This is a genomic window from Aeromicrobium phragmitis (assembly GCF_003674095.1).
GTDB classification, from domain to species: Bacteria; Actinomycetota; Actinomycetes; order Propionibacteriales; family Nocardioidaceae; genus Aeromicrobium; species Aeromicrobium phragmitis.
Window position 1 is genome coordinate 1 of record NZ_RDBF01000009.1, and the last position, 57671, is coordinate 57671.

A 57671-nucleotide genomic window follows, 5' to 3' on the forward strand; every position below is an offset into this window, starting at 1 on the left:
GAGCATCCTCATCTGTCATGGTCATCAGTGTCGTCCTTCAATCAGGAGACGAACCACTTACACAAACCATCTGACACGCCCGTATCGAGACCACGAGCCGGACTCGCGAGTAGCTTCCGGGCGGCACTAGGCTGGACGCGTGCGTAGAGCCAAGATCGTCTGCACCCTCGGACCGGCCACCGACACCGCTGAGCGCATCCTCGAACTCGCGATCGCGGGCATGGATGTGGCCCGGCTCAATATGAGTCACGGCGACCAGGAGGAGCAGCTCAAGCGACTGGACCGGGTCCGCCGGGCCGCCGAGGCGACGGGCAAGGCCATCGCCGTGCTGGCCGACCTCCAGGGCCCCAAGATCCGGCTCGGCCGCTTCCAGGACGGGCCGTACGAGCTCAAGTACGGTGACACGTTCACCATCACCACCGACGACATCGTCGGTGACCAGTCCCGGGCGTCGACGACGTTCAAGGGGCTGCCCGGCGACGTCGCTGCCGGCGACGAGATCCTCATCGATGACGGTCGGGTGCGACTGCGCGCCACCGAGGTCACCGACACCGATGTCGTCACGACGGTCGAGGTCCCCGGCCCGGTGAGCAACAACAAGGGCATCAACCTCCCCGGCGTCAACGTCAGCGTTCCCGCGCTCAGCGAGAAGGACGTCGACGACCTGCGGTTCGCGCTGCGTGCCGGCGTGGACTTCATCGCGCTGTCGTTCGTGCGGAACGCCTCCGACGCCGAGGACGTGCGTCGGATCATGGCCGAGGAGGACGTCTTCGTCCCCGTCATCGCGAAGATCGAGAAGCCGCAGGCCGTCGAGAACCTCGACGACATCATGGACGCGTTCGACGGCTTCATGGTCGCGCGCGGCGACCTCGGCGTGGAGCTGCCGCTCGAAGACGTGCCGCTCGTGCAGAAGCAGATCATCGAGAAGGCGCGCCGTAACGCCAAGCCCGTCATCGTGGCGACGCAGATGCTCGAGTCGATGATCTCCGCGCCCCGGCCCACCCGCGCTGAGGCGTCCGACGTGGCCAACGCGGTGCTCGACGGCGCGGACGCCGTCATGCTCTCGGGTGAGACCAGTGTCGGGCAGTTCCCGGTGCAGACCGTCAAGATCATGTCGCGCATCATCGCGTCGACGGAGGACCATGGGCTTCCGCGCATGGCTGCGTACACGTGGAAGGCGCGCACGAAGCGCGGCATCATCTGCCGTGCGGCCGCCGACGTCGCCGAGGCCGTGCAGGCCGAGTACGTCGTGGCGTTCACGACCAGTGGTGACACGGCGCAGCGCATGGCTCGCTACCGTTCGTACATCCCCGTCATCGCATTCACGCCGCACGAGAAGGTGCGCAACCAGCTCGCCCTGACCTGGGGTGTGGAGACGTTCCGGGTGCCGGAGGTTCGCCACACCGACCAGATGGTCCTCCAGGTCGACCGGGCGTTGCTCGAGATCGGCAAATGCGCCGAGGGCACGAACGTCGTCATCGTTGCCGGCGCCCCTCCGGGAATTCCGGGTTCCACGAATGCGCTCCGCGTCCACCAGATGGGCGACGCGATCAACAAGGTCGTCCCGGCGTACGAACTCGACGAGACCCCCGGCTGAGTCAAGGCCCGCGAGGTCCCGCGGTCCGCGCGACTTTTGGCCAGTTGTGGCCCTTCTCCGGGCTGGAAACGGGCTACAACTGGCCAAAAGTTGGGGGATTGGCCCGGAGTTCCGCGATGTGGAATCAGCGAGTCGGACTGCCAGGTGATGTAGGTCAGCCGTGCGTGATGGCTCACGCTGTGAACCTGTCGTTCCGTTGTGCCCGAGGTGCCGGAAGGCAGAGCCGTAGGTGGCGGCACCCCGCGGAAACCCACGGCACGAGTGTGCTCACTCGGACGTGCCGGCGGGGCCGGCACGCGGCTTCGCCGGTCGACTGGTCTCCAAGCTCGGGAGACGACGCCCCGAGTTCGGTCGCGTGAGACGTGCCGGGTGCGGGATTCGAACCCGCACGCCCTTGCGGACAATGGTTTTTGAGACCATCGCGTCTACCATTCCGCCAACCCGGCTATGCACGTTAGGTGCCCGATAACCTTACGGGGTGACTTCCCAGACGAATGCCCCGACCCCTCCGCGCGTCGTGATCGCCGAGGACGAGGCACTCATCCGTATGGACCTCGCCGAGATGCTCGCCGAGGAGGGCTACGACGTCGTGGGCCAGGCCGCCGACGGTGAGCAGGCCGTCGCCCTTGCCATGGAACACCGACCTGATCTAGTCGTGATGGACGTCAAGATGCCCAAGCTCGACGGGATCACGGCGGCCTCACAGATCGCCCGGGCACGGATCGCGCCGGTCGTCATGCTCACCGCGTTCAGTCAGCGCGATCTGGTCGAGCGGGCCCGCGAGGCCGGGGCCATGGCCTACCTCGTGAAGCCGTTCTCCCCCTCCGACCTCGTTCCGGCGATCGAGATGGCGCGCAGCCGATTCTCCGAGATCGCTCAGCTGGAGGCCGAAGTGAGCGATCTGTCCGAGCAGTTGGCCGCGCGCAAGGCGGTCGAGCGGGCCAAGTCGATTCTGCAATCATCGCTGGACCTGAGCGAGCCCGACGCTTTCCGCTGGATCCAGAAGACGGCCATGGACCTGCGGCTGTCGATGCGCGAGGTCGCGGAGGCCGTCATCGAGCAGGGGCCGTCACTCGGGCGGTGAGTGTGATCTCGATTACAACTTGACTACGAAACATGCCAATCACGCAGGAGTGCGCCCAACGTCACAAAAGCGCACTAGATTTTCCTCCAACGCGTGCGGGAGTCCTGCCCGGACGCTGTCTCACTCACACGGAGGATTGATGAAGCGCACACGCAACACGCTGCGCCTTGCCGCCGTGGCCAGCGCGAGTGCTCTCGTGCTGGCCGCCTGCGGCGGCGGTGGCGGTAGTGACGACGACGCCGGCGACAGCACCGAGATCCCCGAGGGCGACGGTGTCCTGACCATCGGTTCGCTGTTGCCGCAGACCGGCGACCTCTCGTTCCTCGGTCCTCCGGAGTTCGCGGGCGTCGATCTCGCGATCCAGGAGATCAACGAGGCCGGCGGCGTCCTCGGTCAGGAGGTCAAGGGCGTCAAGGCCGACTCCGGCGACGGCACCCCGAACATCGCTCCGGGCGAGACCGACAAGCTGCTCAACGCCGATGCGGACGTGATCGTGGGCGCGGCAGCCTCGGGCGTCTCGCTGGCCGTCATCGACAAGATCGTCGGTGCCGGCGTCCTCCAGATCTCGCCGGCCAACACGTCGACGACGTTCGACGAGTATGACGACAAGGGCCTGTACTTCCGCACGGCACCCTCGGACATCCTCCAGGGCGCGGTGATGGCCAACCTGTTGGCCGAGGACGGTGCACAGAACGTCGCCATCCTCGCCCGTCAGGACGCCTACGGGGAGGCGCTCTCGGACCAGATCGAGCAGGTCTTCACCGACGCCGGCGGCACGGTCGCGGCGAAGGTGCTCTACGACGCGAACGCCTCGACCTTCGGCTCGGAGGTCCAGGAGGTCGCCAACTCCAACCCCGATGCGATCGTCCTGGTCGCGTTCAACGAGACGACCAAGATCATCCCCGAGCTGATCAGCGCTGGCGTGGGTCCGCAGGACGTGCAGACCTACTTCGTCGACGGCAACACCGCCGACTACAGCGCGGACCTGCCGCCGGGCACGCTCGAGGGCGTGCGCGCGACGTACCCGGGCGCGGAACTCAGCGACGAGTTCCGTGAGCGGCTGCTGAGCATCGACCCGAACCTCGACAGCTTCACCTACGGACCGGAGTCCTACGACGCCGTGATCCTGGTGGCGCTCGCCGCGATCGCGGCCGACAACGACTCGGGCCAGGCCATTGCGTCGGAGATGCAGAACGTGTCCGCCGACGGCACCAAGTGCACGACGTTCGCCGAGTGCAAGGAGCTGCTCGAACAGGGCGAGGACATCGACTACGACGGTGTCTCCGGGCCGATCGAGTTCGGCGACACGGGCAGCATCACCGCCGCATCGATCGGTATCTTCCAGTACAACGCCGAGAACACGTTCGAGCCGGTGGAGTTCAAGGCCGGTCAGATCTGATCGGACCCGCTCCGCAGTGAGCGATCGCCCCGGGCTTCGGTCCGGGGCGATCGTCGTTCGTGGCGCGCGTCGAGCCTGCGCGGCAGCCACGCTAGCTAGGGTGACCGGAACAAACGCGGAGGCCGGGGGCCACGGATGCCCGCTCGGGTCCAACCGGGAGCTGAGCAACGACGAGGGCCCCAGGAGCCAGGCTCCCGGGGCCCTCCTCGCGGCGCTGGACTCAGCCGGCGTCGCGCTGGCCGAGCGTGCCGAGATAGAGCTCGATGACCTTCGGGTCGTCGGCCAGTTCGCGGCCCGTGCCGGTGTAGGCGTTGCGGCCTTGGTCCAGCACGTAGCCCCGGTCGCAGATCTGCAGGCACCGGCGGGCGTTCTGCTCGACCATGACGACCGATACCCCGGCCCGGTTGATGTTGCGGGTCTGGACGAAGACCTCATCCTGCAGGACGGGAGAGAGGCCGGCGGACGGCTCATCGAGGAGCAGAACCGACGGGTCCATCATCAGCGCTCGTCCCATCGCGACCATCTGCCGCTCGCCGCCGGAGAGGGAACCGGCGCGCTGCTTGCGCCGTTCGCCCAACCGCGGGAACAGCTCGGTCACGAAGTCGAAACGCTCGGCGAACCGCTTGGGCTGCTGGTAGCAGCCCATCTGCAGATTCTCCTCGATCGTCAGGCTCGGGAACACGTTGTTGGTCTGGGGCACGAAGCCGATGCCCTTGGTGACCAGCTGGTCGGCGCGCAGGTTCGTGATGTCCTCGCCGTTGAGCTTCACTGTTCCGGTATGCACCGTGACGAGACCGAACAGCGCCTTGAGCAGGGTCGACTTTCCGGCTCCGTTGGGACCGATGATGCCCACCAGCTCTCCTGGCTGGCAGTACAGGTCGGCACCGTTGAGAATGTTCACGCCGGGCAGGTAACCCGCGATGAGGTTGTCCGCGCGCAGGATGGCCCCCTCGGCGGCGGCGAGGTGAGCCTCGCGCTCGGGCGTCGTGGTGGTCGCGTCGTCAGTCATCCTTCGCCTCCTGGTCCAGCTCGGCCGAGGCCTCGGCTTCGATGCTCGCCGCGTCGAGCTCGCTCAGGTCCGCATCGTGGTGCGCACCGAGGTACGCGTCGATCACGGCGGGATCTGACATGATCTGCTCGGGGCGCCCTTCCGCCACGATCTTGCCCTGCGCCATCACGATCACCCAGTCGGAGATGTCGCGCACCATGTCCATGTCGTGCTCGACGAACAGCACGGTGCGTCCCTCGTCGCGCAGCGACTTCACGTGTCCCAGCAGCGACTGCTTGAGCGCCGGGTTCACGCCCGCCATCGGCTCGTCGAGCATGATCAGCTCGGGGTCGACCATGAGGGCGCGCGCCATTTCGAGGAGCTTGCGCTGCCCGCCCGAGAGCGATCCGGCGAAGTCCTCGCGCTTGGCGTCGAGCTTGAAGCGGCGCAGCAGCTCGTCGGCGCGCTCCGTGTTCTCCTGCTCCTGCGGACGCCACAGCGGCGGGAGCAACGAGAGCCAGAAGCGCTCGCCCCGTTGGCCGGTCGCACCGAGGCGCATGTTCTCGATCACCGTGAGCTTCGACAGCACCTTCGTGAGCTGGAAGGTGCGGACCATGCCGAGGCGGGCGACCTTGAAGGCCGGGAGCCCGGCGAGCCGATGGCCGTTGAACGACCAGTCGCCGGAGTCCGGCTTGTCGAAACCGGTCAGCAGGTTGAACAACGTGGTCTTGCCCGCACCATTGGGCCCGATCAACGCCGTGATGACGCCGCGTTGGATCTCGAGATGTTCGACATCGACGGCCGTGAGCCCGCCGAACGTGCGGGTGATGTCGTCGCCGACGATGATCGGGTCGGGCTTGGGTGCCCCGGGCGTGTTCGGCACCGAGGCGAGGGCCTCGCGGCCCGTCGCTGAGGTCTCAACGTCCATCGATCGCGATCTCCCTACGGTCTCCGAAGATGCCCTGCGGACGGAAGATCATGAGGGCCATGAGTCCCGCGCCGACCAGGATGAAACGAACCAGGCTCGCCTGAATGTCGGACATGACCACGTCCGGGATCAGGTCGATGGACGCCGCGGAGCTGAAGAAGCCTCCGAGGAACGTCATGAGGAACCAGAAGATCATCGCACCGATGACGGGCCCCAGCACGCGACCGGCGCCGCCGAGCAAGAGGGCGGTGTAGGCGAAGAACGTGATGTCGGTGGCGTAATCGGTGGGGATCACCGACTGTTGCTTGATCGCGAGCATGAAGCCGGCCAGCGCGCCGAACATGCCGCCGAGGATCAGCGCCTGCATCTTGTAGGAGAACACGTTCTTGCCCAGCGAGCGCACTGCGTCCTCGTCCTCGCGGATCGACTTGAGGACGCGGCCCCACGGGCTGCGCATGAGCGACCAGACCGCCAGGCAGCTCAGCGCGACCAGCACCCAGCCGACCGTGAACACCCACGCGTCGTTCGCACTGAAGCTGAAGAGACCGAAGTCGAGGCGGCTCGAGTACGGGTTCAGGTCGTAGAAGGTGTCGGCGAACTGCTGACGGCCGTTGCTGCCGCCGAACCAGTCCGACAGCGTGACCGAGCCGAAGACGAGGCGGAGGATCTCCGCGCTCGCGATCGTCGCGATGGCCAGGTAGTCGGCGCGCAGCCGCAGGGTCGGAACACCGAGCAGTAGGGCCAGCAACAGCGCGGCACCGAAGCCGATCGCGATACCGACCCAGAAGGGCAGTCCCCACGTGGCGACGCTGGCGGCCAGCCCGTAGGCGGCCACGGCCATGAAGCCGGCCTGACCGAAGTTGAGCAACCCGGTGTAGCCGAAGTGCACGTTCAGGCCGATGGCGGCCAGGGCGTAGACGATGGCGTCGGGCCCGAGGGCCGAGGCCATGGCGTTCGAGAAGATCGATCCCCAGTCCATGTCGTCATCCGATCCGCTCGCGGCGCCCGAGGATGCCCTGTGGCCTCACCAGGAGGATGAGGATGAGCACCAGCAACGCCGGGGTGTACTTGAGTTCGGCCGGCACGCCCAGCACGGGGGAGACCTCGACCATGATGCCGACGACCATGCTGCCGATGAGCGCGCCCCAGATGGTGCCGAGGCCGCCGAGGGTCACGCTGGCGAACACGAGCAGCAGCATCTTGAAGCCCATCTGGAACTCGACTTGCTGATCGACCGCGAGCAGGACGCCGGCGAGACCGGTCAGCGCGGTGCCGATGATCCACACCCATCCGATGATCCCGTCGACGCGCAGGCCCGACGAGGATGCCAGGGCGGGGTTGTCCGCGACGGCGCGCGTCGCCTTGCCCAGTCGCGTGGTCATGAGGGCGGCGCAGACGAGGGCGATCGCGACGAGCGCGATCGCGATGATGGCCATCTCCTTGGGCGCGAGCGACACCGGGCCGAGGGAGACCCGCTGCTGGGAGACGTACTGCGACAGCGACTTGGTGGTGCCGCCGAACACGTACTGGTAGACGTTGCGCAAGAAGAGCGCGAAACCGATCGAAACGATCATCATCGCGACCAGTCCGGTGCCGCGCCGCCGTAGCGGCCGCCAGAGTCCGCGTTCTTGCACCCAGCCGAAACCGGCGGAGACGAACACGGTGAGGATGCCGGCGACGACGACTGGCAACCCCAACCCGCGGTTGAAGCCGTAGACGACGAGGCCACCGAAGGTGATGAGCTCGCCGTGGGAGAAGTTGGTGAGGCCGGTCGTGCCGAACACCATGGAGAGACCGAGAGCGGCCAGGCCGATGATGAGGCCGAACTTGATGCCCGAGACGGCGCCGGTCATCAGCTTGCTGACGAACCCGGCGCCGGCTGCTCGTTCGTCGGCGATGGGGAACTGCACGCGCATGTCGCCGGAGATGACCACGTTGACGCTGCGCTCGTTGCCTCCCTCGCCGCTGAGTTCGGTGTCCTCGGGGAGGGTGTCCTCGTCCACCGTCACCGTGTACGAACCGAGACCGGGGATCGGAATGGAAACGCGGCCCTCCTCGTCGGTGGTGCCTTCGCCCACCGTCCCCGAGTCGTCCGACACCTCGATGTCCACGTCGGGCACGGGCGTGCCGGGCTCACCTGCTTCGGTGCCCCGGGTGTCGAGGAGGACGACGGTGATCGAGTTGTCCGGACTCTCGCTCGGCAGCGCGGCGGGCGATGTTCCATATGCGCCACCGGCACCGAGGAGGATCGCCCCCAGCATCAGTACGCATGCCGCAGCTAGTCGCTGTCGCACACACTTCTCCTGTGTCTCGTGTCCGGGCACGGTACTGCCCGCACGTTCCGGATGAGCATAGGTGCATTCGCAGGGGGTGTGCAGTAAACGCTGGTAACAGTTCGGTTTCGTTCTTCGGCCGCCCGGCCGGTCCCCGACGTGGGGACGAGGACTGGGCGCCACGCCAGGAGAGGCGTACGCTGTGGCCTGGTCGGGGGGGCTGGTTAGCGGACGGAAGGGTGGGGCATGGGAGCACGGCCGCCGGTGACGCTGCGGGACGCGACGATCGATGACGCCGAGAAGCTGATCCGGCTGTGGGCTGCCTGTGCCGCCGCGGCCGGCGATGAGCATTCCGACACGTTCAGCCAGCAGCTGCTGTGGCGTGAGCCGACGTGTGAGGAGGCCGCCGAAGCCCTCGCCTTCAACTTCGCGCGGCGCGGACGCCGCATCATCGTCGCCGTCGACGAGCACGAGCAGGTCGTGGGCGCCGTCGTCGGTGATCTCGGCACGCTCACCCCGATCAGCGGGTCGCGCATCCTGATCGTCACCGACATTCAGGTCGCACCGGAGTTCCGCCGCAAGTCCATCGCCACCGTGTTGCTCTCGGCGATGGCCGCGCACGCTGAGGAGCAGGGGTGCGAGATCACCCTCGCCTCGGTGCCCGTCCACGCACGCGAGTCCAACCGCTATCTCGCCAAACTCGGCTTCAACCAGATCGCTGTGCTGCGCGCGACGCAGACGAGTCGCCTGCGGGCTCGGCTCGACGGCAAGGTCGCGTACTCCAAGGTGACGGGTCGGCTGCTGGCCGTGCGGCGCACGCTGCGACGCCGCGTGGGCAGCCCGGTCGGCTGACCGTCGGTCCTTCCTGTCGGCCTCTCGGTCTAGGGTGGCTGTCGTGGACCGACTCCTGCTGATCGACGGCCATTCAGTCGCTTACCGCGCCTTCTTCGCGCTACCGGTGGAGAACTTCTCCACCACCACGGGGCAGAGCACGAACGCTGTCTTCGGGTTCACCTCGATGCTCATCAACGTGCTGCGCGACGAGCGGCCCACCCATGTCGGTGTCGCGTTCGACGTCTCGCGCGCCTCGTTCCGCACGGAGCAGTACGCGGAGTACAAGGCCAATCGCTCCGCGTCGCCGCAGGAGTTCAAGGGACAGGTCGAGCTCGTCAAGGAGGTGCTGGACGCCCTCGGCATCCAGTACCTCGAGAAGCCCGGTTACGAGGCGGACGACGTCATCGGCACGCTCACCCGCCAGGCCGAGGAAGCCGGCATGGAAGTGCTCATCTGCACGGGTGACCGCGACTCCTTCCAGCTGGTCAGCGACCGCACCACGATTCTCTACCCGAAGCGGGGCGTCTCCGATCTCGCTCGTATGACACCGGCCGCCGTGGAGGAGAAGTACGGCGTGCCCCCGCAGCGGTATCCGGACCTGGCCGCGCTGGTCGGCGAATCGAGCGACAACCTGCCGGGTGTGCCCGGCGTGGGACCCAAGACGGCCGCCAAGTGGATCAACGCCTACGACGGCCTCGACGGCATCGTGGCGGGCGTCGACGGCATCGGCGGCAAGGCGGGGCAGTCGCTGCGCGACCACCTCGACGACGTCCTTCGCAACCGCCGGCTCAACGCGCTGGTGTGCGATCTCGACCTGCCGGCAGGACCAACCGACCTCGGTTTCACGACGGAGTGGAACCGCGACGCGATCCACCGGGTCTTCGACGCCTTGGAGTTCTCGGCGCTGCGCGAGCGGCTGTTCGACTATCTCGGCGGCGGCGACGAAAAGGCATCCGCCGACGCCGCGGTCGAACTCGCTCTCGCGCTTCCGGGGCAGGGCGAGGTGAAGGCGTGGCTGGACGCCCATGCCACCGGCTCCGTCGTCGGTGTGGACGTGATGGGTGCGCTGCGGCCGTCGGGAGCGCGCGCGGACACCATCGCCGTCGCGACGCTCGACGGTCACGGCATGTGGGTCAGCACCGACACGTTGACCGACCAGGACGACGCGGCGCTCGCGGCGTGGTTGGCCGATCCGGAGCGCGCCAAGGTGCTGCACGACGCCAAGGGGCAGGTTCATGCCCTGGCCGCCCAGGGATGGAGCGTCGACGGAGTCGTGGCGGACACTGCGTTGGCCGCCTACCTCGTCCGTCCCGACCAGCGTTCCTACGACCTCGCCGATCTAGCGGTGCGCTACCTGCACCGCGAGATCAGCGCCAGCGACGACTCGGGACAGTTGGCTTTCGACGACGACTCCGCCGGCGCGCAGAGCGCCGTCCAGCGGGCGCGGGCAGCGGTCGATCTGTGGGCCACCTTGGAGCCGCAGGTGGAGCAGCACGGCGCGCTCGACCTGCTGCGCACCGTCGAGCTTCCGCTCATCCGCGTGTTACGGCAGATGGAGGCCACCGGCATCGCCGTCGACGGTGCGCACCTCGACGCATTGCACCAGGAGTTCACCGAGCGCATGCTCGGCGCGGCGCAGGACGCCTACGCGGTGATCGGCCGCGAGGTGAACCTCGGGTCGCCCAAGCAGTTGCAGGTCGTGCTCTTCGAAGAGCTCGCGATGCCCAAGACCAAGCGCACCAAGACCGGCTACACCACCGACGCTGACGCGCTCCAGTCGTTGTACGCCAAGACCGAGCATCCCTTCCTGGAGCATCTGCTGGCCCACCGCGACGTCACCCGGTTGCGGCAGACCGTCGAGGGGCTGCAGAAGACCGTTCAGTCCGACGGTCGCATCCACACGACCTACTACCAGACGATCGCGGCGACCGGGCGGCTGAGCTCCGCCGACCCCAACCTGCAGAACATCCCCATCCGCACCGAGTCGGGACGGCGGATTCGCGAGGCGTTCTGCGTCGGTGAGGGCTTCGAAACGCTCCTGACGGCCGATTACAGCCAGATCGAGATGCGCATCATGGCGCACCTGTCCGAGGACGCCGACCTCATCGAGGCGTTCCGGTCCGGGCACGACTTCCACACCGTCATGGCGGCCAAGGTCTTCGACCGCGCGCCCGACGACATCGACGGCGGGTTGCGGGCCCGCATCAAGGCGATGAACTACGGCCTCGCCTACGGTCTGTCCTCATACGGGCTGGGGCAGCAGCTCGGCATCACCCCGGGCGAGGCGCAGGTCCTGATGGACGACTACTTCCAGACGTTCGGTGGAGTGCGCGACTATCTGCAGGGTGTGGTCGACGACGCCCGCCAGACGGGTTTCACCGAGACCATCATGGGGCGCCGCCGGTACTTGCCCGATCTGCAGAGCGACAACCGGCAGCGTCGAGAGATGGCCGAACGCATGGCGCTCAACGCCCCGATTCAGGGGTCGGCCGCAGACATCATCAAGGTCGCGATGCTGGGCGTCGAGCGAGCGCTCCGCGAGTCCGGGCTACGGTCACGCATGCTGCTGCAGGTGCACGACGAGTTGGTGCTCGAGGTCGCGCGCGGCGAGCTCGACCGCGTCGAGAGCCTCGTCCGCGAGCAGATGGCCGGTGCGGCCGCGTTGTCGGTGCCGCTGGACGTCTCGGTCGGCGTCGGTCGGACGTGGCACGAGGCCGGGCACTAGGGCGCGTCAGGGTGTCCGGGCCGGTGCTGAGCGACGCTCGGTTACCAGCGGCAGAGCAAGCAGCACCGCGCACAACGTTCCCGAGCATCCCGCGACGATGAGCACGAGCCCCGTCGTCTCGACGTCGAGCGCGTACGCGAGGGCCACGACGAACGCGAGCGCGACCCAGATGAGCGCTGTCGCGCCCTTCGCGCGGCGGGCCAGGGCGTCGAACACGAGCATGTGCGCCAGCGCGAGGAACGAGCCGGAGAGTGCGAACAGCCACAACCGGTCGGCGATCTCGGCGTACTGCGGACCGCCGACGAGCGCGAGCGCGAGCTGCGGCAACGCGAGGGTTCCGCCGATGACGCAGATTCCGAGGAGCGTCACCGCGGCGGCTGCCACCAGACGCGAGCGATGGCTTTCGTCGCGCGAAAGCGTCGGGAACAACACGACGCTGACGAACTGGGGGAGGAACAACGTGGCTTTCGTGAGGATCAGGCCGGCAGCGTAGAGACCGCTGTCGTGAGGGTCGAACAGGTTCCGGGCGATGAGGGCGTCGGCGTTGCTGAGGACGAAGTAGGACAACAGTGCGAACGCCGATCCGGCCGTCTCCGTCAGAAGCGGGCGCACGTCGTCGTGTACACCGCGGATGCGCAACAGGCCCAGCCCGGCGATGACCGGCAACCACGCGCCGACCGCCAAACCGAGCATGGCACCGGTCGCGTCGGAGAACAGCAGGATGCCGGCACAGCCTCCGATGAGCCGGCCGAAGCCGTTGCCCAGGTAGATGGCGGACAGCTTGTGCCAGCGCTCGCAGCCCTGGGCGACCCCCGCCTGTGCCCCCATGACGGTCAACGGCACGATCATCGCGCCGCATAACGCGACGGGAACAGGAGAGTCGAGGCGCAGCGCCGGTGTCATGATCACGGTGGAGCAGGCGACCACGACGCCCACCGCGGTGGAGACGCCCCACGTCACGCGGGAGGCGGCCCCGATGATCGCGGCCCGGCGTTCTGCCGGAGCTACCGACAGTTTGCGCGCGATGGTCGCTTGGAGTCCCAACGACACGACGTTGGCGACGAGGATGATGCTCAGCAGTGCCGTCACGGCGCCGAATTCCGCCGGGATCAGCATGCGCGCGGCCACCAGGTTGAAGCCGTAGGTGACGACGTTCATGACCATCATCGCAGCGGCGACGAGCGTCGCAGAACGGAGGCGGACCTGCACGATAACTGAACTTACGGCAGACGGGACCGCTCTGCCGAAGCTGGTAGCAAACTCGCTCGGCGGGGTCATACCCAAATCCGCGAAAGTGTGATCTGATTCACTCCGGAGAAGGGAGTTCTCGGGCCTCACCCCCATCGTTTCGAGGCCCGAGCAGTCACACATGACCAAGGGAGAGTTGGTCGCCGGTGCCCTGTTGGCGCTGGCGGCCGTTGTATTCGTATTGCTCGGCGAGAGTCTGGACCTCGGCATTGCCTTCGTGGCGATCCTCGGAATCGGGCTGGGCGCCGTCATCGCTCTGGTACCGCATCGATCGCTCGGCCTGCGGGTCGCTGCGTTCGCTGTGGGCCTCGTCGTCGCCTGGGTCGGTTACGCCCTGCGCGTCGCCGTGCTTCCCGACACGTCCGTCGGCCGTGCCGCGACCGTCGCGGGCGTCATCCTCGTGCTGACGGCCATCACGGCAGTGGCGCGCGGTCGCCTGCCGTTCTGGGCCGTACTGCTCGGGGCCGCCGGTTTCGCCGGTGCCTACGAGCACGTGTTCGCCGAGAACCCGCCGCTGTTCGCCACCGAATCCGTGTCCACGATGACGAGCCTGCTGCTCGCGGTCGTGGTGGGACTCGTCGTGACGGTGCTGTGCGTGGATCCAGGGTCGCAGTCGCGCTCGGCCACGGCCGACGAGAGGGAGTTGGTCTGATGTTCTCGAAGCGTAAGTACGCGGTGGCCACCATGGCTGCGGTCAGCGGATGCCTGCTCGTCGCCGCTCAGGCGCCGATCGCTGGAGCGGTGTCCGCTGCGTCGGGCGTCTCCGGCGACGTGTCGATCACGAACACGGAGACCGTCGACGCCAAGCTCACGGCGGACGGCCGGGTGTCGTCGCAGCGGGTCTATGACCAGCTGGTGCTGAAGGGCGACGGATCGGTCGAGATCGACAATCCGGTGGCCGACGGGGCCCGGAACCTCAACGGCTTCGGAGGGGTTTCGGTTCGCGACGGGAAACAGCGCGTCTCGACGAGTGTCAAGGGCGAGAAGGCGTACCGCACCGTGGCGGACTACGACGGTGAGTTGCCGGTCGACGTCCGTGTGGAATATCGACTCGACGGCGAGAAGGTCGAGCCCAAGGACATCGTCGGCAAGAGCGGCACCCTCGAGGTGACGTACCACGTGCGGAACATGACCGGCGAGCAGCAGGACGTCACCTACGTGGACGGCGAGGGCAGGACCAGGACCTCGACCATGGCGGTCGTCGTGCCGCTGGTCGGCTCGATGTCGACCGTCCTGCCGGCGAACTTCACCAACGTGCAGTCCGAGCAAGCCAACGCGGCAGGCGACGGCAAGGGCGGGACGCTCCTGTCCTTCACGATGACCTTGTTCCCGCCGATCGGCGCTGACCGCACGACCTTCGGCTACACCGCCGAGATCGAAGACGGTCTCGTGCCGGAGGCGAACATGTCGGTGCTTCCGGTCAACCCGCTGACGAGCCCGTCGTTCGCGGGAGGTGCCGCGAGCTACAAGGGCGGCGCGGATTCGGGTGCGGAACTGACCGAGGGTGCCGCCACCATCGATCAGAACCTGCTGAAGATCCGCGACGGAGCCGAGGAGCTCGTCGCCGGCATCCTCCAACTCGATGCGGGTGCCGGCGAGCTCAAGGACGGAACCGGCCAGCTCTCGACCGGAGCCAAGAAGCTCAGTGTTGGAGCACGAGATCTCAATTCCGGAGCTTGGCAACTTCGTGACGGTGCAGCCCAAGCGGACGATGGGGCACGCCGACTCAGCTCGGGTGCCTCCGAATTGCGAGCAGGTTCGGCGCAACTTCGAGCAGGCGCGGGGCAGGTCAGTGATGGAAACGCCGCCCTGTTCGTCGGCCTTCAGCAGATCGCTGCAGGTGCTGCTGCGCTGTGGGCTGGAAGCACGGATCTCGATGAAGGTGCCTCGCTCCTAGTAACTGGTGCCGGCGCTCTGGATGATGGGGCCCAGCAGCTTAACGGTGGCCTCGGTGCTCTCGCCGATGGGACCTCGGATGCTGTGGCGGGGTCTGAGACCTTGAGTGCGGGCGCCATCGCACTCGCAGACGGCGCTGAAGCGCTTGACGGCGGGCTCGAAGAGGCGGCAAAGGTTCCTGCTCAGCTCATCGCCGGGATGAACCAGCTGTCGACCGGGTTGGACCAGTTGGCGAGTGGTTTGCCTCGAGCGCGAGATGGGGCGGGAGCAGTCGCTGGCGGACTGACCCAGTTGAGCGGGTCGCTGGCGCAGGTCATCACTGGTCTGCAGTCAGTACGAGGATTCTCCAATCTAATCGCTGATCCTGAGGAAAGGCAGGCGTTCGAAACGACGGTGGACCAGCTGATCGGCGGACTCCAACAGTCGAATGCCGGAGTGACGAGCAGCATGCTGCCTGCGCTCGAACAGGTGGTAGCAGGTCTGCAATTTGCTATCGACGGGGTGGGCGACCAGTCCGAACCGGCCAGCTTGCGCGGTGGTGCCGCAGCTGTGACGAGCGGGCTGGAGCTCCTGGATGTCGGTCTTGTCGCAGCTAGAATTGGCGCGGGCGATGTGCTTGGCGGCGCCGTCCTTCTGCGCGATGGTCTGGGTGATCTAGCGGGTGGACTGAGCGACCTCGACGCTGGCGCAGGGGCGCTTCTAACAGGAGCCGGCGATTTGGCCGCGGGGACTTTTCAGCTCCGGGAGAACTCCCAGATGCTGAAGCAGGGGACGACGGAGTTATCCCACGGTTCTGGGCTCGTTAGCGCAGGTGCAACAGATGCAGCGGGAGCGTCGGGTCAGTTGGCTGCTGGTTCAGCTCAACTTGCCGGCGGTGCCAATCAACTTGATGGAGGCCTCGCGCAGTTGGCTCCCGGTGCGGGCGAACTGGCGAATGGGACGGCGCGTCTCGCGACCGGAAGTGGGCAACTCGCGGCCGGTACGGCCGAGCTCGCTCCCGGTGCGCGAGAACTGGCTGCCGGCGCGGGCAAGCTCGACGCGGGTGCCGGCCGGCTGGCTGACGGTCTCGGACAGGCGGCGGGCTCGGCCCCGCAGCTTCCCGAGGGTGCGCAGCAGCTGTCGGATCAAGGCACGTCGCAGCTGAAGAACGTCGGCAACGCGACGGCGATGGACTACGGACAGAAGTACGCGCTGATCGAGGCGGGTGCCGAGCGTGCCGCCGAGCTGCAGCCGTACGGAAGCCCGGAGGGCGCCGTCTCACGTGCGGCATACAAGCTGACGTTCGCCGCCGAGGACGGCGAGGATCGCGCCAACCTGGTGCGCGGTGGCGCGGCCGCCGCCATCGCCCTGCTCGGACTCGGCGGACTCGCCATCCGGCGCAAGCTGAGCTGACGCGAACGACGAACCGGGATGTGCTGGCGAAGGCCGGCGCATCCCGGTTCGTCGTTACAGTGGCGGCATGGTGAACGCCTCCGCAACCGACCTGTGCCGTTTCGTCGACGCGTCGCCGAGTCCCTTCCACGCCGTGCAGACCGCCGCCGACGAGCTCAGCGCCGCCGGGTTCCAGCGCGTCGAAGAGACGGCAGCGTGGCCCTCCGCGGCGGGCCGCTACTACGTCCAGCGCGGCGGTTCGCTCATCGCTTGGGCGACGGCCGGGGGCGCTCCGGCCCACACAGGATTCCGTGTCGTCGGCGCCCACACCGACAGCCCCAACCTGCGTGTCAAGCAGCACTATGACGTGCGCTTCGACGGCATCGGGGTCGTCGCACTCGAGCCGTACGGCGGCCCGATCATCGACAGCTGGCTCGACCGCGACCTCGCCCTCGCCGGGCGGCTGGTGCTCAAGGGTGGCCGCGAGGTGTTGGTGCACACCGAGGAGCCGGTGGTCCGCGTCCCACATCTGGCGATTCACCTCGACCGCGGCGGCAGCGAGATCGACCGGCAGCGTCACCTCAACGGCATCTGGAGCCTGGGGGAGCAGAACCTCCTCGCCTGGCTCGCCGAGCGTGCCGACGTGCCAGGCGACGATGTCGTCGGCTTCGAGCTGATGACAGCCGATGCTGCGCCGAGCGTCCTCTACGGCCCGCAGGACGAGTTCGTCGCCGCGCCCCGCCTGGACAACCAGGCCACGTGTTTCGCCGGGCTTCGGGCGTTCCTCGCCGCGGACCGGCCCGCGGGGCCGCACCACACCATGCTGGTGCTGTTCGACCACGAGGAGGTCGGCAGCACCTCCGAGCGCGGTGCGCAGTCCGATCTGCTGGCCACCACGATCGAGCGGATCGTGCTCGCCGCCGGCGGCAGCCGCGACGACTACCACCGGGCCATCGCTGCGTCCGTGTGCGCCTCGGGCGACATGGCCCACGCCACGCACCCCAACTACGCGGACAAACACGAGCCGCTCCACCGCATCACGATGGGCGGGGGACCGGTGCTCAAGGTGAACCAGAACCTCCGGTACGCCACGGACGCCCGTGGTACCGCGATCTTCGCGCAGGCGTGCGAGGAGGCCGGGGTTCGGCTCCAGCGCTACGTCCACCGCGCCGACCTCCCGTGCGGCTCGACGATCGGCCCGTTGAGCGCCGCCCGCACCGGGATGTTGACGATCGACGTCGGAGCTCCGCAGCTGGCCATGCATGCTGCGCGCGAGACCATGGCGTCCGCCGACATCGAGCTCTATGCCCGCGCGCTGGCCGCATTCCTCGCGCCCGGAAGCTGATTCGGGAACATTTTCTGCTCGCCCCGGGTTATGTGTGACGACGAGCGTGGCGTACCCTTGTAGATGCGCTGGCGACCTGTGCGTTCCTCGGACGGAGCAGGATCGCAACTCGCGTCCCGTGGTGAGCCCTGCGGCATCATCTCGGTTCACGATCCAAGGGGAGCGAGCGCTCGATAACTCTATCCACCATCCATCGGAGCCCATCCCTTATGACTTCTGGCCTCGCAACTCCTTCTGCGGCCCCGCAGGTTGCGGTCAACGACATCGGCAACGAGGACGACTTCCTCGCCGCCATCGACAAGACCATCAAGTACTTCAACGACGGCGACATCGTCGACGGCACCATCGTCAAAGTGGACCGTGATGAAGTTCTCCTCGACATCGGCTACAAGACCGAGGGCGTCATCCCCTCGCGCGAGCTGTCGATCAAGCACGACATCGACCCCAATGAGGTCGTCGCTGTCGGTGACAACATCGAGGCCCTGGTCCTGCAGAAGGAGGACAAGGAAGGCCGCCTGATCCTGAGCAAGAAGCGTGCTCAGTACGAGCGCGCCTGGGGCGACATCGAGAAGATCAAGGCCGAGGAAGGCGTCGTCGAGGGCACCGTCATCGAGGTCGTCAAGGGCGGCCTCATCATGGACATCGGTCTTCGTGGCTTCCTGCCGGCCTCGCTCGTCGAGATGCGTCGCGTCCGCGACCTCGACCCCTACATCGGGCAGAAGCTCGAGGCCAAGATCATCGAGCTGGACAAGAACCGCAACAACGTCGTCCTGTCGCGCCGCGCGTGGCTGGAGGAGACGCAGTCCGCGGTCCGCCAGAACTTCCTGACCGAGCTCAAGAAGGGCCAGGTCCGCAAGGGCGTCATCAGCTCCATCGTCAACTTCGGCGCGTTCGTCGATCTCGGCGGCGTCGACGGCCTCGTGCACGTCTCGGAGCTGTCCTGGAAGCACATCGACCACCCGAACGAGGTCGTTCAGGTGGGCGACGAGGTCACCGTCGAGGTCCTCGAGGTCGACATGGAGCGCGAGCGCGTCTCGCTGTCGCTCAAGGCGACCCAGGAAGACCCGTGGCAGCACTTCGCTCGTACGCACCAGATCGGCCAGATCGTTCCGGGCCGCGTCACCAAGCTCGTCCCGTTCGGCGCCTTCGTCCGCGTCGAGGAGGGCATCGAGGGCCTGGTGCACATCTCGGAGCTCGCCGAGCGTCACGTCGAGATCCCCGAGCAGGTCGTGCAGATCGGCGACCAGGTCATGGTCAAGATCATCGACATCGACCTCGAGCGTCGTCGTATCTCGCTGTCGCTCAAGCAGGCGAACGAGACCGCTGTCGCCGAGGACGTCGAGGACTTCGATCCCACGCTCTACGGCATGGCGTCCTCGTACGACGAGAACGGCAACTACATCTACCCCGAGGGCTTCGATCCGGAGACCGGCGAGTGGCAGGAGGGCTACGAAGAGGCCCGCGCCACCTGGGAGAAGCAGTACGCCGAGGCGCACGAGCGCTGGGAGGCGCACAAGCGTCAGATCGCCGACGCCGAGAAGGCCAACGTCGACGAGGTCGAGGCCCCGGCGGCCGGTTACTCCTCCGAGGCTCCGGCCCCCACGGGCGGATCGCTCGCCTCGGACGAGGCGCTGCAGGCGCTGCGTGAGAAGCTGACCGGCGGCGAGTGATCGCCTCCCCTCATCGAGGGGAACCGGCTCGACGCAACGGCCCCGGACCACACGGTCCGGGGCCGTTGCCGTGTCGCGGTGTGGACAGAGGCCTTGGCGTGTTTGGGTCGGGTCCGTAGGGTAGGTCGGGTTGTCAACCATCAAGTGAGGTGCTGTGTCGACCCCCGGACACCGCAAGGTCACATCCCGTCGCCGGTTCGATGCCCGGCGGCTCACCCGGACGGCCGCGACTCCCGCCGTCGGTATCACCGCAGTCGCCGCTGCCGCGCTCGCCACCCTCGGTGGTGCGGTGCCAGCGCAGCCGGCCGCGGACGCTGCTAGCCAGCGAACGGACGTCATCTCGGCCTCGTTGCTCGGTGCACGCACCGAGCCGCCGGTCAGCCGCAGCGAGGGACGTCCTTCCTTGCCGGGCGCCGGCGAGGCGAAACACGTCGGCGTCATGTTCCTGCTCGAGGACGTCGAGGTGCGCTCGGCGGCTGCCGATGACGCACCGGTGTTGGCATCGCTCGGCAAGGGGAGCCAGGTCGCCGTCACCGACGTCGAGGAGAACGGCTTCCGGCAGATCGTTCACAACGACCTGCCGCGCTGGGTGCCCGCGGAACTGTTGTCGGCCACGGAGCCGAAGCCCGAGCCGCCGCCGGAGCCCGAACCCGAGCCGGAGCCGGAGAACGTCGGACTCTCGGGCGCGCCGTGCCCGACCGGCTCCAGCGTGGAGAGCGGACTGCTGCCCGACACCATCGCCGTGCATCGTGCCGTGTGCGCGGCCTTCCCCGAAGTGTCCACGTACGGCGGGCTCGCCGGACGCAACGAGCATGCCACCGGTCAGGCACTCGACATCATGGTGTCGGGCGCGACCGGATGGCGGATTGCGGAGTTCCTTCAGGCGCATCAGGCCGAGCTCGGGGTCGAGTACCTCATCTACGAGCAGAAGATCTGGTCGGTCGATCGCGCCAGCGAAGGTTGGCGCCCGATGAGCGACCGCGGCGGAGCCACCGCCAACCACTACGACCACGTCCACGTGACGACGTACGGGTCGGCGGCCACGCAGTGACGCTCCGCGTCGGGCTCACCGGCGGTATCGGCTCGGGTAAGAGCACCGTCAGTGCGTTATTGCGTGAGCGCGGCGCCGTGGTCATCGACTATGACCAGCTGGCTCGCGACGTCGTGGCGCCGGGTCAACCCGCCCTCGCCGCGATCGCACAGCGATTCGGCGAGGGGGTGCTGCTCTCGGACGGCACCTTGAATCGTCCCGCCTTGGGCGCCATCGTGTTTACGGACGCGGCGGCCCGTGAGGATCTCGAGGCCATCACGCATCCCGCGATCCGCGATCGGGCGACGCAGCTGGAACACGCGGCGGGGGAGGACGGCATCGTGGTCCACGACAACCCGCTCCTGGTGGAGATGGGCGCCGCGGAGCACTGCGATGTCGTCGTGGTCGTCGACGTGCCTGAACAGGTGCAGATTGACCGTCTGGTGCGCGACCGCCAGATGAGTGAGGACGACGCGCGCGCCCGGATCGCGGCCCAGGCCTCGCGCGCGCAGCGCATGGCTGTGGCCGATCACGTGATCGACAACAGCGGCACAAAGAACGAGCTCGTCCGCACAGTCGGGGGTCTGTGGGACGAGCTCGTCCGGTCTAGCGCGTCGTAGTTTACGCCGCCAGTTCGGGGTCGGCGATCGCTCGCAGCTTCGCGAGCGCCTGACGCTCCACCTGTCGCACTCGCTCGGCGGAGATGCCGTGGCGACGGCCGATGTCGGCGAGCTTCTGCTGACGGCCGTCGAGCAGGCCGTACCGGGCCTTGACGATGTCGGCCTCCCGCTCGTCGAGGTGATCGACGAGGGTGAGCAGCTGGTCGCGCGCCGCATGATCGAGCGCGGCAGCGTCCGGTCCGGGCATCGGATCGCGGGCGATGAGGTCGCCCAGCGACGTGTCGCCCTCGTCGTCGACCGGGGAGTCGAGGCTCACGTGATCGCGGCCCCACGACAGCAGGTCGATGACGCGGTCGACATCCATGCCGAGCTCGGCAGCGATTTCCGCCGGCTCGGGGTCGTAGCCGAGCTCGCGCTCGAGGTTCCGGCGTGCGCCGGACACCTGGTTGAGCTCCTCCACGACGTGCACGGGGAGGCGGACGACTCGCGCCTGCTGGGCGACACCACGCGTGATGGCCTGGCGCACCCACCACGTGGCGTACGTGGAGAACTTGAAGCCCTTGACGTAGTCGAACTTCTCGACGGCGCGGATCAGGCCCGTGTTGCCCTCCTGGATCAGGTCCAGCATGGGCATCTGGGCGCGACCGTACTTACGGGCGATCGACACCACGAGGCGGAGGTTGGCCTGGATGAACTCCTGGAGGGCGCGTTCGCCCTCCTCGGCGAGCCATTCCAGCTCTTCGCGGCTGGCGCGCTTGGGCGCACCGCCCTTGGCGCGGCCGATGCGGCCCGTTTCCAGGAGATGACGCGCGAACAGACCGGCCTCGATGGTCTTGCTCAGCTCGACCTCACGCTCCGCGTCCAGCAGAGGCGTGCGGGCGATCTCGGCGAGGTACATGCCGACGCTGTCCTTGCCTTCGATGTCGGTGTTGTGGTCCACGGAGGGTCTCCCATCACTTGGTTGCACCTGGTACAACGGCAAGCACCCCCGCGGGATTCCGCTCTCAGCGGGTTCTTAGCAACCTTGTGACGGATGTAACGAATCTGCCGACGCTATGCGCGTGGCACCGCGCCGGCGGCGTCGAGGATCCAGGCGAGCTCCCATGCGCGCTCGTGCCACGCGGCGTACCGCCCGCTGACGCCGCCGTGCCCCGCCGACATCTCCGTCTTGAGCAGGATGGGCTCGTCAGTGACGGCGATGCTGCGCAATTTCGCCACCCACTTGGCCGGCTCGACGTACAGCACCCGGGTGTCGTTGAGGCTCGTGACGGCGCAGATCTTCGGGTAGGCGTGCGGCCCGACGTTCTCGGACGGCGAGTAGGACTTCATATACGCGTAGACGTCGGGGTCCTTCAGCGGGTTGCCCCACTCATCCCACTCGATGACCGTGAGTGGCAAGGACGGGTCGAGGATGGACGTGAGTGCATCGACGAACGGCACCTCGGCGAGAATGCCCGCGAAGGCGTCCGGCGCCATGTTGGCCACGGCACCCATGAGGAGTCCGCCGGCGCTACCGCCCTCGGCCACGAGCCGGCCGCTGCTGGTCCACCCGTCGTCGACGAGGTGACGCGCGCACGCGATGAAGTCGGTGAACGTGTTGCGTTTGGCGAGCAGCTTGCCGTTCTCATACCAGTGGCGGCCCATCTCGCCACCGCCGCGCACGTGCGCCACCGCGTACACGAAGCCGCGGTCGAGCAGGCTAAGCCGCGGGATCGAGAACCCCGGGTCCATCGACGCCTCGTACGAGCCGTAGCCGTACAGCAGCGCCGGAGCGGTGCCGTCGCGCGGCGTGTCGTGACGGTAGACGATCGAGATCGGCACCTGGGTGCCGTCCTCGGCGGTCGCCCAGGCGCGCTCCTGGCGGTACTGCGCGGCGTCGTAACCGCCGAGAACGGGCACCTGGCGACGCAGCAGGAGCGAGCCCGACGCGAGATCGTAGTCGTAGACAGAACCGGGCGTCACGAACGAGGTGAAGCCGAGGCGCAGGAACGGTGGGTCCCACTCGGCGTTCGCGCCGACCCCGCAGGAGAACAGCTCCTCCTCGAAGGTGATCTCCTCGACGGGGCCGAAACCTCCCTCCACGATCGGCATGATGCCGATCCGGGTGAGCGCTTCGCGCCGGTAGCTGACGGCGACGAAGGACTTGAAGACGTCCACCTCGTCGATCCGGGTGGTGTGGTCAGCCGGGATCACGACGGTGCGCCGTGTCGGATCGTCGACGGGAACGACGGCCAGTTCGAAGTTCGGAGCACCGTCGTTGTGCAGCAGCAGGAAGTGGTCCTGTCCGTCGATCACGACGTGCTCGATGCCGTACTCGACGCCGTCGCGGCGAGGAAGGACGACGCGGAACTCACCGGTGGGATCGCTCGCCTCCAGCACGCGAGACTCGCTGGTGATCTTGGATCCCACGCTGATGACGAGGTACCGCTCGGACTGAGAGCGACCGACGCCGACGAAGTAGCGCTCGTCGGGCTCCTCGAACACCAGGACGTCGGCCTCGTTGGCCCCGACGCGGTGGCGCCACACCTGATACGGGCGCCAGGCGTCGTCGACGACCGTGTAGAAGAGGTGACTGCCGTCTGCCGACCACGTCGCTCCCGCCGCGGCGCCGGTGATCTCGTCTCCGAGCAGCTCTCCGGTGCGCACATCCTTGATCCGGATCGTGTAGCGCTCGTCACCGGTGGTGTCGACCGACCACGCCAGCAGGGTGTCGTCGTCGCTGAGGCTGAAGGCGCCCAGCGAGAAGAACTCGTGTCCTTGCGCCTCCACGTTCGCGTCCAGCAGGATCTCTTCACCCTCGATGGGAGCCTCGCCGTCGAGCACGGGAGGAGTCCAGTCGTCCCGGTCGCCGATGGGGCAACGGCACCGGATCGCGTACTGCTGGCCCTCGCGGGTTCTCGTGTAGTACCACCAGTCGCCGTGGCGGACCGGGACCGAGAGGTCGGTCTCCTGAGTGCGCGACTTGATCTCCTCGAAGATCTGCTCGCGCAGACCGGCCAGATGCGCCGTCTGCTGCTCGGCGTAGGCGTTCTCCGCTTCCAGGTACGCGATCGTGGCCGGGTCCTCCTTGTCCCGAAGCCACTCGTACTCGTCGACGACCGAGTCGCCGTGGTGGACGCGAGTCGTGGGGCGGCGTTCGGCGAGCGGGGGCTGGGTCATGTCTCGACCGTACCGGCCGGGTCGGATGCGCGAACCGAGAGTGCCGGGTCGTCCTCGGCGAACGTCATGATCGGTCCGGACGGGGTCAGCCGGGTCTCGAAGCGCACCGTCACGCGTCCGAGTCCGGCGCCCCACACCCAGCCGTCGCCGTGCTCGGCGTGAGTCACGTCCATCCCCGCGACCCAGGCGTGGCCCGGCCGGTTTCGGGCGGCTCGCCGGGGGAGTGGCATGTCCTCGTCCTGCTCGGAAGGCGGTTCGCTGAAGAGGTCGTCCTGAACCCAGTCGGTCAGCCCGGAGACGCCGACACCGAGCAGCCGGAGCCCGCCCGTGACGTCGGCGGCCGCGAGGAGCCCGAGCGCGGCCTCGGTGATCACACGCGGATGGTCGGTGGGGCCGGGCAGCGTGATGGAGCGCGTATGGGTCTCGAAGTCGTGCCGGCGCATCTTCAGGGTGACGGTGCGGCCGGATTGCCCGGCGGCCCGGAGCCGGCGTGCGACCGTACGAGCGAGTGTGTCGGTGACCGACGCGAGCTCGGACCGGTCGGCGATGTCGACCGGGAAGGTGTCCTCGACACTGACGGACTTGGCTTCGCGGTGCGGTTCGACCGGACGATCGTCCTCGCCGCGAGCGAGGTGGAACAGCGAGCGCCCGCTGGCCGCGCCCAGCGACCGGATCAACTCGTCGAGACTCAGCGCGCGCAACTGCTCGATCGTCTCCACGCCGAGGCGTCGCAATCGCTCAGCGGTCGCCGGGCCGACGCCGGGTATCGCCGTGACCTGCATCGGGGCGAGTAGTTCGAGCTCGGTGCCAGGATGCGCGATGAAATGCCCGTCGGGCTTGTTGAGTTCACTGGCGATCTTGGCCAGGAACTTCGAGCTGGCGACCCCCACCGAGCAGGTGAGGCCGTTCGTCCGCTCCGTGATGTCGGCGCGAAGCTCGAGGACGAGCGCCTCGAGCTCGTGCGGGTCGAAGTCTGGATGGGCCGCGAGGTCGACGAAGGCCTCGTCGAGCGAGAGCGGCTGAACGAGCGGTGAGAGTTCGCGAAGCCGGTCCATGACGATGCGCGACGCCGCCCGGTAGGCGTCGAAGCGGCCGGCGAGGAAGGCGGCGTGCGGGCATCGCCCGCGAGCCTCGGCCATGCTCATGGCCGAACGGACGCCGAACCGACGCGCCTCGTAGGAGGCGGTGGAGACGACGCCGCGACCGCCGATGCCGCCGACGATCACCGGTTTGCCGCGCAACGAGGGCTTGTCGCGCTGCTCCACGGCGGCGAAGAAGGCATCAAGATCCAGGTGGAGGATCGATGCCGTGGCGCGCATGGGTCCATTGTGTCGTGCTGCCCCGACAGCTCGGTGATCCACAGGGCCGGCGGCCTTCCTGACCCGTCCACAGCCGGCGCCGCGACTCTTCACGGGGCGATCGCGTGGGTCGAGGCTCAGTGCATGACTCGATCCCAGGACGCACCGCTCTACCGCGCTCACACCTTCGAAGACCTCCTCAACGCCGTCCCCACCCTCTTCGGCTTCGTGCCACGAGAGTCGATCATCGGGCTGTGCGTGAGTGGTCCCCGCAACCGCTTCGGCTTCCGGCTCCGGGTCGACATCCCCCGACGACGATTCGAGGACGAGCAGGTCGCGGCACTCGTCGCCGAGCACCTGCAACGCAACGCCGACGATGGGGTCATCCTCATCGGACTGAGCGAGCACCCTGCCGTGGCCGAAGAACTCCTGCACGCGGTGGGGGACCGGCTCGGCCCCGTCCCCGTTCGCCTCAAGATCTGGGCGAACGCGGAGCGGCTCTGGACCGATCTTCGCGATTGCCCCTCCGAAGGAGAGCCCTACCAGCTCTCCGCGGTGCACGAGGCCCGCGTCACGGCGGTGGCGGCCGGCCTCAATGTGCTCGAGGACCGCGAGGCGCTCTACGACGAGATCGCGCCGGTGCGCGGGCCGCGGCAGGAATGGATGCACGACGCCGCGTTCACCGTGCTGGAGGACGTCTGCCATCGACGCGACCACGTCGCGGAGATCGCGCAGGTCGAGCGTCTGCTGGACGGGGGACCCGAGGTCACCGACGGCGATGCGGTGCGGCTGGGCGTGCTCGTCACGGCGATCCCGCCGCGTGATGCCGCCTGGTTGCGCATCGATCGTGCCAACGCGCCGCAGATGCACAGGCTCTGGTGCACCGTCGCGAGCCGCGTGCCGGAGAGTATGTCCGTGCCGGCTTTGTGCCTGGCCGGGTTCTCCGCCTGGCTGTGGGGCGACGGAGCGCGTGCGCTGGTGGCCTTGGAGCGGGCCCGCGAGATCGCGCCGGACTACTCGATGGCCAACCTGCTGTTCACGATCGTCAGTGAGGGCGTGAACCCCGCTCGGTGGGCCGACATCGATCCTTCTGGTGAGCGACTCAGCCCACACGTCCTCACCCGACGGAGCGCCTGATTCTTCTCTACGCTGACGTGCATGGGACAAGACGTCGAGGCCCGTGAGTTCACGCGCGAGGACCGCACCCGATATCGCACCAAGGTCCGCAGGTGCCTGGACGCGCTCGCGTCGATGCTGAGCGAGGCGGACTTCTCCGTCGGCCACCCGCAGATCGGCATCGAAGTGGAGTTCAACCTCGTCGACGCCGCAGGAGACCCGGCGCTGCGCAACGCCGAGGCACTCGAACGCATCGCCGACGAGGACTTCCAGACCGAACTCGGCATGTTCAACCTCGAGGTGAACGTCCCACCCGTCGAAATCGGCGGGCGCGGTCTGGCGAAGATCGCCGACAAGCTTCGCGACGACCTCATGCACGCCGACCGGAGGGCCACGTCGGTCGACGCCCGACTGCTGATGATCGGCATCCTTCCGACGTTGCAGGAGTCGCACTTCACCGGAGATGCCATCTCGGCCAATCCCCGCTACCACCTGCTGTCGGACCAGATCCTCGCCGCTCGAGGGGAGGACATCGAGATCGAGATCGACGGCGTCGACCGTCTCGCTACGTCCACCGACACGATCATTCCCGAGGCCGCCTGCACGAGCACCCAGCTGCACCTGCAGGTCGAGCCGGACGAGTTCGGCGCCGCCTGGAACGCCTCCCAGGCGGTGGCGGGCGTTCAGCTTGCCGTCGGTGCCAACTCGCCGTTCCTGCTCGGCCGGCAGTTATGGCACGAGACGCGTATCGCCCTGTTCGAGCAGGCGACCGACACCCGCAGCGAGGAACTCAAGGTCCAGGGTGTCCGCCCGCGGGTCTGGTTCGGTGAGCGATGGATCACCTCGGTCTTCGATCTGTTCGAGGAGAACTCCAAGTACTTCCCGGCGCTGCTGCCGGTCGTGGAGGACGAGGACCCGGTCGAGGAGTTCGCCGCCGGCCGCGTCCCGAGTCTGGCGGAGCTGCGACTGCACAACGGCACGATCTACCGGTGGAACCGGCCCATCTACGACGTCGCCGACGGGCGGCCTCACCTCCGCATCGAGAATCGCCTCCTGCCGGCCGGTCCCACGGTCGTCGACACACTCGCGAACGCGGCGTTCTTCTACGGTCTGGTCAAGGCGCTGGTCCTGGCCGAGCGTCCGGTGTGGTCGCAGATGTCGTTCGCGACCGCGGAGGAGAACTTTCATGCGGCCGCTCGCGGCGGCATCGAGACCGAGTTGACGTGGCCCACCGTGGGCACGATCCCAGCGCGCGAGCTCGTACTGCGTCATCTGCTGCCGCTCGCGTACGCCGGACTCGAGTCGAGTGCCGTGGACCAGGACGTCGCCGAGCGGCTACTCGGTATCATCGAGCAGCGCTGCCTGACCGGACGCAACGGGGCGACCTGGATGATCGAGGCGTTCCGTCGGCATCCGAAGGCCGCTACCGACCGGCTCGTTGCGCTGCGCGACCTCACGGTCGAGTACCGCGAGCACATGCTGACCGGGGAACCGGTGCATACGTGGGGGCATCGCGGCTGAACGGCCGACAGGTGATTGGCCCGTTGGGGTGGCGTGGCACACTAGTGCGCAGAGGTTGACCAGAGGGCTCTTTGTTGCGCCCTCGACTCGATGATGCGAGGTTGATGTCCCGGTGACTCCAGCAGCTGGCTCGACGAAGAAGACGGCCGCCGCCAAGGCTCCCGCCAAGAAGGCAGCCGCAGCCAAGAAGCCGGCGGTGAAGAAGGCACCAGCGAAGAAGCCCGCGGCCAAGAAGGCCGCGGAGGTCCTGGAGGAGACGATCGACCTCGCGGGCGCGCTGGAAGTTCCTGAAGCTGCCAAGGTCGATGCCAATGGCAAAAAGGTGCTGCCCGATATCTCGGACGAGGAGTTCGAGAAGGATCTGGCCACTGATCCGACCTTGAAGGAGGACGAGGAGTCCAGCTTCACGCTGTCGACCGCCGACGACACCGATGAACCTGCCCAGCAGGTCATGGTCGCCGGTGCCACGGCCGACCCGGTCAAGGACTACCTCAAGCAGATCGGCAAGGTCTCGCTGCTGACCGCCGGCGAGGAGGTCGAGCTCGCCAAGCGGATCGAGGCCGGCCTGTTCGCCGAGGAGAAGCTCGCCAAGGGCGGGCGGATCTCGGAGAAGACCCGCGAAGAGCTCGAGTGGATCGTCGTCGACGGCCGCCGGGCCAAGAACCACCTGCTCGAGGCCAACCTGCGTCTCGTCGTCTCGCTTGCCAAGCGGTACACCGGCCGCGGGATGCTGTTCCTGGACCTCATCCAGGAGGGCAACCTCGGTCTGATCCGCGCGGTCGAGAAGTTCGACTACACCAAGGGCTTCAAGTTCTCCACGTACGCGACGTGGTGGATCCGTCAGGCGATCACTCGCGCGATGGCCGACCAGGCGCGCACCATCCGTATCCCGGTGCACATGGTCGAGGTCATCAACAAGCTCGCTCGCGTCCAGCGGCAGATGCTGCAGGACCTGGGCCGCGAGCCCACCCCCGAGGAGCTCGCCAAGGAACTGGACATGACGCCCGAGAAGGTCGTCGAGGTCCAGAAGTACGGCCGCGAGCCGATCAGCCTCCACACGCCGCTCGGCGAGGACGGCGACAGCGAGTTCGGCGACCTCATCGAGGACTCCGAGGCGATCGTCCCGGCTGACGCCGTGTCGTTCACGTTGCTGCAGGAGCAGCTGCACGCGGTCCTCGACACGCTCAGCGAGCGTGAGTCCGGGGTCGTGTCGATGCGCTTCGGCCTGACCGACGGTCAGCCCAAGACGCTCGACGAGATCGGCAAGGTCTACGGCGTGACGCGCGAGCGCATCCGTCAGATCGAGTCCAAGACGATGAGCAAGCTGCGCCACCCGTCGCGCTCGCAGGTCCTGCGCGACTACCTGGACTGAGAATCGTCCCGGTCGACGCTCACTCTGGACTGGGAACCCAGTCCAGAGTGAGCTGGTGTCCGATGCGCTCATCGAGCGCGGCGCTTCTCGTCCAGATATCGCTACGCTGACAGCGTGTCCGATAGCCCGCCAGTACCTTTCGGCGTGCTTCGCTGGCTCGTGGTCGGCTTCGCCTCCGCGATCATCATCGGCTGGGTAGTGCTCTCGTTCGTCGAAGGCGCGATAACAGCGTCAGCCTGGCTAGGGGTGCCGGCCATGGTGCTGGTTATCGCCGGGCAGGTGCAGACCTGGCGCGTGCAGAACCGGCGAGCCCAGCGGGGTGAGCAGTGAGCGCCGCTCGACCGTGACGTCCTACCGCGACGGAGTGCGCCTCGATTTGACGTGGGCCCGAGGGCGAGGGCCTCGACGCTGCCCGTCGCGACGACAGGTACGGGCGTTGATCGACTACCTGCTCGAGAACGGTGCCGCGGCATCCACCGCCCGCTCGCGCCAGCTCGCCGTCCGACATTCCTCCGTCCGGCTCGCCGAGCCGATCCGTCGTGGCTCGCTCGGCGTGAGCCGAAGTGGCAGAGCCGAACGTCGACGACGTAGAACCTCAGTGCTGCACAACACGCCCGGTCCCAGGGGACCGGGCGTTTCGCATGTGCTCACAGGACGTAGTGGGCGATCATCCTTCCGATGCTGCGGATGTCGGCGCTGCCCTTGAACTCGAATCGCACCTTGCCGAGGCCGCTGAACCAGAGCTCCAACTCGGCGTCCAGGTCGAACGTGCCGGCGGTCTCGATGGAGAACGCCTGGATCTTGCTGTACGGGAGCGAAGAGTAGTCGCGCTTCTTGCCGGTCAGACCTTGGACGTTCACGGCGACGATGCGCTTGCTCGTGAACGCGACGAAGTCCCGCGGGCCCTTGAACGCGGCGAGGATCGTCTCCTCAGGGATCAGCAAGCGGGAGAGTTCGTCGGCGAGGCTCTCCACGGGCGTGGGGTTGAGTTTGAAGACGCTGCCGTTCGCGAAGTCGATCATGTGCCGGAGGGTAGCGGCGTGGAGTCCTGCCGCGCCGGCAATCGGTCGCGAGTGGTGCTGTTTTCTCCACGATTGGTGCAGGTTCGCTGCTGATCGGGCACGAGCGTCGCGAGAATGCACCACTCGGCGCTCGGTGGCGACGGGGAGCGGCGGGTTCCGGGCGGAGCGGGGAGCGGGGAACGCAAAGGGGCCCCGACCAGATGGTCGGGGCCCGTCAAGCGTCTCGGGACGAGGGGATCAGGCGTTCAGTCGGCCCGACTCGTCGTGGATGTTGATGGCCACCTCTCGCAGCTTGTCCTCGTGCTGGCGTGCGTGGTGCGCACAGAACAGCAGTTCGGCGCCCGCCGTGAGTTCGACACGAACGTACGCCTGAGCGCCGCAACGATCGCAACGGTCACCAGTGGTGAGGGCGGAGAGTTCAGCGGTTGCTGTCACGATGTCCTCTTTCTTTCAGGCGGTCTCGATCACGTCAACGTGCGGCTCGGCGGTGATATTCCGCGTCGTGGGTCGACCTTACGACATGAATACTCCCTCCTCGACCCAAGTCCACGGCAACACGCTGCATCGGCATGGCAACCGCGGCGTGTCGGTGCGGGTCGATAGGCTGAGAACCGCCGACATCTGAGGGGAAAGGACGCCACCATCTCCAGTTATGACGCTCGCAACCTGCTCGTCCTCGAGGGGCTCGAGGCGGTTCGCAAGCGACCCGGTATGTACATCGGCTCCACCGACACCCGCGGGCTCATGCACTGCCTGTGGGAGATCATCGACAATGCCGTCGACGAAGCACTCGGCGGTCACTGCAACGAGATCGTCGTCGTGCTCCACCGTGACGGCTCCGTCGAAGTCCGCGACAACGGGCGCGGCATCCCCGTCGACACCGAGACCAAGACCGGCCTGTCCGGCGTCGAGGTCGTGTTCACCAAGCTGCACGCCGGCGGCAAGTTCGGCGGCGGCTCCTACAACGCGACCGGCGGCCTGCACGGCGTCGGCGCCTCGGTCGTCAATGCCCTCTCCGCACGCCTGGACGTCGAGGTCGACAAGGGTGGCGCCACCTGGGCCATGTCGTTCCGGCGCGGTACGCCCGGGGTCTACGCCGGCGAGGGGCCGGACGCCGACTTCACCGTCGACAACACGCTGCGCAAGGCCGGCAAGGTCGCCAAGGCCAAGACCGGCACTCGCGTCCGGTACTGGGCCGACCCCCAGATCTTCATCAAGACCGCCGAGTTCTCGTACGAGGATCTCGTCGCCCGGGCCCGGCAGACGTCGTTCCTCGTCCCGGGGCTGCGCATCGTCATCCGCGACGAACGCGGCGACGACGTCCACGAGGAGGACTTCCAGCACGACGGCGGCATTTCGGAGTTCTGCGAGTTCCTCGCCCCCGGCGACCCGGTCACCGACGTGCTGCGTCTCCAAGGCGAGAGCACGTTCACCGAGACGGTGCCGATCCTCGACGACGCCGGGCACATGACCCCCCAGGACGTCGAGCGCAACCTCGGCGTCGACATCGCCCTTCGCTGGGACAACGACTACGACGCCCGCTTGCGGTCCTACGTCAACATCATCGCCACGCCCAAGGGCGGCACTCACGTCAACGGCTTCGAACGCGGGCTGACCAAGACCTTCAACGAGGTGCTCAAGAACACCCGGCTGCTCAAGAACGGCGACCCGGACATCGTCAAGGACGACATCCTCGAAGGACTCACGGCCGTCGTCACGGTCCGTCTCGCCGAGCCGCAGTTCGAAGGGCAGACCAAGGAGGTCCTCGGCACACCGCCGGTCACCCGCATCGTCAACCAGATCGTCGCGCGCGAACTCAAGGCCTTCCTCACGACCTCCAAGGCCGCCGACAAGCCCAAGGCCCGTCAGCTGATGGAGAAGGTGGTCGGCGCCGCCCGAACCCGCGTGGCGGCCCGTCAGCAACGGGACAACCAGCGCCGCAAGAACGCGCTCGAGTCCAGCGCGCTGCCGGCCAAGCTGGCCGACTGCCGCAGCAGCGACGTCGACCGCAGCGAGTTGTTCATCGTCGAGGGCGATTCCGCGTTGGGTACCGCCAAGTCGGCCCGCGACTCGGAGTTCCAGGCGCTCCTGCCGATCCGCGGCAAGATCCTCAACGTGCAGAAGGCCAGCGTCGGCGACATGCTCAAGAACGCCGAGTGCTCGTCGATCATCCAGGTCGTCGGTGCCGGTTCCGGCCGCACCTTCGATATCGACGCCGCCCGCTACGGCCGCATCATCTTCATGGCCGACGCCGACTCCGACGGGGCGCACATCCGCTGCCTGCTGGCCACGCTGTTCTTCCGCTACATGCGGCCCCTCGTCGAGGCCGGGCGGGTGTTCACCGCGGTGCCGCCGTTGCACCGCATCGAGCTGGTCAACCCCAAGAAGGGCCAAGACAAGTACGTGTACACGTACTCCGACGCGGAGCTGCAGCGCAAACTCGCCGAGCTCAAGCGCAAGAACGTCCGCTGGAAGGACCCGGTGCAGCGGTACAAGGGCCTCGGCGAGATGGACGCGTCCCAGTTGGCCGAGACGACGATGGACCCGCGCCATCGCACGCTGCGCCGACTCACCGTCGACGACGCCGAGGAGGCCACCGAGGTGTTCGAGCTGTTGATGGGCAACGAGGTGCCGCCGCGCAAGGAGTTCATCGTCCAGGGCGCCTATGAGATCGACGCCGACCTCATCGACGCCTGACCACGGGCGGGCCCACCGGCTCGGGCGGTGAGTTGTCCCGCGCCCTGGCCATGCCGGTGCGGGACAACTCACCGCTCACGGTGCGGTCAGGACTCCACGACCGGCTGCAGCAGCCCGGAGTCGACGTCGTAGATGAAGCCGCCGACGCTCACGTCGGCCGGGACGAGCGGGTGGCTGCGCACGCGGTGCACGTCGGCTCGGATCGTCTTCTCCTGATCCGGGATCGCGCCGAGCGACATCCAGGTCGAGTCGGTTCCCATGAAGTCGCTGATCCGCTCGTGCAGCTGCTCTTCGGTCGAGGAGGCCATCGCGCACCGCGTGTGTTCGACCACGAGTACACGACGCACCTTCAGCAAGGTCACGCCCAGCACGATGGCGACGAGCGCCTGGTCGGTCACGCGGCCACCGGGATTACGCAGGATCTTCGCGTCGCCGGGAGAGAGCCCGATCATCCGGAGCGGATCGATGCGCGAATCCATGCACGTGACCATGGCGACCCCGGCGTGGGCGATGCCGTCGAATCCCTTGAGGTCATGGTGCTCGGCATAGCTGCGGTTGGCGTCGAGAAGATCGTCGAAAGCACTGCTCATGCTCGTACCGTAGCGCTGCGCTTTCGAAGCAGCAGCACGGCCAGGAACGCTGCCGCCAGCGCACACACCATCGCGCCCGTGAAGACGGCCTGAAGTTGAGCGATTCCGGCCTCGCGAAGAGCGTCGTTGTACGCGGGACATAGCGATGTGTCACCGCACAGTTCCTCGACCGGCGCCATGGCGTCGGCTGCCGACTGGAACGCGCGAAGGCCGATGGCGCTCAGCGCCGAGACGCCCACCAGCATTCCGACCATCCTGGCGACCACGAGGAGGGCGCTGGCCACGCCGTGGACGTCCTCGGCGGTGTGGTCGAGCAGGGCCGCGTTGACCGGCGCGATGGCGAGGCCGAACCCAAAGCCCGCGGCGACCAGGACGACATCGCTGGCCAGATGAGTGAGGGCGTCGGCCTCCCACCGGGACATGACCGCGAACATCGCAGCGCTCAGCAGCATCGCCGTGGCGGTGAGGGCCGCGGCCGAAACCCGGCGGGTCAACCAGCCACCGACGACCGCTCCGATCGGCAAGGCCACGAGAAACCGCACGAGGACGAGCGCGGCGTCGAGCTGAGACTCCGGAGCCACGGTGAGGCGGGCGAAGAACGGGATGTCGACGAGCGCCGCGATGAGCGACGCGCCGACGAAGAACGACACCACGAGGGAACCGGCGGCGACCCGGTCGCGCAGCGCGCCGCGGGGCACGATCGGCTCAGCGGCTCGGCGCTGCCGCCACACGACGGCTCCGCCTGCGAGGGCGGCGATGAGCAGCAGCCATGGTGCGTGCGAAGAGACCGCTCCGGACTCCGGTTCGGCGGACGCGAAGGTCACGATCACGGCGCCCAGCGCCACCGACAGCGCCAACGCGCCCCACGGGTCCGTGCGCCCGAGGGCCCGCCGCCACCCGGTCCAGTCGACGAGCGGATCGCGTGCGGTCGCCTGGCGCACCGCGAACCCGAGCAGGAGCACCCCGGTGGCCACCCCGAGCGGCGACCACCACCGCGACTCGCCCGAGAACGGGACGAAGGCGAGACCGATCGTGATGTCCGTGACGAGCCCCCGGGGCTGCAGCATGACGAGTAGCGCGGTAGCGCTGGCGAGCAGGACCAGGAGCAGCCCGGTCAGGTCGCGGGACCGGCGCGCCGCGCCGCGCTGGGGCCACAGGGCGGCGGCGATGACGAGCCCCACGGCGCAGTTGAGCCAGAAGATGTCGCGCCAGGTGCCGAACGCCAGGACCAGCGCCCCGTAAAGCGGACCGAGCACGCTACCGAGTTCCTGCACCGCGCCGACCACGCCGAGCGGCAGGCCGCGCCGCTCGGGAGGCCAGCGGTCGGCAACCAGGGCGAGGGTCGGCGGGATGAGTCCTCCACCGCCCAGCCCCTGGAAGAACCGGCCGACGACGATCGAGGTGAGGTCGTAGGCCGCCGCGGTCACGACCGAACCCGCCGCGAAGACGACGAGGCAGCCGATGAGCACCGGCACGCGGCCGCGCAGGTCGGCGATCCGTCCGATGAGCGGCAGGATGCCGACGTAGCCCAGGAGGAAGCCCGAGACGATCGGCGCGGCACGCTGCAATTCGTCGAGGTTGAGGCCGCTCGCCGTCATCATGTCCGGCAACGCGAGGACGACGACGTACGTGTCGGCGGCAGCGAACCCGATGGCGACAGCCGCGAGGCCGAGCAGCAGCCGCGGTGCCGTCACCGCTCGGTGGGGCGCGTCGGAGCCGTGATCTCGACGGGGGAGTCGAGCGCGGTGATCGTCAACGTGTAGGTGACGTCATCGCTTCCGGCGTAGAAGGGGCCGGTGACCACCACATCGCGCAGGACGTCGTCCTCGGTGAGCCGGAACTCGGCCTCGAAGTCGCCGTTCTCGTCGGCCGTGGTCAGCAGCCGCGCGACGTCAGCACCGGGGATGGTTCCGGTGATCGTGGTGAGGACATCGCGTCCGTCACGCACCTCGTCGCCTTCGTCGAGGTCGGTCGCACTCGTCAGCAGCGAGACCGCGCTGTCCTCGCCCGAGCCGACGAGCTGCGCCGGATCGGGCACGCCCAGCTGTTCGGGGTTGACGGTGAGGAACTCCGAGGAGAACCCGGTCTTGACCCACAGCTGGCCGTCGACGGCGACGACCTCGGCCGGTAGCGCGGTGCCACCCGCGGACACGCGCGCCTCGCCCTGGAATGCGGGCGAGTCGTTGCCCTGTCCCTTGACCGACAACAGCCCGGTGACGCCCGAGGGCAACTGCTCGGTGGCCAGCGAGAATTCGATCGCCGGGGCGGCGGTGATCGTGTCGGCAGCGGCCTGCAGGCGCGCCGAGGGATCGGTGTCGGGCTGATCGGTGTCCTCCGAGGAGCACGCCGTCAGTACGAGCGCCGCCGCGAGGGCGACGACCAGACGAAGCGAGGTACCCACGCGCTCAGTGTGACACGGCTCGCAGCGCCACCGAGACCGGTGACGCCACCGCGAGGATGGGTTGGGCGACGGCTTGGCCCGAACCGTCACGGCGTTCCGAAGGTGCCGGTAGCTCGACCGGCGAGCCGCTGGTCGCGCACGCCTGGGGTTCGCCGTCGCCGACCCAGGCGCCAATGAGCCGGTCTTCGCCGGCCAGCAGACGCTGACACCGCACTCCGCCCGTGGCGCGGCCCTTGGCCGGGTAGATGCCCAGCGGGCTCACCTTGACCGACCCGTTCTGCGTGCCGGGGAGGGCATCGCCGTGACCGGCGATCGTCACGATGTGCGCGGCGTCGACGTCGCCGACCGCTCCGAAGGCGATCACGTGGGCACCCGCGGTGAGCTTGATGCCGGTGACGCCACCGCCGGTGCGGCCTTGGGCCCGCACGAGCGAGGCCGAGAACCGGAGCAACTGTGCATCGGAGGTGACGAACGCGAGTTCCTCCTCGCCGGTGGCCAAGGCGACGGCCCCCACGAGCCGGTCGTCGTCCTCGAGCCGGATGATCTCCCAGCTGTCGCGGTTGGTCAGGTGATCGGGGCGCACCCGCTTGACCACGCCCTGACGTGTACCGAGTGCAAGGCCCGGGACGTCCTCATCGAAGCTCATCAAGGCCAGCGGACGGGCATCGACGGCCAGCAGCTCGCTCAGCGGAATCCCGCCCTGGATGTGCGGAGCATCGGCCGTCGGCGGCAACGCGGGGAGGTCGAGAACGTCGAGGCGATGGACCGTCCCGTCGTCGAAGACCACACCGATCTGGCCTCGAGCCGTCGAGCCGACCGAGCTGACGATGACGTCGTGCTTGCCCCGGCGTCCGACCGGACCGAGCGGGGCGGCGTCGCTCGTGCGCGCCAAGAGTCCGGTGGCGGACAACAGCACCCAGCACGGGTCGTCGGCCACCTCGACCGACAGCTTCGCAGCGCTGACCTGCTGGCCGGCCGACTCGAGCAGCACCGTGCGGCGCGGTGTCCCGAACCGCTCGGCGACCTCGGCGAGTTCGTCGCCCACGAGGGCGCGCAGCGCCGACTCGTCGGACAGGATGCGGTCGAGTTCCTCGATGCGCCGCCGCAGCTCCTCGGCTTCCTTCTCCAGTTCCAGGCGGGAGAACTTGGTGAGCCGCCCGAGCTGGAGGTCGAGAATGTAGTCGGCCTGCGGCTCGCTGAGATCGAAGACGGCGCGAAGCCGCTCGCGTGCCTCGCCACGGTTGTCGCTGGAGCGGATGAGCTGGATGACCTCGTCGATGTCGAGGATGGCGACGAGGAGACCGTCGACCAGATGCAATCGGTCGGCGGCCTTCTTGCGCCGGTACGCGCTGCGGCGGCGCACGACGTCGATGCGGTGTTCGAGATAGACCTGCAGCAGTTCGCGCAGTCCGAGGGTGCGCGGCTGGCCGTCGACGAGGGCCACGGCGTTGATCCCGAACGACGACTCCATCGGCGTCAGCTTGTACAGCTGCTCGAGGACCGCCTCGGGAACGAAGCCGTTCTTGAGTTCGATGACCAGGTGCAGGCCCTTGTGGCGGTCGGTGAGGTTCTTGATGTCGGAGATGCCCTGCAGCTTCTTGTTCTGCACGTACTTCTTGATCGCCTCGATGACCTTCTCGGGCCCGACGTTGAAGGGCAGTTCGGTCACCACGATGCCCTTGCGGCGCGGCGTGACGGACTCGATCCTGGCCGTGGCGCGCATGCGGAACGAGCCGTTGCCGCTCTCGTAGGCATCGCGGATGCCGTCGAGCCCGACGATCTTGCCGCCGGTCGGCAGATCCGGGCCGGGGACGAAGCGCATGAGGTCGTCGAGCGAGGCGTTCGGGTGGTCGATGAGGTGTCGCAGCGCTTGGACCACCTCGACGAGGTTGTGCGGCGGCAGGTTGGTCGCCATGCCGACGGCGATGCCGGTGGCGCCGTTGACCAGCAGGTTCGGGAACGCGGCCGGCAGCACCGCCGGCTCCATCTCGCGTCCGTCGTAGTTCGCCCGGAAGTCGACGGTGTCCTCGTCGATCGACTCGGTCATCGCCTCGGCGGGCGTGTCCATGCGGCACTCGGTGTAGCGCATGGCAGCGGGAGGATCGTCCTGCGAGCCGAAGTTGCCGTGCCCGTCCAGCAGCGGCAGACGCAGCGACCACGGCTGCACCATGCGCACCAGTGCGTCGTAGATGGCGCTGTCGCCGTGCGGGTGGAAGCGGCCCATGACGTCTCCGACCGGGCGCGCGCTCTTGACGTGGCCGCGGTCGTGCCGCAGGCCCATGTCCTCCATCGTGTAGAGGATCCGCCGCTGCACGGGTTTGAGGCCGTCGCGGGCGTCAGGGAGCGCCCGGGAGTAGATCACCGAGTACGCGTACTCGAGGAAGCTCGAGCGCATCTCGTCACTGACGTTGGTATCGACGATGTGTTCGTCGAAGTCCTCCGGCGGTGCGGGCGGGGCGGCTTTGCGGGCAGCCATGCATCCTCTCCTCAATCGGGAACGACGTCCTATTCTCCCCGACGTCGCGGGCGAGGCTCGCACCGCCACGCCGCCCGACCCGCTAGGTTGGTGGCGTGAACGACGTGGACCCCGTGGACGCCTGGGAGGCCGACGTTCTGCTCAAGGACGGCAGGGTCGCGCAGATTCGCCCCATCGTCCCCGACGACGCCCTCAAGTTCGTCGAGTTCTACGACAGGGTGTCCGCCGAGTCCAAGTACTTTCGGTTCTTCGCACCGTACCCGCGCCTCTCGCAGCGCGACATCAAGCGGTTCACCGAGGTCGACCACGACCGGCGGGTCGCCTTCGTCGTCACCCAACACGACGAGATCATCGCGGTCGGCCGTTACGACGCCACGAGCCCGACCGAGGCCGAGGTCGCCTTCCTCGTCGAGGACGCGCACCAGGGGCGCGGCATCGGCCAGCTCCTGCTGGAGCACCTCGCGCAAGCGGGACGTGAACGGGGGATCCACGAGTTCACTGCCGAGGTTCTGCCCGAGAACATCCGGATGATGCAGGTGTTCCGCGAAATGGGCTACACCATCTCCGGACAGCTCGAGGGCGGCGTACAGCAGTTGCGCTTCCGCATCGATCCCACGCAGTCGGCGCTGGGCGTGATGCGGGCTCGCGAGCAACGCGCCGAGGCCGCCTCGATCGAGCGCATCTTCGATGCGTCCAGCATCGCGGTCGTCGGGGCGAGTCGCCGCCAGTCCTCGATCGGTCAGACGATGGTCCGCAACCTCGTGCTGGGCGACTACAACGGCACGGTCTACGCCGTCAACCCGTTGGCCGACTCGGTCTCGGGCCTGCCGGCTTACCGGACGGTCCAGGACATTCCCGGTGAGGTCGAGGTCGCGATCGTGGCCGTTCCTGCAGAGTCCGTCAACGACGTCGTCCTGGACTGCGCGGCGAAGGGCGTCCACGGCCTGGTCGTCATCTCCGCCGGCTTCGCCGAGGAGGGCCCCGAGGGACGCAAGCGCCAGGAGGAATTGCTGCACCTGTGCCGCACGCACGGCTTGCGGCTCATCGGCCCCAACTGCCTGGGCGTCATCAACACCGCTCCGGAGGTGCAGCTCAACGCCTCGCTGTCGCCCACCATGCCTCCCCAAGGCCGGGCGGGGTTCTTCTGCCAGTCCGGAGCTCTCGGGTCGGCGATCCTCGAAACCGTCTCGCGGCGTGGACTCGGCTTGTCGACCTTCGTCTCGGCCGGCAACCGCGCCGACGTCTCGGGCAATGACCTCCTCCAGTACTGGCAGAACGACGAGGCCACCGAGGTCGTGCTGCTGTACCTGGAGTCCATCGGCAACCCACGCAAGTTCTCGCGGATCGCCCGGCGGGTCTCGGAGCAGAAGCCGATCGTCGCGGTCAAGTCGGGCCGTTCGACGCAGGGCGTTCCCGTCGGCCACCGGGTCAAGCGCACCTCGGCACCGCAGAAGGCCGTCGACGCGATGTTCAGCCAGGCCGGCGTGATCCAGGTCGACACCCTCGACGAGATGTTCGACGTGGCTCAGCTCCTGGCCCACCAGCCGCTGCCACGCGGCAACCGCATCGCCGTGGTCGGCAACTCCGACGCGGTGGCGCTGATCGTCACGGACGCCGCCAAATCGCAGGGTCTCCAGGTCGCGCCGCCGATCTCGCTGGGGGCAAACGCCGGGGCCGAGGAGTTCGAGGTCGCCCTCGAGGCGGCGCTCGTGCGCTCGGACGTCGACGCGCTCGTGGCCGTCTACACGCCGCCGATCAACACCGGCGGCGAGGACGTCGCCAACGTGCTGGCGGCCATCGGTGAGCAGTCCGACAAGCCGATCGTCTCGACGTTCCTGGCCAGCAAGGGCATCCCGGTGCTGCTGCGCGTCCCGGATCTGCAGGGCGGTTCGGCCGGGCGTGGTTCGGTGCCGTCCTACGCCTCACCGGAGGCGGCCGTGCGCGCCCTGGCCCGCGCCGTCAATTACGCGGAGTGGGCATCGCGCGACCACGGCACGTATCACGACTCCGAGCAGTACCGCACCGGCGACGCCAAGACACTCATTCGCAGCGTGCTCGAGCTCGCTCCGCGCGGTGCCGTGCTGTCCACGGAGCAGGTGCACTTCCTGCTGTCCTGCTACGGCATCGATCTGTGGACCTGGATCATCGTGCACAACCGCGACGAGGCCATCGCTGCGGGGGAGAGCCTCGGCTGGGACGTGGTGCTCAAGGCCGGCAGCGAACGCCTGCGCGCTCGCCCCGATCTCGCCCACGTGTGGCGCGGTATTCACGACGCGCAGGACATGACCGAGGCGTGGGACAGCATGACCACGTGGAGCGGCGTGGGGGAGGACACGACGTTCTTCGTGCAGCGCTCCGCGCCCGAGGGAGTGCCCGTGTCGTTCAAGGCGGTCGAGGATCCGCTGTTCGGCCCGCTCGTGTCGTTCGGCCTGGCCGGCGCGCCGAGTGAGCTGCTCGACGATCGCACCTACGGCATCCCGCCGCTCACCGACGTCGACGCCGAGCAGATGGTGCGCGGCGTCCGCGCGGCCCCGATGCTGTTCGGCTATCGCGGTTCGCCCGCCGTGGACGTCGACGGTCTGCGCGACGTCATCTTGCGCATCGCCGCGCTCAAGGACGACCTGCCGGAGGTCGCCGAGCTCGACCTCGAGCCGGTCTACGCCACCCCGGGCGGGTTCTACGCCCTGAGCGCCCGGGCCAAAGTCGTACCGTCGAACGACCGCCGTGGCGAGTGGTATGTGCGTCGGCTCAGCAGGCCGGTGTTGTCGGGCGATACCCTGAACCGGTGACTTCCCACCTCGATCGATCCGACGAGCTGTTCGCGGAGATTTCCCGTGCGGGGTACTACCCGGAGATCGTCGCAGCCGGTATCCGCGATGCCGTGGCGGGCGAGCCGGTCCGCGCGTTCGTGGTGCACCACGAGCCCACGTTCGAACGCGACGAGATCCGGCGGCACATGACGGTGCTGACGCTGACGCCGACGCGCGTCATCGCCACGCACACCGACGAACACCCCGGTGACGATCTGCTGCCCCGCCCCTACACCTCCACCACCTCCGAAGCCGTGCCGATCGCCCGGGTCTCCTCAGTACTGGTGACGCGCATGGTGGCGACGCACTCGCAGCAGTTGGAGGAGGCCGTTCTCACCATCTCGTGGGGGGCGATCTCCCGGGTCGAGCTCGATCCGGCCCGTTGCGACGACCCGCAGTGCGAGGCCGACCACGGTTACTCGGGCAGCATCACCGGGGACGACTTCACGCTCCGGCTGAGCACCGCCGCCGACGGTGGTGCCGCGGTCGAGCGGCTGCTCGACCTCGCTCGGCAGCTCTCCGCCGCCACGTCCCAGCAGCAGCCGGCGGCCCGATGAGCCGGGCCGGCATCTGGAACATCTTCGGTTCGGTCGGTCTGGCGCTCGGCGCCGAGGCGCTCGATGCGCCGCTGGAGCTTCCCCCCGCACGGGGCTATGTGGTCGTCGTGGTCGACGGACTCGGCGAGATGCTGCTGCGCGACCACGCCCAGCTCGCGCCGTGGCTGGCCTCCCAACAGTCCATCGACGGCGTCGTATCGACGGTGCCGTCCACGACTTCGGTCAGCCTGACGTCACTGGGCACCGGGCTACGCCCCGGCATGCACGGCATGCCCGGCTACACCTGCCGGATACCCGGCACCACCACGGTGCTCAACACGCTCTCGTGGAAGGCCGACGTCGATCCGGAGACCTGGCAGCCCCACCGCACCGTGTTGGCCCGACTCGCCGACGACGGGATCGCCGCCACGGTGGTCAACGACCGTCGGTTCGCCGACAGCGGGCTGACCCGTTGCAGTCAGCGTGGAGTGCCGTTCGTCGGTGTCGATTCGGTCTGGGAGCGTCTGGACGCCGTCGTCGAGGCCAGCGAAGGCCCGCACCGAACGGTCGTCTACGCGTACGAGTCGCGGCTCGACCACACCGGGCACGGCAAGGGCGTCGATTCGCAGGAGTGGCGCGAGATGCTGCAGACGATCGATCGCGAACTCGAGCACCTGCGCTCGGCGCTCCCGCAGGATGTCGTCATGCTCGTCACCGCCGACCACGGCATGGTGGACATCGGCCCCGACGGCCGGTTCGACGTCGATGAGCATCCCGACCTGCGTGACGACGTGACCGTGCTCGCCGGGGAGGCACGCTTCCGTCACCTCTACACCCGCACCGGCGCCGAGCAGGACGTCGCACTGCGGTGGAAGGAGCGCCTCGGCGACCAGGTCGTCGTCACGCTGCGCGAGGAGGCGGAAGAGTGGTTCGGGCCGCTCGATCCCGCCGTCCGGCCGCGCTTCGGTGACGTGCTGGTGGCCTCGCTCGACGACTTCGCCGTGTTCTCCTCACGGGACTTCTCGGTCGAACTCTCCTTGCGCGGATTCCACGGATCGGTGACCGACGCCGAGATGCGCATCCCGGTCCTGATCGCGCCGTGATCGGAAAGGAACACCGTGGCGGCTGAACTGCTCTTCTACTCAGGGACGATGGACTCCGGCAAGAGCACGCTGGCCCTGCAGGTCGACCACAACCACCGTGCGCGGGGTCGGCGCGGCCGGATCTTCACCTCCCACGACCGGGCCGGTGAGGCGACTCTCTCGAGTCGCCTGGGGCTCTCGGCCAGCGCGGTCGAGGTCGACGAAGGACTGTCGTTCTGGTCCTATGTCGTCGACGAGCTCACGCGGGGGGCGCAGATCGACTATCTCGTGTGCGACGAGGCGCAGTTCTACTCGCCGACGCAAGTCGACGAGTTGGCCAGGATCGCCGACGAACTCGCGATCGACGTGTTCTGCTTCGGCATCCTCACGGACTTTCGCACCCGGCTCTTCCCCGGCTCGGCACGGCTCGTCGAGCTGGCCGACCGCGTCATGCCGTTGCAGGTCGAGTCGCTCTGCTGGTGCGGGGCGCGAGCGACGCACAACGCTCGCACCGTCAACGGCGAGATGGTCACCGAGGGCGATGTCATCGTCGTCGGCGACGTGGAGCAGGACGGCGAGCGCACTCCGGCGGTGGGCTACGAGGTGCTGTGTCGTCGTCACCATCGGCGCCGCGTGACAGCGGCCCGTGCCCAGGCCGCCGCACTGTCACCGGACGTTCTGCCGTTCGACTAGCAGCCGTCGAGCGTGTAGAGGTGGTCGAGTAGGCCGGAGCTCTGCGGAGGCTGTATCGAGACGGCGTTGCGTGAGGTGTGGTCTCGATACGCCTGCTCGCAGAGCTCGCTGGCTACTCGACCAGCGAGGGTGCGGCGTCCTGCTCGCAGAGCTCGCTGGCTACTCGACCAGCGAGGGTGCGGGGTCCTGCTCGCAGAGCTCGCTGGCTACTCGACCACCAGGGGTGAAGGCTCAGTCGCCGCGTTTGCCGCCGAACATGATCTCGTCCCAGCTGGGGACGCTGCGTCGCGCGTTCTTCTTGCGCGGTGCGGGAGCGGGCTCGTCATCGGTGCTCTCGGCCGCCGGCTCCTCGACCTCGAACTGACCGAGCGCTCGGCGGTCGCGGGCCTCCTTGAGGGAGTGCACCGGCGCGTGGTCCACGACGATCTTCTCGGTGTCCTCGACGTCTTCGGCGGCGACGTCGTCGCTACCCCGGACGGCATCGGCAATCGCCATGTCGAGCGAGTCCTCGGAGGCGAGGTCGCCGACGAGGTCGCGGGCGGTCGGATCGTCGGCGAGGACGTAGCGGCTCTTGTGATCGAAGCAGAAGTTCGCGGCCTGTCCGTCGGGGAGTACGACCTGCACCGTCCACCGGCCGTCCTCGCGGCGCCAGGCGTCCCAGGCGGCATCTTCGGGCGTGACGCCGCGGCCTACGAGCGCCTCGTCGACGAGGGCCCCGAGCGCGACCGGGGTGCCACTCACGTGCTTGCGACGCACGGATGTGCTGCGTGCCTGGTCGACCATGTGCTCGCGCTCGGCGATCACGGGTGTAGCGAAGCCCAGGATCTGTTCGACCGAGGTGCCCGCGGCCTCGGCCACCTGCTCGACGCTCTCGCCGCGGCGGATGCGCGTCTGGATGTCGCGAGGGCTGAGGGAACTCTCCATGGGGATCTCCAACTGGCCGGGGGAGCGGTGGCTGTCACGGGTCGAGCGCTCGACCGTGGTGGCGAGGCGTCGGTCGACGCGAAGCCGGAACCGGGCGCCCGAAGCGGGATCACGAGTGATGAGGTACCGGCCGTCCTCACTCGGGCCCACCAGGGCGAGATCACGCATCATTGCCTCCGGACGCTGCAGTTCGACCTGGTGTCGATCCTAGTCTCGGCGGCGCGATCCTCGTGGGACGTCGCCGCGCGTGTTTCACCCCGCCGCGTGCGCGCTCGGCAAGGGGCGGCGGTACGCGACGGCGATCGCTGAGGCGGCGAACGCGGCGACGCACGGTACGACGAATCCGGCCGACGCGTTCACGTGGTCGACGACGAGACCCGAGAGCGACGCCCCCGGCGCCACCCCCACCGATAGCCCGGCCCCGGTCCACATCAGCGCCTCGGTGAGCCGTGCCGGCGAAATCGTGGCCTCGACGAGGGTCGTCGCCGCGATGAGTGTCGGCGCGACCATGAAGCCGGTGATGAGCATTCCCGCGGCGAGCAGTGCGACGTTCGGTGCCCACGGCAGTGGAAGGAAGAGCAGGCCCAGGATCGCGGTCGTGGCCCTCAGCCGGCGCAGCGGCGATGCCGGAGCCGGGAGCGCACCCACGAGCACCCCCGCCGCCAGGCTGCCGACCGCCCATAAGGCCAGCACGAGACCCGCAAGGCCGGGTCGACCGTGGGCGTCGGTGAACGCGACGACGAGGACTTCCGTCGACCCGAAGAGCACGCCCATGCACGCGGCCGCGACCACGACGACCGCGAGGAGACCGATCGGCAAGGGCTCGGACGATCCGCGCGGCCCGCGGTGCGCCGGAGGCGCAGAGGAGCGGTGCACGGCCAGGCCCCAGCTTCCCGCGCACGAGCAGGCGGCCGCGACGAGCAAACCCGCGGGCTCCGCGACCGAGATCGTCAAGAAGGTGACCAGCACCGGTCCCACGATGAAGACCGCCTCGTCGAGCACGGCCTCGAGCGCGAACGCCGTCGTCAGGCGCGAACGGTCGGCGGCGAGCAGGTGAGACCAGCGACGGCGCGCCATGTTGCCGGTCTGCGGAGCGCCGAGGCCCGCGATGGCCGCGCACAGGATGGCCAGCCCGGTCGGGCCGCCGGCGGTCGCGAGGACCAAGCCGACCCCAGCGGCGAACAGTACGCTCGCAGCGACGAGCACCGGCGCCTGTCCCCATCGGTCGGCCACCCGACCTTGGACAGGTGCGGCGACGGCGGCGGCCAGGATGTATCCGGCGGCGACCAGGCCGGCTTGCGCGTACGAACCGGTCCGCTCCACGACGAGCAGGACGATGCCCAGCCCAGCCATCGACAGCGGCAGCCGACCGAGGGTGGCGGCGAGCGAGAACGCAACGGCACCGGGAGTCTGCAGTACCGCGCGGTAGGTCGTGAGCATCGCCTGAAGCGTAGACCTCGATCGTGACGCGGAGCGTCAGCCCACCCGGTCCGGTCGTGCCCGCACTGCGGTCACGACGGGGCGAGTCGCCCAGAACGCGAGGCCGACGAGCGCGAAACCGACGATGAACGTGCTGACTACGACGAGGATCGACATCGGTGCGACGAACACCGCTATCCCCATGAGCGGCAAGGTCAACACGGCACCTGCGGCGGCACCGCCGAGCGCCGCCATCCGCATCGGCACCATCACCGCGATGCGACGTGAGCGCTCGAGCATCGTCACGGGCATGCCGAGACGATCGAGTCCGACGATGAGCTGTGCGTCATCGAGAATCGCTGCTGCCTGCGTCACGCCAACCGAACAGGCCAGCATGACGAACGCGATCGCCAGCGTCAGCAGCACACCCGTCGTCAAGTCGGCGGCGATCAGCTGGCCGGCGCGGTCGACGTCGTCGCCGTCCGACAGGGCGGAGGCGAGCGACATGCCGACACCGCCGACCACCGCGATGAAGGCGATCATGGCGAGTGCCGACACGCGCCGCCAGGCCGGGCCGCTGTGCTCGGCCAGCTGCTTCCCGGCGATGAGGTGGGAGGGAGACTTCGCACGACGGGCCATCGCGCGCCCTCTCGCGGCGACGATCGGCGGGCCGATGAGGTTGAGCATGGCCAGCCCAAAGCCGAACACGACGAACACGAAGACGATCATCACGGCCATCCCCACGGCGCCGCCGATCAGTCGCAACTGGGAGATGCCAGCGGCTCCGAGCAGGATGACGCCGATGCCGATGAGCGCCCAGCGGAGCGGTCGACGGGGCGCGTCGGCGCGGGTCCGGACGCCGAGCGGGGTGAGACGGACCCGGCGCAGGCCGAGCACGGCGCTCATGGTGGCCATCAGTGCGACGGCGATGAGCACGCCGACGACCGTCGTCCAGCCGGCCCAGACCGCACCGGCACCGATGCGCTCATCGAAGAAGCGCAACTGACCGAGCAACGGCAGCAGGAGTCCGTAGAGCATCGTCCCGACAAGGCTTCCGGCCACCGCGATCGTGGTGGCCTCAAAGACAGTGATCAGGCTGACGTCACGGCTCGACGCACCGAGGAGGCGCAGCGTGGCGAGCCGGTCGTCGCGACGTCGCGCGGACAGCCGTGCTGCGGAGGCGCCGAGTGACAGTGTCGGGACCGCGAGGAGCAGGAGCGCTACGAGGCTCATGTACAGGTACATGCCACCGAGGTCCTCGACCTGGGCGCGTGGGTCGTTAGCGAACATCAGCGTGCCGCCCACCACTGTGAGGAGCAAAGCGGTCGTGACCGCGAACGCCGCGAGCGGGAGCACCACGGCGGCGCGACCCTGGCGGCTGGGCCGGGCCAGTAGCAGGGTGAGGGCGGCCAACCGGCGCAGACCGGACAGAGGCGGAGTCGAAGCCGACGGGAGCGTGGTGGTGCTCATCGGGCCGGCTCCTCCTCGCGAACGATGCGCCCGTCGCTCATGTGGAGGACGCGGTCACAGCGCTGTGCGACCCGGGGGTCATGTGTCACGACGACGAGGCTGCGCCCTTGTCCCTTCGTGGCGTAGAGCAAGGCGTTCATGACGTCGTCGGACGTCGCCGAATCCAAGGCTCCGGTCGGCTCGTCGGCGAACACGACCGGAGCGCCGGTGACCTGCGCGCGGGCGATCGCCACGCGTTGCGCCTGGCCGCCGCTGAGCTGACCGATCCGTCGCTGCTCCATCCCGGCCAAGCCCATCGCGGCGAGCCATGGTCCCGCGGCGGCTTCCGCCGCACGTCGCGGCTGCCCGTTGACCATGAGCGGCAGCCCGACGTTCTCCACCGCGGTGAGCTCGGGCAGCAGCATCCCGTTCTGGAAGACGAAGCCGAACCGCGTCCGGCGCAGCTGTGACCGTGCCTCCTCGTCGAGCGCGGCGAGCTCGGTCTCCTGGCCGTCCACGGCAAGCCGCACGGACCCGCTGTCGGGGGCGATGACGGCAGCGATGCAGTGCAGCAGGGTCGTCTTGCCCGAACCCGAGGCACCCATCACGGCGACCGCCTCACCGCGGTGCACCGTGAGATTCGCACCGTCGAGGGCCGTGGTGGGTCCGTACCGCTTGACCAGTGCGGTCGCGGTGAGGACCGGGACAGGGGAGGCGTGCTGAAGTTCCATGCTGCGAGTCTCGGCCGACGCACCCCTACCGGGCATCGGCGTAGGGGGCCGTTCTTCGGGCCGCTTCTCATCCCGAGGGATGACCTCGTCGTGCATCCTCGGGTGGGCGGCGGCTCCGAGCGGCCGACTGGGCGCGAGTGAGAGACTGTGGCCATGGATCCTCGCCCCTTCGACGCCCTGTTACTCGTGTCCTTCGGCGGCCCGGAGAAACCCGATGACGTGGTGCCGTTCCTCGAGAACGTCACCCGCGGCCGCGGCATCCCGCGCGAACGTCTCGTCGAGGTGGGCGAGCACTACTTCGGCTTCGGGGGGAAGTCGCCGATCAACGATCAGAACCGGGCGCTCATCGCCGCTATCGAGTCGGACTTCGCCGAGCACGGCCTGAATCTGCCGGTCTACTGGGGCAACCGCAACTGGGATCCGTATCTGCGCGAGACGACGGAGGCCATGGCGGCCGACGGCGTCCGTCGCGCCGTGTGCTTCGTCACGAGTGCCTACTCCTCGTACTCCGGCTGCCGGCAGTACCGCGAGAACCTCTATGAGGCCGAGCTCGATCTTCCCGTCGAGCTCGCGAAGCTGCGGCACTACTACAACCATCCCGGGTTCGTCGGCCCGTTCGTCGAGCAGACACGGGACGCGCTCGCCGCGGCCCCCGACGGCACGCACGTGGTCTTCGTCACCCACTCGATCCCCGACGCGATGAACGACGCGAGCGGTGGACCGGGCGCGCAGGCCTACCTGCGGCAGCACGAGTCGGTCGCTCGCATGGTGGCCGGCGAGCTCGGGCACGACGCGTGGTCGTTGGCCTTCTGCTCGCGCTCGGGTGCGCCGCACATCCCGTGGCTGGAACCCGACATCAACGACCACCTCGAGGAGCTCGCCGGCCGCGGCGTCCGTTCGGTGGCGGTCGTGCCGATCGGCTTCATCTCCGACCACATGGAGGTCATCTACGACCTCGATACCGAAGCGGCGCAGACGGCCCGAGACCTCGGCCTGGAGTTCGTGCGGGTCGCCACCCCCGGTGTGCATCCGCAGTTCGTCACGCTGGTCCGTGAACTCGTTCTCGAGCGCGCGGCGAGCGAGCGAGGGGAGCAGCCCGAGCGTCCCGCACTCGGCGACCTCGGTCCCTGGCCTGACCACTGCCCTGCGCAGTGCTGCGTCAACGCCCGCGCCGACCTTCCGGTGCTGCCGTGAGCCGGGATCTGCTCGACCTCGCCCGGACCGTGGGCCGCGAGGCCGCCGCACTCGTCCGAGCTCGCCGACCCGCGGGGCGCGTCGGTGTCGCCGCGACGAAGTCGACGCCCACGGACGTCGTCACAGCGATCGACGAAGCGTCCGAGCAGCTCATCCGCGCGCGCATTCTCGAGGCGCGTCCAGGCGACGGCTTCCTCGGCGAGGAGGGCGAGGAGATCGTCGGCACGAGCGGCGTGCAGTGGATCGTCGACCCGATCGACGGCACCGTCAACTTCGTCTACGGCATCCCGGTCTACGCGGTGTCGATCGCGGCCAGGACCGGTGGAGGCGAGGTGGCGCTCGGCTACGTCATCAACATCGCCACCGGCGAGGAGTACGCCGCGCTCGCCGGCGAAGGCGCGTGGCGCTGGGACGGTGACGAGCGGATCACCCTCCAGGGTCCGCCGCCGGCCACCATCGACCAGATGCTCGTCGCCACCGGATTCAGCTACGCCGCGGACGTTCGCGAGCAGCAGGCCCGGGCCGTCGTGCGGCTGCTACCGAAGGTACGTGACATCCGTCGCATCGGTGCCGCGTCACTCGATCTCGTCGCGCTCGCGGACGGCCGGATCGACGCCTACGTCGAGCAGGGTCTCAAGCCCTGGGATCTGGCGGCCGGCGGCCTCATCGCGCGCGAGGCAGGACTCGTGCTCAGCGGACGGGACGGCGCCCCCGACGAGCGGCTCGTCGTGGCCGCGCATCCCGACGTCTTCGAGGAATATTTCGCGCTCGTTCGTGCTTGTGGGTTCTGAGCGCGACGCCCTTGGTGCGGTATGACAGAATCGCGCCGGTTGACACGCACGAGACGGAGAGTACATGGCCACCGATTACGACGCCCCTCGCAAGACCGAAGAGGATCAGTCCGAGGACAGCATCGAGGAACTGAAAGCGCGTCGGCACGAGCAGAATTCGGGCAAGGTCGACGAGGACGAGGTCGAAGCGGCCGAATCCTTCGAGCTGCCCGGCGCGGACCTCTCGCATGAGGAACTGGCCGTTCAGGTCGTTCCCAAGCAGTCCGACGAATTCACCTGCATGTCGTGTTTCCTGGTGCACCACCGCAGCCAGCTCGCCCATGAGAAGAACGGGCAGCCCATCTGCCGCGACTGCGCCGACTGATCAGCGCCTCGGCGACATGGAAGACCGGTCCTTCGGGGCCGGTCTTCCCGTTTCTGCGAGCTTCTTCATGCCCGGCGGGAGATCGCCGGTGGACTTGACCCAGTAACTGGCGACCCCGCGGCGCACCACGGTACGCACGACCTGCACGGTCGCCCCGCCCAGCGCTGCCCATCCGATCGCCTCAGCGGTGCTGAGATCGGGATGCCGTGAGCTCGCGGGCGCCTTGCGGCCGGTGATCGCGCGCCACGCCAGGTTCGAGACGCGCGGCGCGAGGGCGGCGGCCAGGACCGAGGAGCTCGTGTCCATCACCTTCCACGTGCCGCGACCGAGGCGGCGCTGCGCCTTGACCTCTGCGCCGCTGGTGGTGCTGGCATCTCGGGTGCTCTTGCGCTTGGCCACGGGTCCTCCTGTCGGTGACGATCAGGTCCATTGTGGCCCAGCTCGCGGAGCGCCGTCAGCTGCCGTCGCCGAGTGCCCGAGCGACCGATGCCGGAAAACGCGTGGAGACGAGCCAGAACGGGGTGGGATCGGCGGGGTCCTCGACGGCGACACGGACACCGGTCCGGATGTACGGACGTGTCAGGGTGAACGCGCGCACGTCCCCCTCGCGACCGAGCGCGCGGGCCCACCCTTCGGCGTCGAGGGGCTCGATCGTTCCCACGTGGGCGCGATCGAGCCACGCGCGTCCCGCGCGCAGTCCTTCGGGGGTCGCCTGCACGCGCACCGCTCCGTAGGCCGCGACGACCGCGAGGGCGATGGCGGCGGCGGCGACCGCGGCGACGAGTCCGATCTCGAAGGTCGTCGCGACACGCACCAACCAGCCGGTGAAGGCACCCGTTCCCACGGCGATGAGCCACCAGGGGAGCGGGGCGGTGAGACGTTCGCTGTGCTCGGCGTTCACCCCTCTACTGTGCCGGAGCGACCGAACCCGCCTTGGGTAAGGTCGGGCCCCATGAGCACCGATGTGCAGATCCAGCGTCTCGATCCGGGCATCGACCCGCCGCGATACGCACGTCCGGACGACGCGGGTGCCGACCTGGTGTCGACGATCGACGTGGAACTCGCTCCCGGCGATCGCGCGCTGGTGCCGACGGGCATCGCGATCGCGCTTCCCGAGGGGTTCGCCGCGTTCGTCCATCCGCGGTCGGGTCTCGCACTGCGGCACGGCCTCTCGGTCGTCAACACCCCCGGCACCATCGACGCGGGGTATCGCGGCGAGATCAAGGTACTGCTCATCAACCACGACCTCCATGAGTCGGTGACCATCCACCGCGGCGATCGGATCGCTCAGCTGGTGGTCCAGCGGGTCGAGCACGTCCGCTTCGTGGACGTCGCCGCACTCCCGGTGTCAGAACGCGGTCACGGGGGCTACGGTTCATCGGGTGGCCATGCGTCGTTGACGCCCGCACGAGACGTACGAGAGGAACGCTGATGTTCGGTCGACGCAAGAAGGACGCGGCGGCAGCGGAGCACCCCGAGACCCCGGACACGGCATCGGAGACGACGGTGCCGGCGACCCGATCCGCCGGGCCGTGGGACTCGTCTGAGCGCGATCCCGACGCTCCCGGCTATGTCGACTTGGGCGCGTTGCGGATCAAGGGTCGTGACGGCGTCGGACTGCAACTTCCCACCGAGAACGGTCAGCTGACCTCCGTGCTCGTCGTCGTGGAAGGCTCGGCGATGGAACTGCGGATCTTCGCGGCTTCGCGGTCGGGCGGTGAGTGGGGCGACGTGCTCACGGACCTCAAGCGCGAGGTCGAGCGCCGTGAAGGGGAGTGGAAGGACGCGGACGGGCCGTTCGGTCCCGAGCTGCGGTTCCGCGTTCAGGTGACGGCCCAGGACGGCCGCACGGGAGTGCAGGAGAGCCGCATCCTCGGTGTCGAAGGGCCGCGCTGGCTGCTGCGCGCGACGCTCCTCGGCCAGGCGGCGGTCGACGAGGCAGCGGCCGAGCCGCTGCTGGAGATCCTGCGCGACGTCGTCGTGGTCCGCGGCAGCGACCCCCGCATGGTGCGCGAACCCCTGCCGCTGCAGATGCCGCCCGGCGTCACGCCGCAGGGTGCCCAGCAGCCGAACCAGGACGCCTGAGCCGCGGCGCGGCCTAGGATCCGGATATGGCGCGAATTCTCCATCGCGGCGTCGCACGTCGTCACTCGTGGGCGACCGCATGAGCGGCGACGCGGCCCCACGTCCGGCGAGCGCCGAGACCGTCGAGCAACTCGTCCGTCAGCGGCTCGCCGAGGCCTTCGGCGGCGCCCGCGGCGTCGTCGAGAGCGCGATCCCGACGATCGCCTTCACGGTGTGCTTCATCGTGAGCGATCAGCTCCGGCTCAGTCTCATCGTGAGCGTGTCGCTGACGGTGGTGCTGCTCGTGGCGCGCGTGGTGCAGCGGTCGAACCCGCAGTTCGTCCTCAACGCACTCGTGGGCATCGGCATCGCGACGATCTTCGCGTCGCGGTCCGGGGAGGCGCGCGACGTCTTCCTCCCCGGCATCCTCTACAACGCCGGGTACGCCGCGGTCTTCACGGTCACCATCCTCATCGGCTGGCCTGCCGTCGGCTTCCTGATCGGCGCGGTCGTCGGGGACTTCACGGCGTGGCGCCAGGACAAGGGAATGCGCCGCCTCTGTGCGCAGATGACCTGGCTGTTCGTGCTGCCGTGCGTTCTTCGCGTGGTGGTCCAGTACCCGCTCTACGTCGCCGACGAGGTCGCGTTGCTCGGCACCGCCAAAGTGGTGATGGGCTGGCCGTTGCAGGTGGCCTCACTGCTCGCGATGGCCTGGATGCTCAGCCGCAACCGCACGCCGTTGGAGACGCGGCCTCCGACGTCGTGACGTCCAGTCGGCAGAAGCACGAGGGCGCGACCGGCGGGGACGCACGCTCCGCCTCGGCTCTCCTTGCAGGTCACGAGCAGACTGTTGTTCATGCCCGATGTCTTTGACCCGCGCGCTCCGATGGGGGAGCCTGCCGTGCGCGCGAACGAGGAGCTTCCCGTCGTCGACGTCGGCCCGGTGGCCCACGGCGGGCACTGCGTCGCTCGGCTCGACGGACAAGTGGTCTTCGTCCGTCACGCCCTGCCGGGCGAGCGCGTGCGGATCGCGGTCACGGAGCGGTCGAAGCGATTCTTGCGTGCCGACGCGGTCGACGTGCTCGAGCCCTCCCCGGACCGGGTGGCCGCGCCGTGTCCGTTCGCCGGTACGTGCGGCGGATGCGACTTCCAGCACGTCAGCGCCGAGGGGCAGCGCCGACTGCTCGCCCACGTGGTTCGTGAGCAGTTGCAACGACTCGCGGGGATCGACTGGGACGTGGAGGTCGAAGCCGTCCAGCCCGAGACACTCGGCTGGCGCACACGCGTCACCTACGCTGTCGACGCGTCGGGCCGCGCCGGGTTGCGACGGCATCGCGATCACACGATCGTGCCCATCGACTTCTGCCGGATCGCCCATCGCGATGCGCGATCCGTCACCGCCGCCCAGTGGAGCGACGGTCCCGTCGAAGCGGTGGTCTCATCGAGCGGGGAACGGCTTCTCGTCACCGACGCCGAGGTCCCCGAGGAGGAACTCGACTCCCTTCACGGCGTGGTGAGCCGCGACGGCGCGCTGCGGCAGGGAAGCGGAACGCTGCACGAGGTCGTCCACGGTCGAATGTTCCACGTCACCGGCTCGGGCTTCTGGCAGGTGCACCCGCGGGCGGCGGAGACGCTCGTCGACGCCGTGCTTGCGGCGGCGCAGGTGCGGCCCGGCGACCGCGTACTCGACCTCTATGCCGGGGCCGGGCTGTTCTCGGCATTTCTCGCCGAGCAGGCGGGTCCCGACGGAGCGGTGGTGAGCGTCGAGGGCGCCCGGTCCGGTCACGAGGACGCGCGCGTCAACCTCGCCGATCTTGCGAACGCGACAGCGCAGCGCGCGCCCGTGGAGAAGGCGCTCGCCCGGGGCTGGCTCGGCTCGTCGGCCGACGTGGTCGTCCTGGATCCTCCGCGTGCTGGAGCCAAGGCCGCCGTCGCGCCGATCGCGGCGCTCGGTGCGCGCACGGTGGTCTACGTCGCGTGCGACCCCGCCGCGTTGGCGCGCGACCTCAAGATGTTCGCCGAACACGGATACGATGTGCGCTCGTTGCGCGCTTTCGCGCTGTTCCCGATGACACACCACGTCGAATGCGTGGCCGTGCTTGCTCCTGCCGAGCGTTGACGAGAGGGTAATCCGGTGAAGTACGCAGACCCGCACGCCTGTCCCGATTGCCGAGGGCGGATCGCGGGGCATCGGCGATGCCCTCACTGCGGGCTCACCCTCACTGGTCCGGCGGCCACCGCGTTGTGGCGGCAGATGGAGCGGGTCGACGCTCTCGTCGCCGAGGCCCGGAAGGTCCGCCCTCAGCCACCGGCCGCACCCGTCGCTACGCCGGCGCCGACCGGCGCGCCCGTGCCGGCGGCTCCGATGACACCGCAGGCGACCGCGTTCCCACCGTTCCCGGCAACTGCCCCACCGCGTCCCACGTCCGCGCCCCGCACGGGGCTCGATGCCGGTTCCGTGATCCTCGGCCTGGGCGCGCTCCTGCTCCTGGTGGCCGCCACCATCTTCATCTCGGTCTCCTGGGACCGGCTCGGTCTCTTCGGTCGTTCGATGGTGCTGTTCGCCGCCACCGTTGCGGCGGCCGCAGCCGCCGCGTTCACCACCCGGCGGCGTCTTAGCGCCTCGGCGGAGGCATTGTGGGCGGTCGGCTTCGGCCTCCTGACGTTGGACTGGTTCGCTGCCCGAGCCGAGGGGCTGTTCGCTCTGGACGTCGTCCCCGGCGAGATCCACCTCGGCGGATGGGCTGTCCTCCTGGCGCTGCTCGCGCTACCGGTCGCACGGCTCGGACGCACGCGCCTGGGCCGGCACCTGGTCCTGCCCCAGATCTACGCGGGCGTCGCCCCCTGGATCGCGGTTCCGGCCGTCCTCTTCTACCTGTGGTCCGATGCCGATTGGACCGCGTTCTGGTCCGGTGCGGTGGCCGGACTCCTGGCGGCCCTCGTTGTCACCCTGGCGTGGCGACTGCGGGCGAGAATCGCCCTCTGGATCGCCGTGCCGCTCGGGGCGGCAGTCGTCCCGTTCCTGGTCATCGCGGCGCTCACGGAGGCGTTCACGTCACCGGACCTCGACGGCCTGGTTCTGAATGGTCACGGCGCGCCGCTCGCCGTCATCGCGGTCGGCAGCGCGGTCGCCGCACTGGTTCTCCCACGAGGCGCGTCCGGCGCTGCGGCCGTCGCGCTCACCGCGGTGGGCATCCTCGTGCTGACCGCCGTCGTCGGGGAGTCGTCGGCCACCATCGCCGCGATCGTCGCCGCGGTGATCATCGCGCTGGGCAGCATCGTGGTTCGGGGGGCCTCGGTGTGGGCCCGCGGTGCCCACGCGGCACTCGTGACGGCTGCGGGCGGAGCCCTCCTGGTGGTGCTGGCCGGCTGGTCCGGTGACGTCGTTACCCCCGTCGCCGTGGCCGCGCTGTCGGTCGGTGTGGCCGCTGCGGCCTGGGGCGCCCACCGCTGGACGAGCATCGCCCTGCCGCGACCGTTGCTGCGTCCTGTCGTCGTGTCGATCCTGCTGGTGGGGCTGATGGCGACCATGGGAGCTGCGGAGCTTCCCGCGTCCGCTCAGGCAGCCGTCGCGATCGCCGCGGCCGTCGTCGTCGCGTGGCGCTTGGCCCGGGGTACTCGCGTGGAGCAGTGGATCGGCCCGGCTGCGCTGCTCGTGGCGTTGCTGCCCGCGTCGAGCAACGACGGTGTGGCCGCATGGTCGTATGCCATCGTCGCGGCGGCCTTGGCGATCCTCGCGGCCACGACGCGGTGGGACCTGCTCGCAGCCGTCTCCGGAGTGCTCGCCGCGCTGACGGCCGCCGGGGCGGGGGTCGCGTTGTCGAGCTCGGCTGGGCTTGACGCCCGCGGCGTGTCGTTGTGGCTCACCCTGACCGGTGTCGCCGCCTTCGGTATCGCGAGCTGGTACCTCGAGTCACCCGTGCGACGGCTTCCGCTGGAGGCAACCGCCGGGGTGGTGGCCTTCGCGGGTGTGCTCGCCGGACTCGACGTCCAGGACGCTTCATGGGCGGCGTTGCTGTTCCTCGTGCTCGCACTCACCCTGTTCGCGGCCGCCGCCGATGTGGCCGACCGGCGTTGGTGCGCCGTTCCCGCCGTCGTCCTCGCGGTCCTGTCGTGGATCTGCTTCATCGTGGGGGAGGAGATCACCTCGGTCGAGGCGTTCACCGTTCCGCTGGCCGCCGTGGCTCTCGGGATCGGCGGCTGGTTCCTGCGACGTGATGCGTCCGTGCGGACGGTCCCCGCGCTCGGCGTGGGGCTCGCCCTCGCCGTCCTGCCGTCGCTGCCGCAGGCGCTCGCCGATCCGACGGGGCTGCGAGCCGTCCTGCTCGGTCTCGCCGCGCTGGTCGCGCTCGCGGTCGGCGGGTGGCGGTCCTGGCAGGCGCCGTTCGTGGTCGGCGTGGTCGTCCTGGCCCTCCTGGTGATCGTCAATCTGTGGCCGCTCGCCATGGCCGTGCAGCGGTGGGCGCTCTTCGGTCTGCTCGGTATCGCGCTGCTCGTGATCGGCGTAACGTGGGAGGCCCGAGTGCGGCAGGGCCGGGCCGCCCTTCGGGTCGTCGCCTCGATGCGTTGACCCTCCGGCGGTAAGGGCGACCTTCGTTGAGGGCTCCGCCGCGACAAGGTATCTTGATGTCAAGATATTGTGTCGGCCTCCGTGATGCGCGGAACCGAAAGGTCGGCAGGATGGGTCCAGACACGCGAAGGAGAGACGATGAGCGTCGATAGTTTCCAAGCCAAGGACACCCTCCAGGTCGGTGATTCGTCCTACGACTACTACCGACTGGATGCGGTGCAGGGGGAGGGGCTCGACGTCGCCTCCTTGCCGTTCAGCCTCAAGATCCTGCTCGAGGCGCTGCTGCGCACCGAGGACGGCGCGGACATCACCGCCGACGACATCAAGGCGCTGGCGGGCTGGGACCCCTCCGCGGAGCCGAGCAAGGAGATCCAGTTCACGCCG

General features: G+C 68.6%; 49 protein-coding genes and 1 tRNA gene (1 of these 50 running past the window's edge). 29 read left to right on the plus strand and 21 right to left on the minus strand.

All coding sequences use genetic code 11. The annotated features are described in order from the left end of the window. Positions 1-139 precede the first annotated feature (139 nt). Positions 140-1597, plus strand: coding sequence for a pyruvate kinase (gene pyk, locus D9V41_RS11975; protein WP_121794814.1), 1458 nt, complete (start codon positions 140-142; stop codon positions 1595-1597). A gap of 363 nt (positions 1598-1960) precedes the next feature. Here pyk and D9V41_RS11980 read toward each other — a convergent pair. Next, a tRNA-Leu gene (locus D9V41_RS11980) sits at positions 1961-2043 on the minus strand. A 32-nt stretch (positions 2044-2075) separates the two neighbouring features. Between D9V41_RS11980 and D9V41_RS11985 the strand changes: the two genes are divergently transcribed. Together D9V41_RS11985 and D9V41_RS11990 are read left to right on the plus strand one after the other, a co-directional pair. Further along, complete coding sequence (locus D9V41_RS11985; RefSeq protein ID WP_279432347.1) at positions 2076-2681, plus strand: ANTAR domain-containing response regulator; 606 nt, start codon at positions 2076-2078, stop codon at positions 2679-2681. A 139-nt stretch (positions 2682-2820) separates the two neighbouring features. Further along, positions 2821-4080 (plus strand): ABC transporter substrate-binding protein, encoded by a 1260-nt coding sequence (locus D9V41_RS11990; RefSeq protein WP_121794815.1) that lies wholly within the window; start codon positions 2821-2823, stop codon positions 4078-4080. Positions 4081-4300: 220 nt separating this feature from the next. Here the strand turns inward: D9V41_RS11990 and D9V41_RS11995 are convergent, their stop codons facing one another. From D9V41_RS11995 to D9V41_RS12010, 4 genes are read right to left on the minus strand one after another with little or no spacing between them, the layout of a single operon-like run. Then, a complete protein-coding gene (locus D9V41_RS11995) occupies positions 4301-5089 on the minus strand; it encodes an ABC transporter ATP-binding protein (protein WP_121794816.1) in 789 nt (262 codons plus the stop codon). Then, the gene (locus D9V41_RS12000) at positions 5082-5996 is read right to left on the minus strand and encodes an ABC transporter ATP-binding protein (RefSeq protein ID WP_121794817.1); all 915 of its coding nucleotides are present in this window, start codon (positions 5994-5996) and stop codon (positions 5082-5084) included. The genes D9V41_RS11995 and D9V41_RS12000 overlap by 8 nt, the downstream gene beginning before the upstream one ends. Next, complete coding sequence (locus tag D9V41_RS12005) at positions 5986-6975, minus strand: branched-chain amino acid ABC transporter permease (RefSeq protein WP_121794818.1); 990 nt, start codon at positions 6973-6975, stop codon at positions 5986-5988. Before D9V41_RS12005 ends, D9V41_RS12000 begins: the two co-directional genes overlap by 11 nt. Before the next feature lie 4 nt (positions 6976-6979). Continuing rightward, on the minus strand, positions 6980-8290 hold the full coding sequence (locus D9V41_RS12010) for an ABC transporter permease subunit (RefSeq protein WP_208006845.1): 1311 nt from the start codon (positions 8288-8290) through the stop codon (positions 6980-6982). 225 nt (positions 8291-8515) lie between these two features. Here D9V41_RS12010 and D9V41_RS12015 point away from each other — a divergent pair, with 225 nt between their 5' ends. Further along, positions 8516-9121 carry a GNAT family N-acetyltransferase gene (locus tag D9V41_RS12015; RefSeq protein WP_121794820.1) on the plus strand — a complete coding sequence of 202 codons (606 nt, stop codon included), beginning with the start codon at positions 8516-8518 and terminating at the stop codon, positions 9119-9121. A 43-nt stretch (positions 9122-9164) separates the two neighbouring features. Further along, a complete protein-coding gene (polA, locus tag D9V41_RS12020; protein WP_166376022.1) occupies positions 9165-11828 on the plus strand; it encodes a DNA polymerase I in 2664 nt (887 codons plus the stop codon). A 6-nt stretch (positions 11829-11834) separates the two neighbouring features. Here the strand turns inward: polA and D9V41_RS12025 are convergent, their stop codons facing one another. After that, positions 11835-13037: a lipopolysaccharide biosynthesis protein gene (locus D9V41_RS12025; protein ID WP_121794822.1), complete on the minus strand. Its 1203-nt coding sequence runs from the start codon at positions 13035-13037 to the stop codon at positions 11835-11837. Positions 13038-13197: 160 nt separating this feature from the next. Between D9V41_RS12025 and D9V41_RS12030 the strand changes: the two genes are divergently transcribed. From D9V41_RS12030 to coaE, 6 genes are all read left to right on the plus strand, one after another. Then, positions 13198-13728: a hypothetical protein gene (locus D9V41_RS12030; RefSeq protein ID WP_121794823.1), complete on the plus strand. Its 531-nt coding sequence runs from the start codon at positions 13198-13200 to the stop codon at positions 13726-13728. Then, positions 13728-16364: a YhgE/Pip domain-containing protein gene (locus tag D9V41_RS12035; protein WP_121794824.1), complete on the plus strand. Its 2637-nt coding sequence runs from the start codon at positions 13728-13730 to the stop codon at positions 16362-16364. The genes D9V41_RS12030 and D9V41_RS12035 overlap by 1 nt, the downstream gene beginning before the upstream one ends. A 67-nt stretch (positions 16365-16431) precedes the next feature. Continuing rightward, positions 16432-17688, plus strand: a complete 1257-nt coding sequence (locus tag D9V41_RS12040) for a M18 family aminopeptidase (protein WP_121794825.1) — start codon at positions 16432-16434, stop codon at positions 17686-17688. A gap of 209 nt (positions 17689-17897) precedes the next feature. Continuing rightward, a complete protein-coding gene (gene rpsA / locus D9V41_RS12045; protein WP_121794826.1) occupies positions 17898-19358 on the plus strand; it encodes a 30S ribosomal protein S1 in 1461 nt (486 codons plus the stop codon). Positions 19359-19512: 154 nt separating this feature from the next. Beyond that, positions 19513-20409 (plus strand): VldE C-terminal domain-containing protein, encoded by an 897-nt coding sequence (locus D9V41_RS18495; RefSeq protein WP_243697250.1) that lies wholly within the window; start codon positions 19513-19515, stop codon positions 20407-20409. Next, entirely contained in the window at positions 20406-21008 is a 603-nt protein-coding gene (coaE, locus tag D9V41_RS12050; protein ID WP_243697251.1) for a dephospho-CoA kinase, read from the plus strand. The genes D9V41_RS18495 and coaE overlap by 4 nt, the downstream gene beginning before the upstream one ends. A gap of 1 nt (position 21009) precedes the next feature. Here coaE and D9V41_RS12055 read toward each other — a convergent pair whose 3' ends face one another. The 3 genes from D9V41_RS12055 to D9V41_RS12065 all read right to left on the minus strand — a co-directional run bounded on the left by D9V41_RS12055 (position 21010) and on the right by D9V41_RS12065 (position 25486). Next, entirely contained in the window at positions 21010-21906 is an 897-nt protein-coding gene (locus D9V41_RS12055; protein WP_121794899.1) for a sigma-70 family RNA polymerase sigma factor, read from the minus strand. A gap of 155 nt (positions 21907-22061) precedes the next feature. Beyond that, positions 22062-24167, minus strand: a complete 2106-nt coding sequence (locus D9V41_RS12060) for a S9 family peptidase (protein WP_121794828.1) — start codon at positions 24165-24167, stop codon at positions 22062-22064. Beyond that, positions 24164-25486 carry a DNA polymerase IV gene (locus tag D9V41_RS12065; RefSeq protein ID WP_121794829.1) on the minus strand — a complete coding sequence of 441 codons (1323 nt, stop codon included), beginning with the start codon at positions 25484-25486 and terminating at the stop codon, positions 24164-24166. Before D9V41_RS12065 ends, D9V41_RS12060 begins: the two co-directional genes overlap by 4 nt. 123 nt (positions 25487-25609) lie before the next feature. Between D9V41_RS12065 and D9V41_RS12070 the strand changes: the two genes are divergently transcribed. The 4 genes from D9V41_RS12070 to D9V41_RS12085 all read left to right on the plus strand — a co-directional run bounded on the left by D9V41_RS12070 (position 25610) and on the right by D9V41_RS12085 (position 29804). Next, positions 25610-26602 carry a DUF4192 domain-containing protein gene (locus tag D9V41_RS12070; protein WP_121794830.1) on the plus strand — a complete coding sequence of 331 codons (993 nt, stop codon included), beginning with the start codon at positions 25610-25612 and terminating at the stop codon, positions 26600-26602. A gap of 21 nt (positions 26603-26623) precedes the next feature. Next, positions 26624-28102 carry a glutamate-cysteine ligase family protein gene (locus D9V41_RS12075; protein WP_121794831.1) on the plus strand — a complete coding sequence of 493 codons (1479 nt, stop codon included), beginning with the start codon at positions 26624-26626 and terminating at the stop codon, positions 28100-28102. A 112-nt stretch (positions 28103-28214) separates the two neighbouring features. Beyond that, a complete protein-coding gene (locus tag D9V41_RS12080; RefSeq protein WP_208006846.1) occupies positions 28215-29474 on the plus strand; it encodes an RNA polymerase sigma factor in 1260 nt (419 codons plus the stop codon). A 114-nt stretch (positions 29475-29588) separates the two neighbouring features. After that, the gene (locus D9V41_RS12085) at positions 29589-29804 is read left to right on the plus strand and encodes a hypothetical protein (RefSeq protein ID WP_133434179.1); all 216 of its coding nucleotides are present in this window, start codon (positions 29589-29591) and stop codon (positions 29802-29804) included. Positions 29805-30121: 317 nt separating this feature from the next. On the opposite strand, the gene D9V41_RS12090 is transcribed toward D9V41_RS12085, so the two are convergent. Together D9V41_RS12090 and D9V41_RS12095 are read right to left on the minus strand one after the other, a co-directional pair. After that, complete coding sequence (locus D9V41_RS12090; RefSeq protein ID WP_121794833.1) at positions 30122-30496, minus strand: PH domain-containing protein; 375 nt, start codon at positions 30494-30496, stop codon at positions 30122-30124. A gap of 237 nt (positions 30497-30733) precedes the next feature. Beyond that, the gene (locus D9V41_RS12095; RefSeq protein ID WP_121794834.1) at positions 30734-30934 is read right to left on the minus strand and encodes a DUF7455 domain-containing protein; all 201 of its coding nucleotides are present in this window, start codon (positions 30932-30934) and stop codon (positions 30734-30736) included. Between the two features lie 183 nt (positions 30935-31117). Between D9V41_RS12095 and D9V41_RS12100 the strand changes: the two genes are divergently transcribed. Beyond that, the gene (locus tag D9V41_RS12100) at positions 31118-33193 is read left to right on the plus strand and encodes a DNA gyrase/topoisomerase IV subunit B (protein WP_121794835.1); all 2076 of its coding nucleotides are present in this window, start codon (positions 31118-31120) and stop codon (positions 33191-33193) included. Between the two features lie 86 nt (positions 33194-33279). Here the strand turns inward: D9V41_RS12100 and D9V41_RS12105 are convergent, their stop codons facing one another. The 4 genes from D9V41_RS12105 to D9V41_RS12120 are packed head-to-tail and all read right to left on the minus strand — an operon-like array spanning position 33280 to position 38660. Then, a complete protein-coding gene (locus D9V41_RS12105) occupies positions 33280-33783 on the minus strand; it encodes a beta-class carbonic anhydrase (RefSeq protein WP_121794836.1) in 504 nt (167 codons plus the stop codon). Beyond that, entirely contained in the window at positions 33780-35477 is a 1698-nt protein-coding gene (locus D9V41_RS12110; RefSeq protein WP_121794837.1) for an MFS transporter, read from the minus strand. The genes D9V41_RS12105 and D9V41_RS12110 overlap by 4 nt, the downstream gene beginning before the upstream one ends. Beyond that, positions 35474-36184: an LppX_LprAFG lipoprotein gene (locus D9V41_RS12115; protein WP_166376023.1), complete on the minus strand. Its 711-nt coding sequence runs from the start codon at positions 36182-36184 to the stop codon at positions 35474-35476. Before D9V41_RS12115 ends, D9V41_RS12110 begins: the two co-directional genes overlap by 4 nt. Positions 36185-36188: 4 nt before the next feature. Further along, positions 36189-38660: a DNA gyrase/topoisomerase IV subunit A gene (locus tag D9V41_RS12120; protein ID WP_121794839.1), complete on the minus strand. Its 2472-nt coding sequence runs from the start codon at positions 38658-38660 to the stop codon at positions 36189-36191. A gap of 95 nt (positions 38661-38755) precedes the next feature. Between D9V41_RS12120 and D9V41_RS12125 the strand changes: the two genes are divergently transcribed. From D9V41_RS12125 to D9V41_RS12140, 4 genes are read left to right on the plus strand one after another with little or no spacing between them, the layout of a single operon-like run. Next, entirely contained in the window at positions 38756-41449 is a 2694-nt protein-coding gene (locus D9V41_RS12125; protein ID WP_121794840.1) for a bifunctional acetate--CoA ligase family protein/GNAT family N-acetyltransferase, read from the plus strand. After that, the gene (locus tag D9V41_RS12130; protein ID WP_121794841.1) at positions 41446-42027 is read left to right on the plus strand and encodes a DUF5998 family protein; all 582 of its coding nucleotides are present in this window, start codon (positions 41446-41448) and stop codon (positions 42025-42027) included. Before D9V41_RS12125 ends, D9V41_RS12130 begins: the two co-directional genes overlap by 4 nt. Next, positions 42024-43109 (plus strand): alkaline phosphatase family protein, encoded by a 1086-nt coding sequence (locus D9V41_RS12135; protein WP_121794842.1) that lies wholly within the window; start codon positions 42024-42026, stop codon positions 43107-43109. The genes D9V41_RS12130 and D9V41_RS12135 overlap by 4 nt, the downstream gene beginning before the upstream one ends. A 15-nt stretch (positions 43110-43124) precedes the next feature. Then, positions 43125-43781 carry a thymidine kinase gene (locus tag D9V41_RS12140; protein ID WP_279432348.1) on the plus strand — a complete coding sequence of 219 codons (657 nt, stop codon included), beginning with the start codon at positions 43125-43127 and terminating at the stop codon, positions 43779-43781. 231 nt (positions 43782-44012) lie between these two features. Here the strand turns inward: D9V41_RS12140 and sepH are convergent, their stop codons facing one another. From sepH to D9V41_RS12160, 4 genes are all read right to left on the minus strand, one after another. Continuing rightward, entirely contained in the window at positions 44013-44873 is an 861-nt protein-coding gene (gene sepH / locus D9V41_RS12145) for a septation protein SepH (RefSeq protein ID WP_166376024.1), read from the minus strand. Positions 44874-44957: 84 nt separating this feature from the next. Further along, entirely contained in the window at positions 44958-46145 is a 1188-nt protein-coding gene (locus D9V41_RS12150; RefSeq protein WP_121794844.1) for an MFS transporter, read from the minus strand. A 36-nt stretch (positions 46146-46181) separates the two neighbouring features. Further along, a complete protein-coding gene (locus D9V41_RS12155; protein WP_121794845.1) occupies positions 46182-47594 on the minus strand; it encodes an FtsX-like permease family protein in 1413 nt (470 codons plus the stop codon). After that, positions 47591-48304, minus strand: coding sequence for an ABC transporter ATP-binding protein (locus D9V41_RS12160; protein WP_121794846.1), 714 nt, complete (start codon positions 48302-48304; stop codon positions 47591-47593). The genes D9V41_RS12155 and D9V41_RS12160 overlap by 4 nt, the downstream gene beginning before the upstream one ends. 153 nt (positions 48305-48457) lie before the next feature. Between D9V41_RS12160 and D9V41_RS12165 the strand changes: the two genes are divergently transcribed. The 3 genes from D9V41_RS12165 to D9V41_RS12175 all read left to right on the plus strand — a co-directional run bounded on the left by D9V41_RS12165 (position 48458) and on the right by D9V41_RS12175 (position 50653). Continuing rightward, the gene (locus tag D9V41_RS12165) at positions 48458-49498 is read left to right on the plus strand and encodes a ferrochelatase (RefSeq protein ID WP_121794847.1); all 1041 of its coding nucleotides are present in this window, start codon (positions 48458-48460) and stop codon (positions 49496-49498) included. After that, positions 49495-50289 (plus strand): inositol monophosphatase family protein, encoded by a 795-nt coding sequence (locus tag D9V41_RS12170; RefSeq protein ID WP_121794848.1) that lies wholly within the window; start codon positions 49495-49497, stop codon positions 50287-50289. Before D9V41_RS12165 ends, D9V41_RS12170 begins: the two co-directional genes overlap by 4 nt. Positions 50290-50353: 64 nt before the next feature. Then, complete coding sequence (locus D9V41_RS12175) at positions 50354-50653, plus strand: DUF4193 domain-containing protein (RefSeq protein WP_121794849.1); 300 nt, start codon at positions 50354-50356, stop codon at positions 50651-50653. Here D9V41_RS12175 and D9V41_RS12180 read toward each other — a convergent pair whose 3' ends face one another. After that, positions 50654-51052 carry a DUF4235 domain-containing protein gene (locus D9V41_RS12180; RefSeq protein ID WP_121794850.1) on the minus strand — a complete coding sequence of 133 codons (399 nt, stop codon included), beginning with the start codon at positions 51050-51052 and terminating at the stop codon, positions 50654-50656. It abuts the gene before it with no gap. A gap of 55 nt (positions 51053-51107) precedes the next feature. Then, positions 51108-51554 (minus strand): DUF3093 domain-containing protein, encoded by a 447-nt coding sequence (locus tag D9V41_RS12185; RefSeq protein ID WP_166376025.1) that lies wholly within the window; start codon positions 51552-51554, stop codon positions 51108-51110. A 51-nt stretch (positions 51555-51605) separates the two neighbouring features. On the opposite strand from D9V41_RS12185, the gene dut reads away from it, so the two are divergent. The 6 genes from dut to D9V41_RS12210 all read left to right on the plus strand — a co-directional run. Then, positions 51606-52085: a dUTP diphosphatase gene (dut, locus tag D9V41_RS17595; RefSeq protein WP_133434181.1), complete on the plus strand. Its 480-nt coding sequence runs from the start codon at positions 51606-51608 to the stop codon at positions 52083-52085. Next, positions 52085-52738, plus strand: coding sequence for a DUF3710 domain-containing protein (locus tag D9V41_RS12190; RefSeq protein ID WP_121794852.1), 654 nt, complete (start codon positions 52085-52087; stop codon positions 52736-52738). The genes dut and D9V41_RS12190 overlap by 1 nt, the downstream gene beginning before the upstream one ends. A 79-nt stretch (positions 52739-52817) precedes the next feature. Then, entirely contained in the window at positions 52818-53483 is a 666-nt protein-coding gene (locus D9V41_RS12195; protein WP_121794901.1) for a DUF3159 domain-containing protein, read from the plus strand. A 90-nt stretch (positions 53484-53573) separates the two neighbouring features. After that, a complete protein-coding gene (locus tag D9V41_RS12200) occupies positions 53574-54836 on the plus strand; it encodes a class I SAM-dependent RNA methyltransferase (RefSeq protein WP_243697252.1) in 1263 nt (420 codons plus the stop codon). A gap of 15 nt (positions 54837-54851) precedes the next feature. Next, positions 54852-57287: an SCO7613 C-terminal domain-containing membrane protein gene (locus D9V41_RS12205; RefSeq protein ID WP_133434182.1), complete on the plus strand. Its 2436-nt coding sequence runs from the start codon at positions 54852-54854 to the stop codon at positions 57285-57287. Positions 57288-57425: 138 nt separating this feature from the next. After that, positions 57426-57671: the 5' end (the start) of an aconitate hydratase gene (locus D9V41_RS12210; RefSeq protein ID WP_121794855.1), read on the plus strand. 2622 nt of this gene lie beyond the right edge of the window; 246 of the gene's 2868 nt are visible here — the first part of the coding sequence; it begins with the start codon at positions 57426-57428; its stop codon lies off the right edge, out of view.

Excerpts from the sequence above, each read along its gene's own strand:
- D9V41_RS12015 (WP_121794820.1), top strand. The coding sequence starts at position 8,516 with ATGGGAGCACGGCCGCCGGTGACGCTGCGGGACGCGACGATCGATGAC.
- sepH (WP_166376024.1), bottom strand. The coding sequence starts at position 44,873 with ATGCGTGATCTCGCCCTGGTGGGCCCGAGTGAGGACGGCCGGTACCTC.
- D9V41_RS12040 (WP_121794825.1), top strand. The coding sequence starts at position 16,432 with ATGGTGAACGCCTCCGCAACCGACCTGTGCCGTTTCGTCGACGCGTCG.
- D9V41_RS12055 (WP_121794899.1), bottom strand. The coding sequence starts at position 21,906 with ATGTACCTCGCCGAGATCGCCCGCACGCCTCTGCTGGACGCGGAGCGT.
- D9V41_RS11990 (WP_121794815.1), top strand. The coding sequence starts at position 2,821 with ATGAAGCGCACACGCAACACGCTGCGCCTTGCCGCCGTGGCCAGCGCG.
- D9V41_RS12005 (WP_121794818.1), bottom strand. The coding sequence starts at position 6,975 with ATGGACTGGGGATCGATCTTCTCGAACGCCATGGCCTCGGCCCTCGGG.
- D9V41_RS12190 (WP_121794852.1), top strand. The coding sequence starts at position 52,085 with ATGTTCGGTCGACGCAAGAAGGACGCGGCGGCAGCGGAGCACCCCGAG.
- D9V41_RS12065 (WP_121794829.1), bottom strand. The coding sequence starts at position 25,486 with ATGCGCGCCACGGCATCGATCCTCCACCTGGATCTTGATGCCTTCTTC.
- D9V41_RS12035 (WP_121794824.1), top strand. The coding sequence starts at position 13,728 with ATGTTCTCGAAGCGTAAGTACGCGGTGGCCACCATGGCTGCGGTCAGC.
- D9V41_RS12160 (WP_121794846.1), bottom strand. The coding sequence starts at position 48,304 with ATGGAACTTCAGCACGCCTCCCCTGTCCCGGTCCTCACCGCGACCGCA.
- D9V41_RS11995 (WP_121794816.1), bottom strand. The coding sequence starts at position 5,089 with ATGACTGACGACGCGACCACCACGACGCCCGAGCGCGAGGCTCACCTC.
- D9V41_RS12075 (WP_121794831.1), top strand. The coding sequence starts at position 26,624 with ATGGGACAAGACGTCGAGGCCCGTGAGTTCACGCGCGAGGACCGCACC.
- D9V41_RS12195 (WP_121794901.1), top strand. The coding sequence starts at position 52,818 with ATGAGCGGCGACGCGGCCCCACGTCCGGCGAGCGCCGAGACCGTCGAG.
- rpsA (WP_121794826.1), top strand. The coding sequence starts at position 17,898 with ATGACTTCTGGCCTCGCAACTCCTTCTGCGGCCCCGCAGGTTGCGGTC.
- D9V41_RS12200 (WP_243697252.1), top strand. The coding sequence starts at position 53,574 with ATGCCCGATGTCTTTGACCCGCGCGCTCCGATGGGGGAGCCTGCCGTG.
- D9V41_RS12135 (WP_121794842.1), top strand. The coding sequence starts at position 42,024 with ATGAGCCGGGCCGGCATCTGGAACATCTTCGGTTCGGTCGGTCTGGCG.
- D9V41_RS12105 (WP_121794836.1), bottom strand. The coding sequence starts at position 33,783 with ATGAGCAGTGCTTTCGACGATCTTCTCGACGCCAACCGCAGCTATGCC.
- D9V41_RS12165 (WP_121794847.1), top strand. The coding sequence starts at position 48,458 with ATGGATCCTCGCCCCTTCGACGCCCTGTTACTCGTGTCCTTCGGCGGC.
- D9V41_RS12175 (WP_121794849.1), top strand. The coding sequence starts at position 50,354 with ATGGCCACCGATTACGACGCCCCTCGCAAGACCGAAGAGGATCAGTCC.
- D9V41_RS12030 (WP_121794823.1), top strand. The coding sequence starts at position 13,198 with ATGACCAAGGGAGAGTTGGTCGCCGGTGCCCTGTTGGCGCTGGCGGCC.
- dut (WP_133434181.1), top strand. The coding sequence starts at position 51,606 with ATGAGCACCGATGTGCAGATCCAGCGTCTCGATCCGGGCATCGACCCG.
- D9V41_RS12070 (WP_121794830.1), top strand. The coding sequence starts at position 25,610 with ATGACTCGATCCCAGGACGCACCGCTCTACCGCGCTCACACCTTCGAA.
- D9V41_RS12120 (WP_121794839.1), bottom strand. The coding sequence starts at position 38,660 with ATGGCTGCCCGCAAAGCCGCCCCGCCCGCACCGCCGGAGGACTTCGAC.
- D9V41_RS12000 (WP_121794817.1), bottom strand. The coding sequence starts at position 5,996 with ATGGACGTTGAGACCTCAGCGACGGGCCGCGAGGCCCTCGCCTCGGTG.
- D9V41_RS12150 (WP_121794844.1), bottom strand. The coding sequence starts at position 46,145 with ATGCTCACGACCTACCGCGCGGTACTGCAGACTCCCGGTGCCGTTGCG.
- D9V41_RS12090 (WP_121794833.1), bottom strand. The coding sequence starts at position 30,496 with ATGATCGACTTCGCGAACGGCAGCGTCTTCAAACTCAACCCCACGCCC.
- D9V41_RS12060 (WP_121794828.1), bottom strand. The coding sequence starts at position 24,167 with ATGACCCAGCCCCCGCTCGCCGAACGCCGCCCCACGACTCGCGTCCAC.
- D9V41_RS12155 (WP_121794845.1), bottom strand. The coding sequence starts at position 47,594 with ATGAGCACCACCACGCTCCCGTCGGCTTCGACTCCGCCTCTGTCCGGT.